The 57,671-nt window shown below is 68.6% G+C and carries 50 protein-coding genes and 2 pseudogenes (1 of these 52 running past the window's edge); 31 read left to right on the forward strand and 21 right to left on the reverse strand.

Translation table 11 applies throughout. From position 1 onward, the window contains the following. Positions 1–367 precede the first annotated feature (367 nt). The 7 genes from APZ21_RS01890 to APZ21_RS01920 all read right to left on the reverse strand — a co-directional run bounded on the left by APZ21_RS01890 (position 368) and on the right by APZ21_RS01920 (position 10,080). On the reverse strand, positions 368–1,012 hold the full coding sequence (locus APZ21_RS01890; protein WP_054811451.1) for a hypothetical protein: 645 nt from the start codon (positions 1,010–1,012) through the stop codon (positions 368–370). Positions 1,013–1,023: 11 nt separating this feature from the next. Continuing rightward, entirely contained in the window at positions 1,024–1,713 is a 690-nt protein-coding gene (locus APZ21_RS01895; RefSeq protein ID WP_054811452.1) for an RNA polymerase sigma factor, read from the reverse strand. 472 nt (positions 1,714–2,185) lie between these two features. Then, complete coding sequence (locus APZ21_RS01900) at positions 2,186–3,106, reverse strand: poly-gamma-glutamate hydrolase family protein (RefSeq protein ID WP_054811453.1); 921 nt, start codon at positions 3,104–3,106, stop codon at positions 2,186–2,188. Beyond that, the gene (locus APZ21_RS01905) at positions 3,103–6,210 is read right to left on the reverse strand and encodes a CHAT domain-containing protein (RefSeq protein ID WP_054811454.1); all 3,108 of its coding nucleotides are present in this window, start codon (positions 6,208–6,210) and stop codon (positions 3,103–3,105) included. Before APZ21_RS01905 ends, APZ21_RS01900 begins: the two co-directional genes overlap by 4 nt. 23 nt (positions 6,211–6,233) lie before the next feature. Beyond that, positions 6,234–9,011 (reverse strand): CHAT domain-containing protein, encoded by a 2,778-nt coding sequence (locus APZ21_RS01910; RefSeq protein WP_054811455.1) that lies wholly within the window; start codon positions 9,009–9,011, stop codon positions 6,234–6,236. 154 nt (positions 9,012–9,165) lie between these two features. Next, positions 9,166–9,660, reverse strand: a complete 495-nt coding sequence (locus APZ21_RS01915; RefSeq protein ID WP_054811456.1) for a DUF2690 domain-containing protein — start codon at positions 9,658–9,660, stop codon at positions 9,166–9,168. Between the two features lie 90 nt (positions 9,661–9,750). Next, positions 9,751–10,080 (reverse strand): hypothetical protein, encoded by a 330-nt coding sequence (locus tag APZ21_RS01920; RefSeq protein ID WP_054811457.1) that lies wholly within the window; start codon positions 10,078–10,080, stop codon positions 9,751–9,753. Positions 10,081–10,773: 693 nt separating this feature from the next. Here APZ21_RS01920 and APZ21_RS01925 point away from each other — a divergent pair. Together APZ21_RS01925 and APZ21_RS01930 are read left to right on the forward strand one after the other, a co-directional pair. Then, positions 10,774–11,151, forward strand: a complete 378-nt coding sequence (locus APZ21_RS01925) for a type VII secretion target (protein ID WP_239476446.1) — start codon at positions 10,774–10,776, stop codon at positions 11,149–11,151. Between the two features lie 16 nt (positions 11,152–11,167). Continuing rightward, a complete protein-coding gene (locus APZ21_RS01930; protein ID WP_054811458.1) occupies positions 11,168–12,838 on the forward strand; it encodes a hypothetical protein in 1,671 nt (556 codons plus the stop codon). 84 nt (positions 12,839–12,922) lie between these two features. On the opposite strand, the gene APZ21_RS01935 is transcribed toward APZ21_RS01930, so the two are convergent. Further along, positions 12,923–13,438 carry a hypothetical protein gene (locus APZ21_RS01935; protein ID WP_054811459.1) on the reverse strand — a complete coding sequence of 172 codons (516 nt, stop codon included), beginning with the start codon at positions 13,436–13,438 and terminating at the stop codon, positions 12,923–12,925. A 59-nt stretch (positions 13,439–13,497) separates the two neighbouring features. Beyond that, entirely contained in the window at positions 13,498–14,424 is a 927-nt protein-coding gene (gene ypfJ, locus APZ21_RS01940) for a KPN_02809 family neutral zinc metallopeptidase (protein WP_054811460.1), read from the reverse strand. 256 nt (positions 14,425–14,680) lie between these two features. Between ypfJ and aspS the strand changes: the two genes are divergently transcribed. Both aspS and APZ21_RS01950 read left to right on the forward strand, forming a co-directional pair. Next, a complete protein-coding gene (gene aspS, locus APZ21_RS01945; RefSeq protein WP_054811461.1) occupies positions 14,681–16,495 on the forward strand; it encodes an aspartate--tRNA ligase in 1,815 nt (604 codons plus the stop codon). Between the two features lie 84 nt (positions 16,496–16,579). Next, positions 16,580–16,753, forward strand: a pseudogene (locus APZ21_RS01950) (DUF389 domain-containing protein); the annotation flags it as partial. A 28-nt stretch (positions 16,754–16,781) separates the two neighbouring features. On the opposite strand, the gene APZ21_RS01955 reads toward APZ21_RS01950, so the two are convergent. Next, on the reverse strand, positions 16,782–17,426 hold the full coding sequence (locus APZ21_RS01955) for a hypothetical protein (RefSeq protein ID WP_239476447.1): 645 nt from the start codon (positions 17,424–17,426) through the stop codon (positions 16,782–16,784). A gap of 452 nt (positions 17,427–17,878) precedes the next feature. On the opposite strand from APZ21_RS01955, the gene APZ21_RS01960 reads away from it, so the two are divergent. Next, entirely contained in the window at positions 17,879–19,048 is a 1,170-nt protein-coding gene (locus APZ21_RS01960) for a phosphotransferase family protein (RefSeq protein ID WP_054811464.1), read from the forward strand. Between the two features lie 44 nt (positions 19,049–19,092). On the opposite strand, the gene APZ21_RS01965 is transcribed toward APZ21_RS01960, so the two are convergent. Continuing rightward, on the reverse strand, positions 19,093–19,605 hold the full coding sequence (locus APZ21_RS01965; RefSeq protein ID WP_054811465.1) for a mycothiol transferase: 513 nt from the start codon (positions 19,603–19,605) through the stop codon (positions 19,093–19,095). Positions 19,606–19,650: 45 nt separating this feature from the next. Then, positions 19,651–21,321 (reverse strand): alkaline phosphatase D family protein, encoded by a 1,671-nt coding sequence (locus APZ21_RS01970; protein ID WP_054811466.1) that lies wholly within the window; start codon positions 21,319–21,321, stop codon positions 19,651–19,653. Between the two features lie 74 nt (positions 21,322–21,395). Between APZ21_RS01970 and APZ21_RS01975 the strand changes: the two genes are divergently transcribed. From APZ21_RS01975 to APZ21_RS02000, 6 genes are all read left to right on the forward strand, one after another. Further along, positions 21,396–22,817, forward strand: a complete 1,422-nt coding sequence (locus APZ21_RS01975; protein ID WP_082392748.1) for a replication-associated recombination protein A — start codon at positions 21,396–21,398, stop codon at positions 22,815–22,817. An 11-nt stretch (positions 22,818–22,828) separates the two neighbouring features. Beyond that, positions 22,829–25,492 (forward strand): alanine--tRNA ligase, encoded by a 2,664-nt coding sequence (gene alaS / locus APZ21_RS01980; protein ID WP_054811467.1) that lies wholly within the window; start codon positions 22,829–22,831, stop codon positions 25,490–25,492. Next, complete coding sequence (gene ruvX, locus APZ21_RS01985; protein ID WP_054811468.1) at positions 25,492–26,064, forward strand: Holliday junction resolvase RuvX; 573 nt, start codon at positions 25,492–25,494, stop codon at positions 26,062–26,064. Before alaS ends, ruvX begins: the two co-directional genes overlap by 1 nt. Continuing rightward, entirely contained in the window at positions 26,061–27,680 is a 1,620-nt protein-coding gene (gene mltG / locus APZ21_RS01990; protein ID WP_054811469.1) for an endolytic transglycosylase MltG, read from the forward strand. The genes ruvX and mltG overlap by 4 nt, the downstream gene beginning before the upstream one ends. A gap of 10 nt (positions 27,681–27,690) precedes the next feature. Continuing rightward, positions 27,691–28,515 (forward strand): shikimate dehydrogenase, encoded by an 825-nt coding sequence (locus APZ21_RS01995; protein WP_054811470.1) that lies wholly within the window; start codon positions 27,691–27,693, stop codon positions 28,513–28,515. Between the two features lie 64 nt (positions 28,516–28,579). Next, a complete protein-coding gene (locus APZ21_RS02000; protein WP_082392749.1) occupies positions 28,580–29,050 on the forward strand; it encodes a B-4DMT family transporter in 471 nt (156 codons plus the stop codon). Positions 29,051–29,119: 69 nt separating this feature from the next. Here APZ21_RS02000 and aroB read toward each other — a convergent pair whose 3' ends face one another. The 4 genes and pseudogenes from aroB to APZ21_RS02020 all read right to left on the reverse strand — a co-directional run bounded on the left by aroB (position 29,120) and on the right by APZ21_RS02020 (position 33,938). Beyond that, positions 29,120–30,241 (reverse strand): 3-dehydroquinate synthase, encoded by a 1,122-nt coding sequence (gene aroB, locus APZ21_RS02005; protein WP_054811472.1) that lies wholly within the window; start codon positions 30,239–30,241, stop codon positions 29,120–29,122. A gap of 1,416 nt (positions 30,242–31,657) precedes the next feature. Further along, positions 31,658–32,176, reverse strand: a pseudogene (locus tag APZ21_RS35365) (shikimate kinase); the annotation flags it as partial. Continuing rightward, the gene (aroC, locus tag APZ21_RS02015) at positions 32,173–33,381 is read right to left on the reverse strand and encodes a chorismate synthase (RefSeq protein WP_054811473.1); all 1,209 of its coding nucleotides are present in this window, start codon (positions 33,379–33,381) and stop codon (positions 32,173–32,175) included. The gene aroC and the pseudogene APZ21_RS35365, both read right to left, overlap by 4 nt. Before the next feature lie 122 nt (positions 33,382–33,503). Next, positions 33,504–33,938, reverse strand: a complete 435-nt coding sequence (locus APZ21_RS02020) for a prepilin peptidase (protein WP_054811533.1) — start codon at positions 33,936–33,938, stop codon at positions 33,504–33,506. A 159-nt stretch (positions 33,939–34,097) separates the two neighbouring features. Here APZ21_RS02020 and APZ21_RS02025 point away from each other — a divergent pair, with 159 nt between their 5' ends. The 5 genes from APZ21_RS02025 to APZ21_RS02045 all read left to right on the forward strand — a co-directional run bounded on the left by APZ21_RS02025 (position 34,098) and on the right by APZ21_RS02045 (position 37,358). Further along, positions 34,098–35,225 carry a M24 family metallopeptidase gene (locus tag APZ21_RS02025; protein ID WP_054811474.1) on the forward strand — a complete coding sequence of 376 codons (1,128 nt, stop codon included), beginning with the start codon at positions 34,098–34,100 and terminating at the stop codon, positions 35,223–35,225. A 52-nt stretch (positions 35,226–35,277) separates the two neighbouring features. Then, complete coding sequence (efp, locus tag APZ21_RS02030) at positions 35,278–35,841, forward strand: elongation factor P (RefSeq protein ID WP_054811475.1); 564 nt, start codon at positions 35,278–35,280, stop codon at positions 35,839–35,841. A gap of 34 nt (positions 35,842–35,875) precedes the next feature. Continuing rightward, entirely contained in the window at positions 35,876–36,385 is a 510-nt protein-coding gene (gene nusB / locus APZ21_RS02035; RefSeq protein ID WP_082392761.1) for a transcription antitermination factor NusB, read from the forward strand. Next, the gene (locus APZ21_RS02040; RefSeq protein WP_239476448.1) at positions 36,382–36,648 is read left to right on the forward strand and encodes a YciI family protein; all 267 of its coding nucleotides are present in this window, start codon (positions 36,382–36,384) and stop codon (positions 36,646–36,648) included. The genes nusB and APZ21_RS02040 overlap by 4 nt, the downstream gene beginning before the upstream one ends. A gap of 155 nt (positions 36,649–36,803) precedes the next feature. Then, on the forward strand, positions 36,804–37,358 hold the full coding sequence (locus tag APZ21_RS02045) for a DUF4334 domain-containing protein (RefSeq protein WP_054811477.1): 555 nt from the start codon (positions 36,804–36,806) through the stop codon (positions 37,356–37,358). 12 nt (positions 37,359–37,370) lie between these two features. Here APZ21_RS02045 and APZ21_RS02050 read toward each other — a convergent pair whose 3' ends face one another. Together APZ21_RS02050 and APZ21_RS02055 are read right to left on the reverse strand one after the other, a co-directional pair. After that, positions 37,371–38,609, reverse strand: coding sequence for an ArsB/NhaD family transporter (locus APZ21_RS02050; protein ID WP_054811478.1), 1,239 nt, complete (start codon positions 38,607–38,609; stop codon positions 37,371–37,373). A 104-nt stretch (positions 38,610–38,713) separates the two neighbouring features. Further along, positions 38,714–39,688, reverse strand: coding sequence for a quinone oxidoreductase family protein (locus APZ21_RS02055; RefSeq protein ID WP_054811535.1), 975 nt, complete (start codon positions 39,686–39,688; stop codon positions 38,714–38,716). A gap of 88 nt (positions 39,689–39,776) precedes the next feature. Here APZ21_RS02055 and APZ21_RS02060 point away from each other — a divergent pair, with 88 nt between their 5' ends. Further along, entirely contained in the window at positions 39,777–40,340 is a 564-nt protein-coding gene (locus APZ21_RS02060) for a TetR/AcrR family transcriptional regulator (RefSeq protein WP_054811479.1), read from the forward strand. Positions 40,341–40,352: 12 nt separating this feature from the next. Here APZ21_RS02060 and APZ21_RS02065 read toward each other — a convergent pair whose 3' ends face one another. From APZ21_RS02065 to APZ21_RS02075, 3 genes are all read right to left on the reverse strand, one after another. Continuing rightward, entirely contained in the window at positions 40,353–41,063 is a 711-nt protein-coding gene (locus APZ21_RS02065; protein ID WP_054811480.1) for an HD domain-containing protein, read from the reverse strand. 72 nt (positions 41,064–41,135) lie between these two features. Next, complete coding sequence (locus APZ21_RS02070) at positions 41,136–41,762, reverse strand: alpha-ketoglutarate-dependent dioxygenase AlkB (protein ID WP_054811481.1); 627 nt, start codon at positions 41,760–41,762, stop codon at positions 41,136–41,138. A 33-nt stretch (positions 41,763–41,795) separates the two neighbouring features. Then, positions 41,796–42,389 (reverse strand): TetR/AcrR family transcriptional regulator, encoded by a 594-nt coding sequence (locus APZ21_RS02075; protein WP_054811482.1) that lies wholly within the window; start codon positions 42,387–42,389, stop codon positions 41,796–41,798. Between the two features lie 137 nt (positions 42,390–42,526). Between APZ21_RS02075 and APZ21_RS02080 the strand changes: the two genes are divergently transcribed. From APZ21_RS02080 to APZ21_RS02145, 14 genes are all read left to right on the forward strand, one after another. Continuing rightward, positions 42,527–43,387 carry an SAM-dependent methyltransferase gene (locus APZ21_RS02080; protein WP_239476449.1) on the forward strand — a complete coding sequence of 287 codons (861 nt, stop codon included), beginning with the start codon at positions 42,527–42,529 and terminating at the stop codon, positions 43,385–43,387. A 157-nt stretch (positions 43,388–43,544) separates the two neighbouring features. After that, positions 43,545–44,174 carry a bifunctional pyr operon transcriptional regulator/uracil phosphoribosyltransferase PyrR gene (pyrR, locus tag APZ21_RS02085; RefSeq protein WP_054811483.1) on the forward strand — a complete coding sequence of 210 codons (630 nt, stop codon included), beginning with the start codon at positions 43,545–43,547 and terminating at the stop codon, positions 44,172–44,174. Continuing rightward, positions 44,171–45,130 (forward strand): aspartate carbamoyltransferase catalytic subunit, encoded by a 960-nt coding sequence (locus tag APZ21_RS02090; protein ID WP_054811484.1) that lies wholly within the window; start codon positions 44,171–44,173, stop codon positions 45,128–45,130. Before pyrR ends, APZ21_RS02090 begins: the two co-directional genes overlap by 4 nt. Before the next feature lie 78 nt (positions 45,131–45,208). Then, positions 45,209–46,510 (forward strand): dihydroorotase, encoded by a 1,302-nt coding sequence (locus APZ21_RS02095; RefSeq protein WP_054811485.1) that lies wholly within the window; start codon positions 45,209–45,211, stop codon positions 46,508–46,510. Then, a complete protein-coding gene (locus APZ21_RS02100) occupies positions 46,510–47,007 on the forward strand; it encodes a PH-like domain-containing protein (RefSeq protein ID WP_054811486.1) in 498 nt (165 codons plus the stop codon). Before APZ21_RS02095 ends, APZ21_RS02100 begins: the two co-directional genes overlap by 1 nt. Beyond that, entirely contained in the window at positions 47,004–48,131 is a 1,128-nt protein-coding gene (gene carA / locus APZ21_RS02105; RefSeq protein ID WP_054811487.1) for a glutamine-hydrolyzing carbamoyl-phosphate synthase small subunit, read from the forward strand. The genes APZ21_RS02100 and carA overlap by 4 nt, the downstream gene beginning before the upstream one ends. Then, the gene (carB, locus tag APZ21_RS02110; protein ID WP_054811488.1) at positions 48,131–51,469 is read left to right on the forward strand and encodes a carbamoyl-phosphate synthase large subunit; all 3,339 of its coding nucleotides are present in this window, start codon (positions 48,131–48,133) and stop codon (positions 51,467–51,469) included. The genes carA and carB overlap by 1 nt, the downstream gene beginning before the upstream one ends. A 51-nt stretch (positions 51,470–51,520) precedes the next feature. Continuing rightward, positions 51,521–52,345: an orotidine-5'-phosphate decarboxylase gene (gene pyrF, locus APZ21_RS02115; protein WP_054811537.1), complete on the forward strand. Its 825-nt coding sequence runs from the start codon at positions 51,521–51,523 to the stop codon at positions 52,343–52,345. 670 nt (positions 52,346–53,015) lie between these two features. Next, a complete protein-coding gene (gene mihF, locus APZ21_RS02120) occupies positions 53,016–53,336 on the forward strand; it encodes an integration host factor, actinobacterial type (protein ID WP_040708330.1) in 321 nt (106 codons plus the stop codon). An 8-nt stretch (positions 53,337–53,344) separates the two neighbouring features. Beyond that, positions 53,345–53,926 carry a guanylate kinase gene (gene gmk / locus APZ21_RS02125; RefSeq protein WP_054811489.1) on the forward strand — a complete coding sequence of 194 codons (582 nt, stop codon included), beginning with the start codon at positions 53,345–53,347 and terminating at the stop codon, positions 53,924–53,926. A 122-nt stretch (positions 53,927–54,048) separates the two neighbouring features. Further along, the gene (gene rpoZ / locus APZ21_RS02130; RefSeq protein WP_040708326.1) at positions 54,049–54,324 is read left to right on the forward strand and encodes a DNA-directed RNA polymerase subunit omega; all 276 of its coding nucleotides are present in this window, start codon (positions 54,049–54,051) and stop codon (positions 54,322–54,324) included. Positions 54,325–54,379: 55 nt separating this feature from the next. Beyond that, complete coding sequence (gene coaBC, locus APZ21_RS02135) at positions 54,380–55,606, forward strand: bifunctional phosphopantothenoylcysteine decarboxylase/phosphopantothenate--cysteine ligase CoaBC (RefSeq protein ID WP_054811490.1); 1,227 nt, start codon at positions 54,380–54,382, stop codon at positions 55,604–55,606. Between the two features lie 252 nt (positions 55,607–55,858). After that, complete coding sequence (metK, locus tag APZ21_RS02140) at positions 55,859–57,070, forward strand: methionine adenosyltransferase (RefSeq protein WP_082392751.1); 1,212 nt, start codon at positions 55,859–55,861, stop codon at positions 57,068–57,070. Positions 57,071–57,178: 108 nt separating this feature from the next. Continuing rightward, a protein-coding gene (locus tag APZ21_RS02145) for a primosomal protein N' (RefSeq protein WP_239476454.1) crosses the window boundary here: on the forward strand, positions 57,179–57,671 show its start. 1,763 nt of this gene lie beyond the right edge of the window; the window shows 493 of its 2,256 coding nt (coding positions 1–493); the start codon lies at positions 57,179–57,181; its stop codon lies beyond the right edge, outside the window.

Below are 57,671 nucleotides of genomic sequence, written 5' to 3' on the forward strand. Positions count from 1 at the left end.
GCTGCCTGAACCGCTCGACCGCGTCCGTCCCCTGCGCGGGCGCCCCCGGACCGCCACGACGCCGGATCACCACCCTGTCGCCGACAAGGGCTACGACTACCCGCGCGTCTACGACGAACTGGCACAACGACATATCACCGGCTACATCCGTGCGTCGCGGCACCCGCGACAAGGGCACTGCCGGACGCTGGATCGTCGAACAGACCCTGGCCCTACTCCACCAGTACCGCCACCTCGCCATCCGCTGGGAACGCCGCACCGACATCCACCACGATTTCCTCAGCCTCGCGGCCGCCCTCATCTGCTGGCGACGACTCAGCAACCGAACCCGACACAGCTCTTGGATTCTGGGCCGAATTCGCGACGGTCACAGGCGGTCGTCGGTATCGCCGTGCCGCTCTATCCTCAGGCGGACGCCGCGCACCGGTCCGTATGGCGGCACCGTCGCGCCGCCGATCAGCGACCACAGCGGGAAATCGTCGGAGCCGTCATTGTGCGGACGCAGCGGAAAGCTGACGAGATGGCCCGCGACGCCGCAGGTGAGTACCGCGAGCAGGACCGCGTCGTGGATTCTCGGAACGTGGGGCAGCGCCGCTCGCGCTTCGATGCGCGTCTCCTCACCGTCGATATCCTCGGTGGATACGACCAAGTGCAGTGAGGCCTGTCCGTCGAGTATCTCGGTCACGACCGGATCATCCAGTTCGATCGCCACCTCGATCGCGTCGCTCCCGCCGCGATCGGGTTCCGGCAGACTCCGCACCGGCTGAAGTGCCCATTGTTCGAGTGTCTCGGCCAGTTCGGTATCCGAGAGCCGCAGGTTGCCGCTCGTGTCCCGGCGAAGTCCGAGGTTCGCGAGGATGCGGGCTTTGGCCGACTGCTCCTCGGGGGTATCGCGCGTATCCTCGCGCTCGCCCGATTCGCGCCGGGGTGTCGCGTCTCGCGCGGGCAGCGCTAGGAACAGGTCCTCGTAGTCGTCGGGTTCGCGGTTGCCGGGCCAGGTGATGTCGTCCATAGCGAGTCCTTCTAGCTGTTGAGGTCGTCGTCGGTATCGGGAGCGGACGGATCATCGCCGAGCATCTTCCAACGATGCTCGGCCAGCAGGTTACGGGCGGTGAACAACCTGCTCTTCACGGTCCCCGGATTGATCCCCAGGATGCGCGCGACTTCGCTCTGCGGTCGCGCGTTGAAATCGAAGGCGCGTGGATCCCATAGCAGGTCGACGACCGCTCGGAGCTTGTCCGGCAGCTCCGCGATGGCGGCGGTGACACTGTTGACCAGGCTGCTGTCAAGCACGTCGCGTTCCACGTCGTTGTCGCCGCGGGTCTCCATCGCGATGTCGTAGTCGACCCGGTGACCGTGCACCTCGCGCTCGCGTTTGGCCTTCGTCCACAGGGTGGCGATCAGATTGTTCACCGTGCCTCGGATGTAGGCCTCGACACTGTTCACCTCGAGCGGGCCGCCCGCCGAACGGATCCACAGTTTGAGCAGCGCCTGCTGGGCGATGTCCTCGGCCTGGACGAGATCGCGGGTCCTGCGCCGGGCCTGATCGAAGGTCCAGCTCAGTGCCTCGTCGATCGTGCAGCCGAAGCAGTCCGTGAACCGTTGTTCGGCCCGTGCCTCCTGAGCCTGCGCCGCGTACTGCTCGGCCAACGAAGGCGGTCCCTGCTCGTTGGGCTCCTCATCGGTATCGAATACGGCGGGTTCGTCGGACATGTGGTGGGGAACCTTTCGCCTAGGTGTCGTACGGTTCGACCCGCGGAACGCCGCGGGGGTTCGATTCGCGATGGTCACGAATTCGTCACGGATGGTCGAGTGGGTGCGGTCGCTCCGAAAAGTAAGGCGTGGCGGAGATTTCGGCAGCCGGACCGAACCGAGGAGTCACAACGACGGTCGTTACCTGCATGGGTGGCCATCCGGGGAGGGTGGCCCGCACACACAGGAGCGATATGTCTCACCGCATAGAACGCCACCGTTCCCCCCGCCGCCACCGCTGGCCGCTGTGTGAGCAGACCGGCAAGACGCGGTACCGGGAGTGCAACGACGCCAAATCGGCACTGGCACAGATCCGGCGGCTGCGCGAGCAGGCCGAGGAAGTAGGCCTCCGCAGCAGGCGTCGGGAATGCCGCCGATATCTGTGCCCCGCATGTCACGGTTGGCACTTGACCTCCAAACCGTCATGGAACGACTAGATGCGCGCTGCCGGATCGGCGTCGCCCACCGGCGACGCCTTCGGTAGGTGGGCCAAGACGTCGGCGACGGCGTCCGCGATGGGCCGCCAGTATGCCGAGCGCGCGGCCAATGGCTGCTCGAGCTGCAGTCCGGCGCCGCCGACGGCGAACCTGTTGACGATATTGGCGTGCGAGCGTGCACCGTACGGTTCGTCGGGACCGACAAGTCGAACCGGTATTCGAACGGCGCGCAGACATTCTCGCAGCGCCGAGTGCACACGCCACTTCAGGTCCTCCTCGCAGCCGCCGCCGATGAGTACCGTGTTTCCCCGATAGCCGTGGAAGGCCACGGTGCGTCGATACGGCCGATCCGAGAGTGCGCGCAATTTCGGAAAACTCGCGTGGTGTAGGTCGGTCGAGGCGATATGCCAGCGGCGATACGCGCCGCCGCCTCGATACCAGCCCAGGCAGGCCCAGACCGCGGCGCGCTCCCACCCGAGTCGGTACGCGACCCGATATGCCTGGAGGTCGGTCCACTTCTCGATATCGCCGCCGTGCGGTGCGAGCGCGAGGACGAACCGTTCGTCGCCGCGCTCGACACACTCCTCGATGAACCCGTTGTGTCTGCGTGCTTGGCGGCGAGACATGCTGTCCGCGCAGTGGATTCGCAACGTGACGGGAGTACCTGCCTCGTGCCCGAGCCTGCGTAGACCGCCGGGTGTGAGAGCGAGATAGGTCGATGCCTCGGTGTCCGCGCTCGCGCGCAAGGTGTACAGCGCCGCCCCCCGCACGGTCGCGATGCGCACCTGCGCGCCGGGCTCGGCGTCGAGGCGGCGGATCAGCAGCGGATGGGCGAGGGCGTCGTGGCGGCCCTCGGGAGAGCTCGGGTCGGTGATGAGTCCGACCGTGACGGTCGGGTTCGCCGCGCCATCGGTCATTGATTGCCCGCCCCGTAGGTCACCAGTCCGGCCCAGTGCCGTGGGTCGGCGCCCGGATCGCTGTCACGCCAGCGCAGTTTGGCAAGCCGCAGCGCTGCCGCCGCGCCGACCCCCTCGCCGAGGAGTCGCCAGTAGCTGCTCATGATTTCCGCGGTGGCTTGGTCGTCGATGGCGAACAGCGACCCGATCACCGTGGTCGCCCCGCGCAACATGAGCGCCAACGGGAACCCGCCGATCTCGATGCCGTCGGGACTGGTGATCGAACTGTGGCAGGAAGCGAGCACGCACAGCCTTGGAACCGACCAACTGAAGACATCGCTGGCCTGCACGGTCGTCCCGTCGGGTAGTTGTTTGGCCTGGCCCCAGCCGGATTCGTCGTGACTGCCGTGCACGGCCATGGCCAACAGCGCATACGGTGACGGACCCTGGGTCGCCAGCGCGCGGTGCAAGTCGGCGTATCCGCCGACCTGGGCGATATCGATGAGATTGGCGCACAGGGCATCCAGCTCGGCGGTCGCGTGCGACAGGCGCGCGGCGTCGTATACCGCGAGCGACGGTGCGGTGGCGCCGGTGTGCCGCACCTGGAGCAGAGCCAATGTGCCGGTGAGTGATCCGTGGATACTGATGACCGCGTCATCGATAAGCGGGCGGTCGTCAACCGGGAGCACGTCGAACGGAATATCGAAGGAGCCGGTCGGCACGATCAGCAGCCGGATCGGTCCCTCGTCCCGATGATCGCGGACGAATTGTCGCAGCGGTGGCGGCAACAACGCCTTTGCGAGGGTCGGCGCCCAGTCGTAGGTGCTGCGATCCTGCGCGTGCAGCGCTGTCAGCACGGCGGGCACGTGGACCGCGTCGAGGTGTTCGGTGATCGTGCCCGCATGGCACAGAGTGACCCGGCGGTAGAACGTGGCTGTGCCCGATCGCGGCGGATCGTCGTCGGGACCGTTCGGCCGATACAGCTGGAGCAGTGCGGTCGCGGTGGGCGTCGCCCGCCGCGACAGTACGGCGCCGGGGTGTGCGTTGGCGAGCTCGGCGGGATCGCACAGTGCCCCGAGCGGGCCGAGGACCTGCTCGGCGTCGGCTATGGCCCGCGCGCGGTCGACTAGTATCTGCGCCGAACGTTCGCGCGTCCGCTGCTCGGTGTCGGGTTTCGGCGGCGGCTTCTCGCCGTTCTCGTACCCGCCTTCCTCATCCGCGTCCGCGCTGCCCGCGACCGGGGTGTCGAGGCGACTCGCCGTCACCGACAGCGCCGCGGACCTGATCGCGTCGTCCACCCGCGGATTGGCGATGAGCTCGGCCAGCAGCAGTCCGACCCGGTCGCGACGCGCGGCTTCCATGATGAGATCGGCGGCAGCGTGCTCGTCCAGGGCTACCGCTAGGTCTGCGGCATCAGCGAACAGCCGGGCGAATCTGGCTGTGGCGCTGCGTCGGGTCTCACTGTTCGCGATGGTGATCGTGTGCTCGGCCACGCAGCCGATGGCCCGCAGCATCCGGTTCAGGCGTTCGGGTGGGTCGGGCATCGCCGCTGCGGCGGTCTGCCACACGGTGGCCTCGAGGTCGGGGTCGTAGCTGACGGACGCGGGACGCAGCAGGGGAGCCGCGCGCATCGCCGCATCCTCGGCCGCATGCCAGTCCGGCACCTCGCCCGCCGTCTCGGCGGCCCGGCAGACGCGCAGATGGAACTCCGCGGTGAGACCGTAGAGGGTGCCGAGTTCGGGACCACTGCTGGTGGTCGATTCCAGTTGGGCGATGCGCTCGCCGAGTCGCCGCAGCACGCGGCCGTCACCGACCGAACCGTGCCGAACCGCGGTGATCATCGCGCGGCGACGGGTGGTGAAACGCGGCGCGGCGGCCTCCACCCGAAGGATCTCCTCGGTGAGCCGAGGCAGGGGAGGATCGGGCTGGAGCAGTTCGATCTGCGCCCGCGCGAGACTTACGGTGTGGATACCGTTGACGGCGAACTCCTGCCAGGCCTGCGCCGCGGCGTCCAGGTAGCCAAGTGCCTCGGCGCGGGCCTGCGGATCGGTGCGCAGCGTGCCCGAGTCGTAGAGATTGAGCGCCAAGTCGAAGGCATCGTTGCCGACATTGGTCAGCTGCTGGGGCGAGTTCAGCTCGCTGATTCCACCGACGAGTCGACATACCTGCGCCGCGGTCATGGTCGACGGGTCGAGTTCGACGCCGAGACGCCATCTCGCCCTGACCGCCATGCGTTCTTTGAACAGCGTTGTCGAACGGTCGAATTCGAGGAGTTTGCTTGCATTGTCGGCGGCGCAGCGCAACCAGTACAGACGCACCGCGTTGCGTTGCGGATGGTCGGAGCTGATCCGCTCCAACAGCTTCTCGGTCCGGGTGAAGGCCTCGACATCGCGGCGTTCGCGCTCCACACGGGCACGCCGCTGCAATGACCAGCAATAGTCGCCGAGCTGGGTGTCCTGGTGCGCTTCGGTGAAGGCGACCAGTTCGTCGGCGGCCCGCTGCGCACGATCGGAGTCGTTGAGATTCAGGTACATATCGACCCGGTGCAGCAGCAGGCGGAGCATGAGCCGCTGGCCGAATCCGGGCTTGCTGTCGGTGGTCAGGAAGGGTGCGGTGCGGTACAACCAATGCTCGGTCGACCGCTGGTCACACGCACGCAGCGTGGTGAGGGCGATTTCGTAGTGGCTGTTCTCCGACTCCGAATCGCGCACCGCGAAAAATCTTCGGGCGAGGAGGAAATGGGCCAGCGCGACGATGAGCGGATCCTCGGGAACCACCTCATCGAGTGCGCGCCGAGCCTCCTCCAGCGCGGTGTCCAGTTCTCCCGGGACGGTCGCGGTGCACGAGTAGGTGAGATGGGTCAGTGCGAGAACGCGATAGCCCGCGGCCTGCCGGGTGTCCTCGCCCGCGGGAACGTCACGCAGCTGTCGCGCGGCGGCGCGGACCACCAACTTGTCGGGGCGACCGGAGGGAAATCCGCCCGTGCGGACAACCCCGAGAGATTCGCGGCACATCCGCACCGCGGCGACGCAGATGCAGGCGAGGAGCCGAGCGCGTTCCGGATCGGGCGCTGTCCGTGCGTATTCCAGCACATCGGACCAGTCCGTCCAATCGTTGGTCATCATCGAGGAATCCTGTTCCGATCCGATCAGTGGTGGGCGCAACCGTAGGTGATCAATCCGGCCCACAGACGGTGCCGGGAACGACGATCGGGTCTTTCGGCCAACCACTCGAGTTTGGCCTCCCACAGCGCGTACACCGGCGGGACTCCCTCGGCCATTCGTCGCCAGAACCGGGTCATGATCTGGGCAGTGGCCTCGTCCTCGATATTGAACAGCCCGCCGATCACTGTCGCCGCGCCGCGCAGCATCAGCGCCAAAGGAAAGCCATCCAGCTCGACCCCGTCGTGTGTGGTCACCGAGGAGTAGCAGGACGCCAGCACGCACAGGACGGGCACGCGCAGTGCGAGCATCTGGGTCGCGGTGATCTCGGAACCGTCCGGCATGAGTTTGGTCTGCCCCCAGCCGGTTCGGTCCATCCTGCCGTGCACGCCCATGGCGAGCACGCTGAGGCGTGCGCCCTCGGGCGCGAGCGCGCCGCGAAGTTGGTCGGCGCCCTCGACCCTGGTGACCGGGCTGATGGCGGCGTGCAGTGCACGGAATTCCTGACCCGCGTGGCGAAGACGTGTCTCATCGTAGACGGCGAGCAGGGGCGACGGAACCGAGACCAGTTCGGTGTCGAGCAGGGCCGGCGCGCTGGTCAGCGAGCCGTGCACGCTGACGGCGGCGCGGTCGAGTACCGAGGAGTCGGCGCTCACGGGCATGGCGTCGAAGGGGACGTGGAAGAAGCCGGTGGGCACGATCAACAACCGGATCGGGTCCGTGGTGACGCGGGCGGGCAGTTCGCGCAGCGGAGGCGGCAGCAATGCCTTCGCGAAAGTCTCGCGCCAGTCGAAGATGCGCTGGTCGCCGGGAGCCAGGTCGGTCGTGCTCCGGGGTACGTCGACCAGGTCGACGTACTCGATGGCATTGGTCGCGGCGTCGGCGCGGTAGGTCAGTCGCCGCAGGACCGGAACGGTCGCCGCACCAGAGCGGTCCGTGCCGGACAACGGAAGCAGTTGCAGTACAGCGATCGTTGTGTCCCGACGCGGCGCACCCGCGATCAGCGCCTCGGCACGTGCGGCCTCGAGAACCGATGGATCGCACAGCGCCCCCAGCGGGCCGAGTACCGCGTCGGCCGAACACCGCGCTCCCGCCCGATTCGCAAGCACATGCGCAGAGCGTTGCTCGAGGTCGATCGGCGCCGACCTGGTCGAATCACCTGAGCTTTCGATATCGCCGTCCGGACGTTCCAGCGAAGCGGTCGAACTGGCGCTCACCGCGAGCGCGGTGGCCCTGATGGCGACGTCGACTTCGGGGTTGCGGGCCAGCTCCGCCAGGATCAGACCGACTCGGTCGCGCCGCGCCGCCTCCATGATGAGATCGGCCGCGGCGTGGTCGTTCAACGCGACCGCCGATGCCGCCGCGTCGGCGAACAAATAGCCGAAGCGGTCGGCGAGTTCGCGGCGGTCGTCGTCGGTGCCGATGGTGACCATCAGTTCGGCCACGCAGCCGATGGCCGCCAGCAGATGTTTCATCTGTCCACGGGGGTTCTGGCCGATCGCCCGGCACCACGCCGCGGCGCACCTCGCGATGGTCTCCAGCTTCGGATCGATACTTACGCCCGCGGGGCGCAAGCGTCGAATCGCCTCGGTGGCAGCGGCTTCCACCTCGGATCTGTGGGTGGCGTCTTCGCTGGCGCCGATCGTGCGCCACCACCATTCGGCGGAGAGCCCGTAAAACTTCGCCGAGAGTATCTCGGTATCGGGCGCGGGGTGCGCCAGCAGCCAGGTGAGGCCGTCCTTCGAGCCACGCTCCCGGTAGCGGCGAAGGCACTGCCGCAGTCCGTCGATCGACGGGAGGGCGGAGGTGTCGGCGAAATATTCGACACCGAGGTCGGCTCGGATGCGCGCGTGGAGCCGGTGCAACCGCAGGGTCCAGGCCCGCCCATGATCGTGGAGCCGAATAGCGTTGCCGCTGCCGGTGGCATTCAATTCGTGGAAGACACTGTTGACGTCCGGTCTCGCCTCGGCCATCTGCTTCAGCTGTGCTTCGGCGGCGAGGAAGGTCCGTACGTCGCGACGGCGGCGAGCCACCGTCGCGAGCAACGACAATGCAGATGCGTGCTGCCCCGGGACGGCGCCGACATAGGTCGCGGTATGCGCCACCAAGGCATCGGTGACCGTGGTCGCGTCGGCGACGCGTTGTGCGTCGAGGTAGGCCCTGGCCAATACGTGCAGTGCCCGGGACCTGATGCGCTGCGGCAGCGGCTCCGGGAGGAAGGGCGCGTCCCGGAGCAGGAGGGCCCCTGCGTTCTCGGTGAGATCGATCCGGTCCACCACCGGCTGCAGGATCTCCATCGCGCCGACGCGAGCCTGCCCCGCGTTGCGCAACGCGGGGCACAGCGTGGCGGCGGTCATCAGTTCCACTGCGGGATCGGCGATCACAATGCTCATACGCCACGCCAGTGTGCAGTCACGCACACGCTGATCGAGTTCCGATCCGCCCAGCGGTACAGGCGCTGACTCCTGGGGTTGGTAGTGCAGCGACAGCAAGGCGATGACGTGCCGGGTGCGCGCGAGATCGTCGGATGGCCGTGCGGTGCGCGCGAGCAGATCGGCCGCAGCGGCACGCACAGTGCTTTTCGCGGGCCGTCCACGCGGAAAACCGCCGGGCCGATCGGCATTCAGCGATTCCGGGCACCACGGCAGCGCCGCCACACAGAGTGCGGTCAGTGTGGTTTCGTCGGCCTTCGCGCGGGCGAGCTCACGCCAGGGATCGGTGGCGGATGCCCCGGTGCTCGCGCAGTGCCGCGATGGTTCGTTCACGAGGTCTCCTAGACACGAGCGCGATACACCCAACGGTAGCCGCGTGGTCGCCGCGCCGCGTGGCGATGCAATGAATCCCCCTCGTGCACGGCATGATTCGGGGCAGGTTAGAGCCCGAACCCGCATCCGGTCCGATGCGGGTCCGGGTTTCCGATCAGACCGCGTCGGTGCGTTCGCTCGAGCTTGTGGCGCAGTCGAACGCGGTTTCAACCAGCGACATTCCGCCGCACTGGAACAGGACTTCGGCGTAGACCTTGTGGACGGGTGAGTAGATCATCGGCGTGACATAGGTCCCGGGATCGGCGCCGTTGAGCCCGAAGTCGTGATGCTGTTCGTAGCCGGTGTCCTGAACGGCGCGCAGGACCAACGGGGCGGTGCCGATCACACGCGCGCCCACCGGATACTGTTCGTAGCGCGCCCAGTTCGTCTTGCAGGTCGGCGAGTAGCGGACCTCGATCAGCGAACCTTGCAGATGTTTCGCTGCAATGGTTTTCGCGTCTTGGGCGCATCGCGTCTGGTTCGGGTCGCGGCCCGAGCAGTAGTCACCGTAACAGGTGACGTCGGCGGCGGCGGTCGCGGCGGCGGTCACCAGCGCGCCCGGGATCGCGGCGAGCAGTATCGCGGTGACAGCGGGTTTCACAATGTTCATGTCGAGGTAGACCCCGCGACACGAACATCGGTTCGGAATCGGCGAATTTCTTCGCACGATCCGCGAGCGGGTCGGTTCGGCTGGTACGGATCAGTACTCGAGGGCTCCGGATTCGACGGCTATCTGGTTGCCGGTGGTCGAGACCTGGCGGGCGTCCTGCTGCCTTAGCCGACGGTCCGATCGTTGCTGTCGAGAATGTTCGGCCAGTTCGCCACGAACCGAGCGCTTGCGCCGGCGACGCCGTTGGGCTCGTTCCCAGCGGGCCAACTGTTGTTCAGCCTCGATCTCGGCGATTGTCATCGCCTCGTACAGTTCCGGGATGTTCTGTAGGGGAACGCAGTCGCGGGCTACTTCGACCGATCTTTCGAGCGCGGCGAGATCGGCGGGCTGATGGCTGGACAATAGCGACTTCGATGTCATGGAACCTGCCTCGGGCCGGATGGGAGGTAGTTGAGGTCGGCACCGGACTCGGCCGCGCATGGATGCGGCTCACCGGTGAGTTCGGCGAGTGCTCATGCGACTTCCGGGAGACCGGCGCGGCTGTAGAGCAGAGTCGTCGCGCCACCGGGGTTGTCGGTGTGCCCGGCATAGGCTTTGGCGACCGGAACTCCGAAACGTCGCTCTACCCAGGTCAAGGTCGTGTGAGCGTCGGTATGGGGCGCGGTGCCGAGCTTTCGCTCGGTCCGTTTCCCATACCGCGCTCCCGAACCGGACGTGCGAGTTGTCCCCGTATCCGGCTCTCCATAGGTCAAGTTGGGGCGACGGTGGGTTGCCACGGGGTGGTGATCTTCGAACCCCGGTATTGGTGACGTTGGATGCGTTGCGATGCCGGGTTGTAGAGCGGTATCCCGTTGTATTCGGGCTGGCGGCGCACGTGATAGCGCGCCCACGTCGCCCGGCGTGATGCGTGCCGGTGCTTGGTCGAATGGCCCGGGGGTGTACCTGTCTTTCGCGCGGGATCTGCCCTTCGAGGCCGATGGTCGGCACCGGGAGCCGGAGCGCGGTCGCAGGCAAGCACCCTCACGCCGCTGCCGGTGAGGGCGATCGCACTGCGCCGTTCACCCGGCGTCGGCTATATTGAGCCCAACCGTGCCGAACTGCCGTGCTGGGAGTGTGGGGCTGTGGGAGGCGGTGCAAGACAATGATGTTCACGACGATTTGGGGGGCAGCTCGATGAGTGATCTCTCGGTAGAGACCGACGCTGTTCGGACGTTCGCCGCGGAGAACGAGGGCGTCGCGGCGCAGATCGCGGGTGCCGGGAATTTCGACGCCGTCTCGCAGGTGGCCGCGCTCACGCCGGTGTTCGGCTTGATCGGCGGCGATTATCTGCTGAGCTTCGCGGCGGCGCAGGTATTGCAGGCCCGGGATATCAACGACCTGTCGGCCAAGTTCAACAACCTGTCGTCCAAGGCATTCACCGCCTCGCTGCGCTTCGACGAGACCGACAGCGGCAACGCGGGCGCCATCGGCGCCGCCGAGGCCCAGATCTGAGTCAGGGGATACGTATATGGAAACCGGTCTCTCCGGTGTGATCGCCCCCGCGGATCAGGCCGTCGCCGCGGTCGCGCAGTCGGCCGACGACGGCAATCAGATCGTCGCCGCGGCGATTCAGAGTGTGCCGCAGGCGATTCAGGATCTGCCGCTGCCGCAGCTGCCCGAGGATATGACGATCGAAGCGCCGGACTTCGTGCTGGCCAAGAAGATCAGCGACGAGTCGCAGAACCACGCCGCCATGCCCGGCGGTCTGCCAGGGCTCGGTGGCGGCGCCGCGCCCGACGCCCATTCCGTACTCTCGGGCGCGCCCACCGACGTGTCGAGTCTGCTCGGCGGCGCCGACACCGCGATCCATCACGCCGTGACCCAGGCCCAGACGGCCGTCCAGGGGGCGCTGAACCAGGCCAACGGCGTGCTCGGCGGTGCGATGAGCGGCGGCGCGGCCCAGCTCGCCCAGGCGTCCCAGCAGGCCGCGAGCGCACTGCCCACGGTTTCGATGCCCGCGCTGCCCGCCGATCCGGTCGCGGCCCTCATGAGCGGACTCGCGCTGCCCGCGCTGCCTGGTATCGACCAGCTGTTCAAGCCGATCCTGGATCTGCTCAGCAGTTTCGGCACCGGCGTGCTCGGCGCGCTCGATCCCACCAAGATCCTGAGCGCGTCCTCCGAGATCATCGAGACCGCCGTCCAAGTCGGCAAGGGCAGTATGGCCACCGTCGAGCAGGTCTGGGAGGGGCAGGCCGCCCGCAGCGCGCAGGCGGCCAGTCAGGAGGCCACCCAGCAGGGCACCGAGACCAGCCGGCGCGGCTTCGACATCTCCGGCCTCACCGAGGCCGCGGCCTCCACGGTTCAGGCGGGCAATACCCAACTCGTCGGGATCGCGAGTTCCTTCGCGACCCAGGCCGTCGCCCTCGCGCCGGTGATCTTCACCCCGCCCGCGCAGACGGCGCTGATCGCCACGGCCACACAGCATCTCGGCAATGCCGTGAGCGTCGTCAACGCCACTCGCGGCGACCTGGCGGGCAAGACCGCCGAGCTGAACGGCATGGTCGCCCAGATGCTCGGGCAGAGCGGTCTGCCCGCACCGCAGGATGTCGCGCAGGCGGCCATCCAGAACATCGGCGAACCGCTGCTGAGCGAGGCGCAGGATAGCGCGACCAAATCCGCGGGCCTCGGGTCGGACTCCTCGTCCTCGCCGCTGCTCGGTTCGCAGTCCTCGACCACCCCGCAGTCGGTCGGACACGGCAGCGGCGGCGCTTCGGGCGCGCTCGGCGCACTGGGCACCGCCCGTCCCGGCGGATCCTCCTCGGGCCGGGGCGGGGGCATCGGTTCCGGTTCGGGTTCCGGCGGCTCGGGATCCTCCAGCGGAAAGACCGGTGCCGGAGTGCCTGGCGCGACGGTCTCACCGCTGCGGTCGACCGCGGGCATGTCGGGCACCTCGCTGGGCGCAGGCGCCTCGGGCGCGTCCACCGGTACGGCGGGCACCGGCAACTCCTTCATGGGCGGCCCCGGTGCGGCGGGCGGTCAGCGCGGCGCCGACGACGAGCACGGCCGGACCGTGCAGCCGTACCAGAGCCGTACCGGCAACGACGATCTGACCGGCCCGCTCGGCGAGTCCACGCCGGATGTCATCGGCGCGCCGCATTCCGACGAACTGCTCTCCGATTATCAGCAGGACCAGTTCTGAGCCGACGGTTTCTCGCCGACACACCGCGGCCCTTCCCGAATCGGGAAGGGCCGCGGTGCGTTTCGGATCGGTCTCGACGAATGTTCAGCTCTTGACGAATGCGTCGAGCAGTCTGCGGTAAAGGTCGGCGAAACGCTGCCTCGCCGACCGCTGGTCGTTGCCGAATCCGTCGATCACGTCGGGGGAGTACACGATGAGATGCACGTCCTGATCCGGCGCCTGCGGCATCAGGTCGATGATCCGCACACCGCCGTTGGCCGGTGGAGTGCCGAAGTCGGCGCCCGCGAGCGCCCTGATCTCGGTCAGCGCCGCCTGGAGCGCCTCGGGACCGATGGTGCCGTCGAGTTGCCGTGGTGGCGTCTCGGGCCTGCGGTCCGCGGACGCGGCGTCGGGCATCTCGATCGCGTGGCCGTCGGAGTAGATCTCCAGAACCGGGCGTAGGTCGGTGCGGGTCTCCCAGCCGCTGGGAATGGTGGTCAGGGTGATCAGGGCGTACGGCTGCGCGATCGGCGCCGCCGCGACGGGTTCGGCCGCCGCGATGGTCGCGCTGCCCGCGACGGACAGCACGAGCGACGGCACCACGGCCAGGATCGTGCGCATCAATTACCTACCTTGTTCTCTACGGTGTTGTTCGACGAATCGCGGTGTGCCCGCGACGATCAGCGCAGCGCGTCGGGATTGTCCAGGTCGCGCGCGGAATAGGTGTCGCACGCCTTGACCAGGCCGGTCCGGTATCCGGTGAGGAACCATTTCTGGCGCTGCTCCGAGGACCCGTGCGTCCACGCTTCCGGATTGACCCGCCCCTGGGCGGCGCGCTGGATCCGATCGTCGCCGACCGCCGAGGCCGCGGACAGCGCGTCACGGACATCGTTGTCCGACAGCGGTTTCAGGAACGGTTGGTTCGTTCCCGGCGCGGGGGTCTTGTCGGCGTAGTGTGCCCAGAGGCCCGCGTAGCAGTCGGCCTGCAATTCGGTGCGCACCGCACCGGATTCGGGACCGCGCGGATCTTGTTGGGCGCGGCCGATATCGCCGAGCAGATTCTGGACGTGGTGGCCGATCTCGTGGGCGACGACGTATTCCTGGGCCAGCGGACCATTGCGGGCGCCGAAGCGATCGGTCAATTCGTTGAAGAAGCTGACGTCGAAGTAGGCGGTCTTGTCGGCCGGGCAGTAGAACGGGCCGACCGCGCTGGTGGCATTGCCGCAACCGGTGTTCGTCGCGCCGGAGAACAGCACGACCTGCGGCTTGGCGTAGTTGCGCCCGACCTGTTTCGGCAGCTCCCCGCCCCAGATGGCGTTGAGGCTGATGGCGGTGAGCGCGACGCGGCAGTCGACGTACTTGTTGGCGTCGGCGCCGGTCTTGCAGTGTTCGGGGGTTCCCGAGGTGGCGGACTGGGACTGCTGATCCTGTGCGCCGGTCAGGTCGCCGAGCAGTGATCCGGGATCGCCGCCGAAGAGCAGGGCCAGGACCAGCACGATGATGCCGCCCGCGCCGCCGCCCAAGGCGATCCGTCCGCCCATACCGGGTCCGCCCCCGCCGGATCTGACGGCATCGGGATCGATCTGCATGCCCTCGTTGAAGGTCATCGTCGTCGCTTCCTGTGTTCGATGGGACGCGCGGCCGCCGACGCGGCCGGTCCGGGCGCGACCCGCAGTGTCTACCAGCTTGGCACGAATGCCCGATATCCGGATTCGGACACCTAGCGTGTCGCACGACACGGCGCGCTCGCCCGTGGGTACGCGGGTGCGCGAATATCAATTAGGGACCGTGCCTGCGTCGTCGCTACGATGGCAACCGCACCGAAGGCCGAAGTCCGGTGCCGGAATCGTCGAAAGGAATCCGATGCTGCGCACCCACTTGGCTGGTTCGCTGCGAAGCGAACATGCAGGTCAGACCGTCACCCTCACCGGATGGGTGGCCCGGCGTCGTGACCACGGTGGCGTGATCTTCATCGATCTGCGCGATGCGTCCGGCATGGCGCAGGCGGTGTTCCGGTCGGGCCCGGCGGCCGAGCAGGCCCACCGGCTGCGCGCCGAATTCTGCGTGCTGGTCACCGGCGTTGTGGAGCGGCGCCCGGACGGCAACGAGAACCCGGAGCTGCCCACCGGACAGATCGAGGTCGACGTCGCCGAACTCGAGGTACTCAACGAGAGCGCCCCGCTGCCGTTCCAGCTCGACGAGCACCCCGGCGAGGAGGCGCGCCTGCGCCACCGCTACCTCGATCTGCGCCGCGAGGGGCCTGCCCATGCCATCCGGCTACGTTCCAAGGCGAATGCCGCCGCGCGCGATGTGTTGGCCAAGCACGCCTTCGTCGAGGTCGAGACGCCCACGCTGACCAGGTCCACCCCGGAGGGCGCGCGCGACTTCGTTGTGCCCGCGCGGTTGCAGCCGGGCAGCTTCTACGCGCTGCCGCAGAGTCCGCAGCTCTTCAAGCAGCTGCTCATGGTCGGCGGCATCGAGCGCTACTACCAGATCGCGCGCTGCTACCGCGACGAGGACTTCCGCGCCGACCGGCAACCGGAGTTCACCCAGCTCGATATCGAGATGAGCTTCGTGCGACAGGAGGATGTCATCCTGCTGGCCGAGGACATCCTGGTCGCGCTGTGGCGGCTCATCGGCCACGAGATCCCCACGCCGATTCCGCATATGACCTACGCGGAGGCCATGCGCCGCTTCGGTTCCGACAAACCGGACCTGCGCTTCGGCGTCGAGATCACCGAACTCGCCGAGTACTTCCGCGATACCCCGTTCCGGGTCTTCCAGGCGCCCTACGTGGGCGCGGTGGTGATGCCGGGCGGCGCGAGTCAGCCGCGTCGCAAGCTCGACGGCTGGCAGGAATGGGCCAAACAGCGCGGTGCGCGCGGTCTGGGCTACGTCCTGGTAAACGAGGACGGCACGCTGAGCGGCCCGGTCGCCAAGAACATCAGTGACGCCGAACGCGAGGGTCTTGCCGCGCGGGTCGGCGCCGCGCCCGGTGACTGCGTGTTCTTCGCGGCGGGCGAGGTCAAGTCGAGTCGCGCCCTGCTCGGCGCGGCGCGCGGGGAGATCGCCCGCCAGGTCGGCCTGATCGACGAGAGCGCGTGGTCGTTCGTGTGGATCGTGGACGCGCCGCTGTTCGAACCGGCCGCCGACGCCGCGGCGGGCGGCGACGTGGCACTGGGCTATTCGGCGTGGACGGCGGTGCATCACGCCTTCACCTCGCCCAAGCCGGAATCGATGGACACCTTCGACACCGATCCGGGTTCGGCGCTGGCCTACGCCTACGACATCGTCTGCAACGGCAACGAGATCGGCGGTGGTTCCATCCGCATCCACCGCCGCGACGTCCAGGAGCGCGTATTCGGTGTGATGGGCATCGATCACGCCGAAGCGCAGGAGAAGTTCGGCTTCCTGTTGGACGCCTTCGCCTTCGGCGCGCCCCCGCACGGCGGCATCGCCTTCGGTTGGGACCGGATCGTGGCGCTGCTGGCCGGACTGGATTCCATTCGTGAGGTCATCGCCTTCCCGAAGACCGGCGGTGGCGTCGATCCGCTGACCGACGCGCCCGCCCCGATCAGTGACCAGCAGCGCAAAGAGGCCGGGCTCGACGCGAAACCCACGCCGAAGAAGGACGGTGCGACCAACGGCGCGGTGCGGCCCGAGGTGTTCAAAGCCTGAGCACGGCCATGGCGGACGGCGCGTGCGGACGGTAGGTTCTGCTCAGTTTCGCTGCGGAACGACGGCGCTGACCGAGGGGTACCCGTGCTGCATCTGCGCATGATCAGTCCGCCCGAGACCACCGATCGGGTTCTCGCGGTCCTTGCCGTCGATCCCGGTGTCACGCACGTGACTCTCGCCCGCGGTTGTGCCATTGAACCCGCGGGCGATCTGGTCCAGGCCGACGTGGCGCGCGAGGCGGCGAACGACGTCATCGACCGAGAAGTGAAGTCTGCCGTTCGGCCGCTCAGGCGGCGACCATGCCGCCGGTGAGTCCCCGGTAGGCGTAGGTCACCGCGACGACCGCGACCGGCCCGGCGATCAGCAGCCCGAGGCCGCACAGCAGCATGCCGAGGAAGGTCATCACCACGACCGCGAGCGCGAGCAGCGCGGTCTGGCCGGGATTGCGCAGCACCAGCGTCGCACTGGATTTGATCGCGGCGAATGGCCCCTGATCCTGGTCGATGACGAAATGCAGGGCGAACATGCACAGGTAGCCGACGATGAGGCCGGGCAGGACACAGAACGCCAGGCCGATCCAGGTGCCGAGATAGACCAGCAGTGCCGTCAACAGCACATTGCCCGCGTTCAGATAACGGAAGAAGGACCCGAAATCCGGCTTGTTGCCATCGGTTTCGTACAGCGCGCCGCGCACCATCGCCGCTTGCAGCAGCCAAAGCCCGGTGAGCACCAGCAGGAAGATCACCGCGACCGGGAGGAGCGAGGTCGGATCGACGACCTGGACCAGCACGATGAAAGCCAGGTAGATGACAACGCCGAGCGCGGTGATTCCAAGCCAGGGAGCGGGATTCAGCCGGAACTTGTCCAGGCCGTAACTGATCGCATTACCGACATCCAGACCGGTCGGTCCGGCCGTTTGGTATCCGTACACCGGTTGATCGTCGTAGTGCGCCGTGCCATCCGACCCGGACGAGGGCACGCCCGGACCGGTGCCGGGCGGACCGTAACTCGGCTGCGGCGCCGCGCCGACCACGGGCTCGACGCCCGGCTCGGCCGGCTCGCTGCCGTACCTGGCCGCGCCCGGAACGCCCTCCGGTTGCCCGGGGCGCGCCGTATGCTGTGAAGCTGCGCCCCCACGGGGTGTGTCGCGAGCCGGATCATGCGGTACGGGCGACGATGTGTCGGTCAATGTAGTAGACCTTTCGAGGCAACTGGTTTGCGGTGTGGCGCACAGCAGTTGGGGTCGAGAAAACCCGACCGACGCAGCCGTGTCAAGCGAGCGGCGCCCGACCCGCAACCGCGCGGGCGGGACACGCCGGGCCACGCGGAAAGGTTGTGTAACAGGTCGCTGAAAGTGACCCGAAGCGAGTAGCTTGAGAGGCGATGACCGCACTATTGGCCGAACGCGCCGCCGAAGTCGTGTCCGCAGCACAGCAGTTGCTCACAAAGCGAATGGGTGCTCCGGTGAAGCTGAGCGATCCGATGGAGCTCAGCGGAAGTGGTAGGACGACAGTCCTACGCGCGCGTGTTTCGGAGAACGCCTTCTCGTTGCCACGGACCCTGATCATCAAACAGGTCCGCGGTGCCGCTCGCGACCTCAGAACCGGCGCGTTCGCGCCGGGGGTCGCCAGCATCGATTCGGCATTCCTCCGTGAAACCGTGTCCTATCAGTTCACCACCGCGCTCGGTCGCGACCAGCGACCCGGGGCGTACCTGATCGCGCACAGCCTGCCGGACCGGCTGTTGATCCTCAGCGATCTGGGTGAGAACTCCCTGCTGACCCACGTGCTCGAATCCGGCGCCGAGCCACCGACCCGTAACGCGCTTATGGCCTTCGCGCAGGCGATGGGCCGCATGCACGCGGCCACCGTCGGGCGTGAGGCCGATTTCGTCGCGCTGCTACGTCGAGTCGATGTCGTGCACCGCGTCGACGGCATCGCCCAGCAGGCCGAATCGGCGATCGCCGAGGTGCCCGGCCTGCTGCGCCGCGAACTCGGCGTCGAGGTGCCCGGCGAGATCGCCGAGCGGATCGTCCGGGGCAACCGGCTCTTCTCCGCCGGCCGATTCCGTGCCTTCAGCCCGTCCGATCTGTGCCCCGACAACGTGATCATCAACGAGGAGGGCGCGCGCTTCCTCGATTACGAATGGGGCGGCTTCCGCGACGCGACCCTCGACATCGCCTACGCGCTGGTCTCCTTCCCCGGCTGCCTGTGCGATTTCGAGCTGTCGCGCGAACGCGGACGGCAGATGGTGGAGGCGTGGCGCTCCGAGGTCGTCGGGGTGTGGCCCGCCCTCGCCGACGACGACGCGCTGGCCCAGCGCATCCTCGAGGCCAGGCTCATCTGGGTGTGGCTGAGCACCTACTGGTTCCTGCCCGCCGATCACGCGCGCATCGCCGCCGCCCGCGAACACGGGCTCTCGGTGCCGCGATCGGTGGCGCTGATCAACAGGTGGGCCGCACTGGCCGAGGATGCCCGCTGCACCGGCGATGACACCGTCGGCGATTTCGCCGAAGACGTCTCCGCGATGCTCGAGGAACGCTGGTCCGAGTAGGCCGTGCCGCGGTTGGGCCGAGTGGGCCGTGCCGCGGCGGCGGATCAGCGGCGTCGCAGCATCAGGCCGCGCACGAACGCGGCCTGGCCGCAATGCTGGATGTCGTCGTCGACCACGCTGATCAGCCGCACCCCGAGGGTGACGGGCGGATCCCAGCGGGTGTCGACGACGCGCGGCAGGTCGGCGTCGGACAGACCCGAGACGTAGTCGACGGTTTGCGCGTGCACGGCGTCGTGATAGCCGAGCAGCAACTCCGCCGTTGCCGTGCCCAGCTTCTCGACCTCGGCCGAGCCGTGACCGTAGCCGGTCGCGGACGCGTCGAAGGGCAGATCGAAGCGGCCCACCCAGTTCGCCGCCGTCCACACCTGGTCGAGTCCGGCGACCTCGGCGATGTGATCGTCCTGGACGCGGGTCAGATGCCAGACCAGCCAGGCGATGGAGTTCGCGCCCGGCTCGATACGGGTTGTCAGTTCATCCTGGGTCAGGCCCTCGACCGCGCCGTGTACGTTCTCGCGAATCCGGCCGAAGGCGTCCACCAGCAAGTCGGCACTCGTCATACCGATTCCAAGTTTCGGCCACCGGCGCGATATTCCCGCCACCGCTCAGGCGATCGGCCCCGGCCGCGGCTCCACTCGTCCGCCTGCCGGTACCGCGAAGGAAGCGCCGTGCCGCACACCGGTATTCGCGTCCTCGACGTCGAGGACGTAGAACCAGTCCATCCGGGCCTGCGCGGCGGTGACTTCGAGGACGCCGTATCCGTGCGATTCCAGTTCGACGTAGCGCAGATGGCCGTTGAAGCCCCTGATGGAGTCCTCGACCGCTACCGCCAGCGTGCGCGGCGGGGCCTTCAGCAGTTCGCCGACACTGGCCGAGGTCACCGACGGGACCACGAATTCGGCTCCGACCGTCGGACCGCCCGGATAGTTCGCGGCATCGACGGGCAGATCGGCGGCCCACGAGGAATGGATATCGCCGGTCAGGAAGACCACGTCGCCGATTCGCCGGTCCAGCAGGGTGGCGAACAGCGTCCGGCGATCGGCGGTGTAGCCGTCCCACTGGTCACCGTTGGCCGGGATACCGCCCTGCGGCAATCCCATGACGCTTGTGATGGCCTCCGTGGTGGCCGGTTCCAGCGGCGGGAACACCAGCGGTGCGATCATGACCGAATTGCCGACCAGCTTCCACCGAGCGGGGGAGGAGGCCAAACCCGCTGTGAGCCAGTCCATCTGGGCCTTGCCGGTGATGGTGCGCGCCGGATCGTCGACCACGCGCCAGCCGGTGACGGCCTTGGCCTCGCGGTCGCGGTAGCTGCGCAGGTCGAGCATGGACAGTTCCGCCAGGGTGCCGAATCGCAGTCGCCGGTATATGCGCACCTGATCGCCGGACCCGTTGGCGCGCACCGGCATCCATTCCAGATAGGCGCGCGCGGAGGCGGCGCGCCGGTCGCGCCACGCCCCGCTCACCGCCGGATCGTGCGTGCTCGAACCGCCCGACCAGGAGTTGTCGGCGGATTCGTGGTCGTCCCAGGTGCAGATGAAGGGGTGGCGCATGTGCAGTGCGGCCAGGTCGGGATCGGTCTTGTACTGCGCGTGTCGGATACGGTAGTCGGCAAGGGTGACGATCTCGCTCGCGGGTTCGTGTCCACGCACCGGGCCGTGCATGCCGCCGTACTTGCCGCGGCCGTATTCGTAGATGTAGTCGCCGAGGTGGACGATGGCGTCGAGATCCTCGCGGGCGGCCAGGTGCCGGTAGGCCGCGAAGTAGCCCGCTTCCCAATTCGAACACGAGACCACACCCAAGCGCAGGCGTTCGGGTGCGTCGGAGTCGGCGGGCGCGGTGCGGGTGCGGCCCACCGGGGAGCGCTGGTCCAGCGCGGTGAACCGGTAATAGTAGTCGGAGGCCGGGCCGAGCCCGGTCACATCCACTTTGACCGTGTGATCGGAGTCGGCGCTCGCGGTGACGCGCCCGGCGGCGGCGATCGAGGTGAAGCCCTCGTCGTCGGCGACCTCCCAGGTGACCGTGGCCGCCGCGCCGACACCGGATCCGGGTGTGGCCTCGGGCGCCACGGTGACGCGGGTCCAGATGATCACACCGTTGGGCAATGGGTCGCCCGAGGCGACACCGTGTGCGAAGGCAGGCGCCGCGGCTCGTCCGGTGCCCGCGGTGAACAGGGCGGCGGTACCGCCGGTGAGCACGGCGGCGCCCTTGAGCACGGCGCGCCGGGCGAGCGAGGCCGAGGGGGCGGAGTCTGAAGCGGAGGCGTTTTCGTCCACGGATATCGATCACATCCCATCCGAGGGCCGCGGGCAACTCGAGCGTGTCAGGGCACAGCGGTACGGTCGCAGCTATGAGCAATGGGCTGTTCGACGTGCCGGGCGCCGACCCGGCCTCGGAGTTGCCCGCGGGCGCGGGCGTCGACTTCCGGGGTCCGGGCGTCGCGGCGCCGCTGGCCGTCCGCATGCGCCCGGTCTCGCTCGACGAGGTGGTCGGTCAGCGGCATCTGCTCGGTCCCGGCGCACCCCTGCGCAGGCTCGTCGAGGGGTCGGGTGCGGCCTCGGCGCTGCTCTACGGTCCGCCCGGTACCGGCAAGACCACCATCGCCTCGCTCATCTCCCAGGCCACGGGCCGCCGGTTCGAGGCGCTCTCGGCGCTCTCGGCGGGGGTCAAGGAGGTGCGCGCGGTCATAGACCTGGCCCGGCGCAGGCTCGCCGCGGGGGAACGCACCGTGCTGTTCATCGACGAGGTGCACCGCTTCTCCAAGACCCAGCAGGACGCGCTGCTGGCCGCGGTCGAGAATCGGATCGTGCTGCTGGTCGGCGCCACCACCGAGAATCCTTCGTTCTCGGTGGTCGCGCCGCTGCTGTCGCGGTCGCTGGTCCTGCGGCTGCATTCGCTCACCGACGACGACATCAGGGTGGTGCTCGAACGCGCGGCCGCCGATCCGCGCGGGTTCGGCGGCGCCTACACCGTCACCGCCGAGGCGCTCGACCACATCGTCCGCATCGCGGGCGGCGACGCCCGGCGCGCGCTCACCGCGCTGGAGGCGTCCGCGGAGTCCTCGCTCGACGGCACCGTCGACGTGGCTCTGGTCGAGGCGAGCGTGGACAAGGCCGCCGTGCGCTACGACCGCGCCGGGGATCAGCACTACGACGTGATCAGCGCCTTCATCAAATCGATCCGCGGATCGGACGTCGACGCCGCCCTGCACTATCTGGCCCGCATGCTCAGCGCGGGGGAGGATCCGCGCTTCGTCGCGCGCAGGCTGGTGATCGCGGCCAGCGAGGACATCGGCATGGCCGATCCGAGCGCGTTGCAGACCGCCGTCGCCGCGGCGCAGGTGGTCCAGCTCATCGGCATGCCCGAGGCGCAGCTCACTCTGACCCACGCCACCATCCATCTGGCGACCGCCCCCAAATCGGGTGCCGTGCCCGCCGCGCTCGGCGCCGCCGTGGCCGACATCTCGGCGGGCAGAGCCGGTTCGGTGCCCGCTCATCTGCGCGACGGTCACTACGCGGGCGCGGCGGCGCTGGGGCACGCGCAGGGCTACCGTTATCCGCACGACGATCCCGACGGCGTACTGGCCCAGCAGTATCCGCCCGACACGCTGGTCGGCGTCGACTACTACACCCCGACCGACCACGGTTTCGAACGCGAGATCGGGCCGCGGGTACAGAAGTTGCGGCGCATCGTCCGCAGCGGCCGCGTCGAGGGCGCGAACCCGGCCGGTGCTCGCACGGGCGATGAAAAATCACGTGCGCAGGACCGGTAGGCTGGACATCTGTGCAGACCCACGAGATACGACGGCGATTCCTGGACCATTTCGTCCGTGCCGGACACACCGAGGTACCCAGTGCCTCGCTGATCCTGGCCGACCCCAACCTGCTGTTCGTCAACGCGGGCATGGTGCAGTTCGTGCCGTATTTCCTCGGTCAGCAGACCCCGCCGTACGCGGCGGCGACCAGTGTGCAGAAGTGTGTGCGCACCCTCGATATCGAGAACGTCGGCATCACCACCCGCCACAACACCTTCTTCCAGATGGCGGGCAACTTCTCCTTCGGCGACTACTTCAAACGTGAGGCCATCTCGGCGGCCTGGTCGCTGCTGACCTCGAGTGTCGAGGACGGCGGCTACGGTTTCGATCCCGAACGCCTATGGGTCACCGTCTACCTCGACGACGACGAGGCCGAGCGGATGTGGCTCGAGATCGGCGTGCCGCCCGAGCGCATCCAGCGCCGCGGTATGGCCGACAACTATTGGTCCATGGGCATTCCCGGCCCGTGCGGGCCGTGTTCGGAGATCTACTTCGACCGCGGGCCCGAGTACGGCGCCGAGGGCGGCCCGGAGGCCGACGAGGACCGCTACCTCGAGATCTGGAACCTCGTGTTCATGCAGAACGAGCGCGGCAAGGGCAAGGGCAAGGACGATTTCGAGATCCTCGGTCCGCTGCCCAAGAAGAACATCGACACCGGTATGGGCGTCGAGCGCGTCGCATTCCTGTTGCAGGGCGTGGAGAACGTCTACGAGACCGATCTGCTGCGCCCGATCATCGACAAGGCCGAGGAGCTGTCCGGCCGCTCCTACGGTGTCGAGCACGCCGACGACGTGCGTTTCCGGGTCATCGCCGACCACGCTCGCACCGCCGCCATGCTCATCGCCGACGGAGTCAACCCCGGCAACGACGGCCGCGGGTACGTGCTGCGCCGCCTGCTGCGACGCATCGTGCGCTCGGCCCGCCTGCTCGGCGCGGAGAAGCCGGTGATGGCCGAATTCATGAAGATCGTCAGCGATCTCATGGCCCCGTCCTACCCGGAATTGGCCACCGACTTCCGTCGCATCGAGACCGTCGCGGTCGGGGAGGAGACGGCCTTCCTCAAGACCCTGAACACCGGCTCGGCGCTGTTCGACAACACCGCCGCGGCGGTGAAGGCGCGAGGCGGGGCCACCATCGCCGGTTCGGACGCGTTCACTCTGCACGACACCTACGGCTTCCCGATCGACCTCACCCTCGAAATGGCCGCGGAGGCCGGACTTTCGGTGGACGAGGCGGGTTTCCGAACACTCATGGCCGAACAGCGCAAGCGGGCCAAGGAGGACGCCCAGGCGCGCAAGCACGCCCACGCCGACCTGACGGTCTACCGGGAACTCGTCGACCGCGGCGCCACCGAGTTCACCGGATTCGACGAACTCACCTCCGAGGCCACCGTGGTGGCCCTGATCGCCGACGGGGTCCGTGTTCCGGTGGCGAGCGTGGGTCAGGACGTCGAGGTGATCCTCGACCGCAGTCCGCTCTACGCCGAATCCGGCGGTCAGATCGCCGACCGCGGGTCCATCACGGCGGCGGGCACCAAACTGCGCGTAAACGACGTGCAGAAGATCGCCAAGAAGCTGTGGGTGCACAAGTCCACGGTCGAACAGGGCCAGATCACCGAGGGCGACACCGTGCTCGCCCAGGCCGATCCGGCCTGGCGCGCCGGTGCGACCCAGGGTCATTCGGGCACCCACATGGTGCACGCGGCGCTGCGGCAGGTGCTCGGTCCCAATGCCGTGCAGGCGGGCTCGCTCAACAAGCCCGGCTATCTGCGCTTCGACTTCAACTGGCAGGGCCAGCTCTCCGAACAGCAGAAGGCCGATATCGAGGCGGTGTCCAACGACGCCGTCGGCGCGGACTTCCCGGTCAACACCTTCGTCACCGATCTGCCCAAAGCCAAGCAGATGGGCGCGCTGGCACTGTTCGGCGAGAACTACGGCGACGAGGTCCGTGTGGTCGAGATCGGCGGACCGTTCTCCATGGAGCTCTGCGGTGGCACCCACGTGCGGCACTCCTCGCAGATCGGCCCGATCACGCTGCTCGGCGAATCCTCGGTCGGTTCGGGCATTCGGCGCGTCGAGGCATTCGTCGGACTCGACTCCTACCGCTACCTCGCCAAGGAACGCGCCCTGCTCGCCGGTGTGGCGAGCTCGCTGAAGGTGCCCACCGACGAGGTGCCCGCGCGGGTCGAGCAGTTGGTGGAGCGGCTCAAGGTGGCCGAGAAGGAGCTGGAGCGCACCAAGATGGCCGCCGTGCTGTCCTCGGCCGCGACCTTCGTCGAAAAGGCCGAGCGGATCGGGTCGGTGTTGTTGGTGGCGGTGGCCGCACCCGAGGGCGTGCAGGCCGGTGATCTGCGCACCCTGGCCACCGACATCCGCGGCCGGTTCGGTGTCGAGCCCGCCGTGGTGGTGTTGCTCGGCAATGCCGATGGCAAGGTGCCGTTCGTGGTGACCGTCAACAAGGCCGCCCAGGACCTCGGCTTCAAGGCGGGCGATCTCGTCGCGAGCTTCGGTCCGAACATCGCGGGCCGCGGCGGCGGCAAACCGGAGATGGCGCAGGGCGCGGGTAGTGATCCCTCGGGTATCGCGGCCGGACTGGCCGCGGTTCGCGCACGGGTGGCCGAACTGGCCGGGTGATGGGCGACCCCGAAGGCCCCGCGGCAGCGGGCCGTGCGCGCGGCGCCGACAGGCCCCGCCCCGACACCGATCCCGGGCGGGGGCGGCGCATCGCCATCGATGTGGGCAGCGTGCGGATCGGGGTCGCCGCGAGCGACCCCGACGGCATTCTCGCCACACCGGTGGAGACGGTGGCGCGCGCCGGAAAGACACGCGGAGGCGGTCCCTCCGCGGACATCGAGAGAATTGCCGAAATTGTGCGGGAGTACGAGGCCGTCGAGGTCGTCGTCGGTCTGCCGAGAACGCTACGCGGTGAGAAAGGGGTCGCTGCCGACTTGGCTATCGCGTTCGCAGAACGTTTGCGCAAGGAAATCGACCCCGTGCCGATCAGGCTTTCCGACGAACGTTTGACTACCGTGTCAGCTGCACGGGCATTGCGGGACAGCGGAGTTCGCGCGCGTGGCCAGCGGCAGGTGATCGATCAGGCGGCGGCCGTGTCGATCCTGCAAGGATGGTTGGACGAACGGAGTGCGGTGTTGAAGTCGGTCGAGGAGGCGTCGCCGCGTGGGGCGTCGTTCGGAGACGACGCATGACGGACCGGTGGGCGCGGGCCGAGGAACGCTACCGACAGCGCGAGGCGGATCGGCGCTATCGCAGAGATGACCAGGCCTGGGCCGAACACGAACGCCGCGTCGGGTACGGTCGGGCCGCGTCCGACGCGGATTCCGACGAGTGGGACGACTACGACTACGACACGACGGTCATTCCCCGCTACAGCGACGAGGAACCGCCGTACGACGATCACCCGCTCTACGACGACGAGTACGACGACGAATACGACGACGACGATCTCGACGAAGACCCCGAGCCCGCGCCGCCGCCGCGGACCCGCTCGGCACGCGGTACCGCGGCGGCCGCGCAGAGCGCGGCGGACAGATCGGGACGGCGAGCCCAGCCTCAGCGCACCGGACCCCGGCGCGCTGATTCCGTACGCGGTGAATCGGTGCGTTCCAGTGCCCGTGGCAAGAAGCGCTCCCGGGTCGCGGCCCGTAAGGCGGAGGAACGCAAACGCCGCCGCCGCACCATGTGGGTCATCGGGGCGCTGCTCGCGGTCCTGCTCGTCGGCGCGGTCGGCGTCGCCGCCATGAGATTCGCCGAGTCCATGTCCGGTCCGCAGGATTACGCCGGACCGGCGGGGCCGCTGGTGGTGGTGCAGGTGCATCCGGGCGACACCGCCCAGCAGATCGCCTCCACCATGGTCGAGAAGGACGTGGTCAAAAGCAGCGGCGCCTTCTACGAGGCGGCGGTGCGGAATACGAATATGAATTCGGTGCAGCCGGGCTACTACGCGATTCCCAGCAAGTCACCCGCGGCGGACGCGGTCCTCGCACTGCTCGCCAAGGGGTCGCGGGTGGGCAATCTGGTCGTTTCCGAGGGCAGGCTGCTCCACGATCAGCACGATGTGAACACCGGCGCCCGCAAGGAAGGCATCTACACCAAGATCGCCGCGGCCAGCTGTGTCGGCACCGGCGCCGCGCAGAAGTGCGTGACCGCCGATCAACTCGCCGCCGCGGGCGCGAGTGCCGATCTGGCGGCGCTGGGGGTGCCGAGCTGGGCCGAACAGTCGGTGCGCGCCGCACCGGACCGCAGCAGGCAGCTGGAAGGGCTGATCGCCGCGGGCACATGGGATTTCGATCCGAGCGGCACACCGCAGCAGATCATCAAACAGTTGATCGGGGCCAGTTCGGCGGGCTACGAGTCCACCGGACTGCTCCAGTCGGGCGCGGAGACCAAACTCTCGCCGTACGAGACCCTCATCGCGGCCTCACTGGTCGAGCGCGAGGCGCTGCCGCAGGACATGCCGAAGGTGGCGCGGGTCATCGTGAACCGGCTGAAGGCGGGCCAGCAGTTGGAATTCGATTCCACGGTCAACTACGCGCTCGATCGCACCGAGGTCGCCACCACCGATTCCGACCGCGCCACCAAGACGCCGTGGAACACCTACGCCATGACCGGGCTGCCCGCCAACCCCATCGCGGCGCCCTCGCTCAACGCGCTGCGGGCGATGGAGAATCCCGAACCTGGCCCGTGGCTGTATTTCGTGACCATCGACACGAAAGGAACCACCCTGTTCACCCAGAGCTACGCCGAACATCTGCGAAATATCCAGAAGGCCGAAGCGAGCGGAATCCTCGACAGTGGGCGCTGAGCGCGTAACCATGGCGGAGGTGACCGTGCGCAAGGCGGCGGTGCTCGGCAAGCCGATCGCGCATTCGCGGTCGCCGCAGCTGCATCTGGCGGCGTATCGGGCGCTCGGCCTGCCCTGGACCTACGACCGCGTGGAATGCACGGCCGAGCGGTTGCCCGGATTTGTCGACGGGCTCGGACCGGAATGGGTCGGGCTGTCGGTGACGATGCCGGGTAAGGAGGCGGCGCTCGCCCACGCGAACGAACGCACCGAACGCGCGGCGCTGGTCGGTTCGGCCAATACGCTCGTGCGCACCGCCGCCGGGTGGCGCGCCGACTGCACCGATGTGGACGGAGTGCTCGGCGCACTGCGCGAGGGCGGTGTCGTGCGGGTCGATCGGGCGGTGGTGCTCGGTGCGGGCGGAACGGCGAGGCCCGCGCTGCTCGCCCTGTCCGAACTCGGCGCCCGCCGGGTCACGGTGTTGGCCCGGGACGCGGGCCGGGCGCGCGGGGCGGTGGAACTGGCCGAGCGGCTCGGTCTCGAGGTCGCGGTGCACGGATACGATCAGCGGTCCGTGCGCGCGGTGTGCGCGGAGGCGGACGCGGTGGTCAGCACCATTCCGGCGGAGGCGGCGGCGATCGTCGCGGAGTCGGTGGCGGCGGCCCCCGTGGTGCTCGACGCAATCTACGATCCGTGGCCGACGCCGCTGGCGGTCGCGGTGGCTCGCGCCGGTCACACCGTGGTCAGCGGCTTGCGGATGCTGCTGAATCAGGCATACGGTCAGGTCGAGCAGTTCACCGGTCGGCCCGCACCACGTGCTCAGATGGAGGCGGCGCTGGACGCACCGGCCCCGTGAGGGTTTGTGTTCCTGATACCGGTTCTCGTTTGGATCCCGCGATCCGGGCGTTAAGGTGGTTGCCATGATCTCTTGGGTACTGCGGGCCGTCGCGCTCGGCGCGCTGGTAGTCGGCCTGCGCACCGCGCTCGGATTCGCGATGGTGTATTGGCCGACGCAGGGGGCGTGGATGCGGCTGCTGTGCCTGGTCGTCCTGCTCGCGGTCATCGTCGCGTGGGGCGTTCTCGACGGCCGGCGCGACCGGATCGCCCATCCCGATCCCGAGCGCGGCACCGATCTCACCATCATGTGGCTCGAGGCCGCGGTCGTGGCCAGCGTCGGCAGCGGGGCGGTCGCCTGGATTCTGGACTTCCTGCCGAAGTTCGACCTCGGTGACAACGGTCTGCTGTTCGAGCTGACGGCGGGCGCCTCCTTCATCATCCTGCTGATCTTCATTCCGGCCCTCATCGGCGTCGGCATCGGGCGCATGCTCGCGGGCCGCAAGTCCGACAATTCCACCCCGCACACTCCGCATACTCTGCCCGCCGCCATCTGATCCGCGCTGGACGAAACGACGAGGGGCGCATTCCCGCGGGAATGCGCCCCTCGTTGCCGAACCGGCCGGTTACAGCAGGACCGCGCCGCCGCTGGGGCTCTGCTCGCGGGCAATGGCCGAATAGGCGGCCGCCAGCAGTGAGGGGTCGGGACCTTCCAAGCGGCCGGGTTTGGCCAGTCCGTCCAAGACTACGAAGCGCAGGACGCCGGAGCGGGTCTTCTTGTCGGTCTGCATGGCGTCGAGCAGTTGGGGGAGCGCGTCGGCGTCGTAGGTGGTGGGCAGTCCGACGGAGGTGAGGATGGCCCGGTGGCGCTCGGCGGTGGCGTCATCGAGGCGACCGGCGAGGCGACCGAGTTCGGCCGCGAACACCAGGCCGACCGAGACTGCCGCGCCGTGGCGCCAGCGGTAGCGCTCACGGCGCTCGATGGCGTGACCGAGGGTGTGGCCGTAGTTCAGGATCTCGCGCAGATTCGATTCCTTGAGGTCGGAGGCGACGACATCGGCCTTGACCTGGATGGCGCGGCGGATCAACTCGGGTAGGACGTCACCGGTCGGGTCGAGGGCGGCCTCCGTATCCGCTTCGACCAGATCAAGGATGACCGGATCGGCGATGAATCCGGCCTTGATGATCTCGGCCATCCCCGCCACGATCTCGTTGCGCGGCACCGTCTCCAAAGTCGCGAGGTCGACCATGACCGCCGCCGGCTCGTGGAAGCTGCCGACCAGATTCTTGCCTGCCTCGGTGTTGATGCCGGTCTTACCGCCGACGGCCGCGTCCACCATCGCCAGCAGCGTGGTCGGGACGTGCACGATGCGAACACCGCGCATCCAGGTCGCCGCCACGAATCCGGCCAGATCGGTCGCCGCGCCGCCCCCCAGACTCACCACGACATCGTTGCGGGTGAGCCCGATGCGTCCGAGTACCTCCCAACAGAAGCCGGCCACCGCCAGATCCTTACCCGCCTCGGCATCGGGTATCTCCACCCGGTGCGCGTCGATCCCGGTGTCGGCCAATGCCTTTCGCACCACCTCGGCCGTCTCGGCCAATGGCGGTTGATAGAAGATCGCGACCGTGCGCACACCGTTGGTGGCCCCGGTCACCGCCTCGACGAGGTCACCGAGTAATCCCCGCCCGATGATCACCGGATAAGGGTCGGCGGTTTCGACCTGGATACGGCTCGGCTCAGTCACGAATGCTCCGATTCTCTCGAGGCGAACAGTTCGACGGCCGCCGCACGGCCGTCGCTGTCCGGGAATTCGCGGCACCGTCGCGCCGCGTCGTCGGGAAAGGGTTCGCCCGCACCATTCGATCGGTCACGAGCGAGGCGCGGTCACCGGTGGCGGTGAGGTGGGCCGCGACGTCGGTCCGGCCGCGCACGGGGCGCACCAGGGTTGAGATCCCGCTTCGCGATGCCGTCCCGCCTCGTCCCGGCGCCGGCTGGACCACCGCGTTCGGTGCAGTGGCATTCGGGACTGTGGCGTTCGGTGCAGTGGCATTCGGGGTAGCGGGCCGCGACTCTCGAATGACCTGCGGGACGGTGGGATTGGTACCGACCGGCCGGCTGGGAACCGCCGTATCGGCACCGGTTCGGACCGACCGGGCTATGGCGGGCCGAGACGGCACCGGCCTGTCCGGCGCGGTCACGAGTGAGGCTCCGGGTCAGCGTGTGCTGTCGGTGCGGCGGTTCGTGCCCACTCATCCGAAACCGCGCGCCGGCCGGACGCGGTCGCCGGCCTCGCGCCGGTATCGGACCGATCCGCCGTCGCCTCCGACAATGTCGTGCCGGAGGTTTCCCTCGCTCCGGTTCGTGCCGAACGAGACGTGACGGCGGCAGGGCCTTGCGCCAGGACGGCTGCCGGACCGTCACGTGTCACGGAATCGCCGGATATCGTCGCGGCACCAACGGAATCAGCCGGGGCCGCGGCCCGTGCCCGCGTCGGTTCCGTTGTTTCGTCTGGTTCGGGCAGGGCCGCGTCGATGGGGCCGGGATCACGCGGTGGGCCGAAATCGGCCGCTGTATCTGCTGCCACAACGCGGGCATCCGCGATGCGATCGGTCGCATTCGCCGAAGCTTCCGTTGTTCTGTCGGTGTCGTGTGGTGCGCCGTGGCCGGACAACCCACTGTTCGCCCCTGCCTCGGCGGCCGTGGCCTGCTCGGCGACGTCGTGCGCGGTGTCGGGTGCGCCCGCGGGACGGCGCACGCGGCGTGAGCGGCTGCGCTCCAGCGGCTCGGCGGAAGCGATGTCCGCGGCGGTTCGGGGCGACGGCCGGGAGCGGGTTGGGGTGGATTCGTCGGTCGTCGTCGGCTCGTGGTCACGGGGTTCATCCGTAGCCGGTTCGACCGCCGCGGGCGGCTGTGCAACGGATCTGCGGCGGGTGCGCGTGCGACGGTTGCGGGGGCGGGTGGGGCGATCGGCCGGGGTTGGCGGCTCGGTGTCGGCGGCGGTGGTCTGGCCGGATTCGGGCCCCTCGGCCGCACGGCGGGACGCGGCGGCTCGGGCTCGGGCGCGACGCCGGGCGCGGGATCGCCTGCTGCCCTGGGGGATCGGGGCTTGATCGGCGATGTCCGGCTCGGGGTCCGCGGCGGGCACGACGGATTCCATGCCCAGTTTGGTGAGGATCATGCGCACGACACGGCCGGGGCTGCGGCCGTCGGTACGTACCCGCACAGTCGCCACCTCGCGGTAGAGCGGGCGGCGGCGTCGCATCAGTTCGCGGTATTTCGCGCCCGGGTCGGGGCTGTTGAGCAGTGGGCGCTGGGTGCTCGCGCCGGTCCGGCGCAGTCCCTCGGCAACGCTGATCTCCAGGTAGACGACGGTGCGGCTGCGTAGCAGCGCACGGGTGTTCTCCGAAAGCACCGCGCCGCCGCCGAGCGAGACCACTCCCTTCTCGGCGAGGATGGCGCGGCGCACCACGCGTTCTTCGATGCGGCGGAACTCGGGTTCGCCGTCGTCGGCGAAGATCTCGGGAATGGTGCGGCCGGTCTCGCTCTCGATTCCGGCATCGGTGTCGTACAGTTCGACGCCGAGTTCGCGGGCGAGCCTCCGTCCGATCGTAGATTTTCCGGCCCCCGGTGGTCCGACCAGCACCACGCGGGGGGCTCGCGGGTCGGTCTGCACGATCATTGCGACCGACTGTCCGCGGGAATATGCGGTCGATTGCCTACGCGCTTGATGTAGCTGTGCACGTTGTCCACGGTCTCGGTCAGTGAATCACCGCCGAACTTCTCCAGCGCGGCCTGGGCTACCACGAGGGCGACCATGGCCTCGGCCACGACGCCCGCCGCGGGCACGGCGCACACGTCCGAGCGCTGGTGGATCGCCACCGCCTCGTCACCGGTACTCATGTCCACGGTCGACAGGGCGCGCGGCACGGTGGAGATCGGCTTCATCGCCGCGCGCACCCGCAGCGGTTCGCCGTTGGTCATGCCGCCCTCGAGGCCGCCCGCGCGATTGGTGGAGCGCAGCACACCGTCGGGGCCGGGCCGCATCTCGTCGTGCGCCTGACTGCCGCGCCGCCGCGCCGTCTCGAATCCGTCACCCACCTCGACGCCCTTGATGGCCTGGATGCCCATGAGGGCGCCCGCGAGCCGGGAATCGAGACGGTCGGCGCCGCTGACGAACGAGCCGAGTCCGACCGGCAGACCGTCCACGATCACTTCGACGACCCCGCCGAGGGTGTCGCCGTCCTTCTTCGCCGCCTCGATCTCGGCGATCATCGCGGCCTCGGCCGCGGCGTCGAAGGCGCGCACCGGACTCGCGTCGACGGCGGCCAGATCGGCGGCGGCGGGGATGACACCGGTGGTGTTGGCCGCGGCGCCGATCGAGACGACATGCGAGACGACCTCGACACCGAGCGCCTGCCGCAGGAAGTTGCGCGCGACGGTTCCCGCGGCGACACGCGCCGCGGTCTCGCGGGCGCTTGCCCGCTCGAGGACATTGCGCGCGTCGTCGAAGTCGTACTTCAGCATGCCGGAGTAATCGGCGTGCCCCGGTCGCGGGCGAGTCAGCGGCGCATTGCGCGCCAGATCGGCGAGTTCGTCCGTGTCGACCGGATCGGCGGACATGACCGTCGTCCACTTGGGCCATTCGGAGTTGGCGATCTCGATGGCGATGGGACCGCCCATGGTGCGGCCGTGCCGGACGCCGCCGATCATCGTGACCTTGTCGGCCTCGAATTTCATGCGTGCCCCGCGGCCGTAGCCGAGCCGTCGGCGGGCCAGGTGCGCGGAAATGTCCTCGGATGTCACCTCGACACCCGCGACCATTCCTTCGAGGATGGCGACGAGGGCGGGACCGTGAGATTCTCCAGCAGTTATCCAGCGCAGCACACGCTATATCCTTCCATGTCGGCGCCGGTGCGCCCGAATCGGTCGCCGTGATCGGGCGCTCGCGCGGTGGCCTGTTGTACAGCTCATCGCGCCGTGCGGGCGCGGGCGCAACCGCCGCGTCCTCACGGCGGCACCGCGGCCACCGCGAGCATGGTGGCCAGACACATCCCAGGCCCGTGCGGAACGGCCCGATCGGCGCGCCGCCGGGCGATGAGCAGCGCGCAACCCGCCAGGGCCGTGAGCGCGGGCGCCAGCAGCGCCGCGGTCGTCCAGACCCGCGCGCCCGCCATACCGGCGACCGCGCCCAGCCCCACGGCGAGCTTCACATCACCGGCGCCCATCGCCGCGGGCGCGACCAAGTGCACGACGAGATAGACCCCGGCCAGCATGGCCCCGCCCGCGACCGCCGCGCCGAAATATGTCGTGCCCAGCGCGTATCCGAGTACGGTCGCCGCGCCGTAGCCGGTGAGCGCGTTCGGCAGCCGCCGATGCCGTAGGTCGAACCAGCACAGCGCCGCGCACCAGAGGGTCAGTACCGCGAAGTGGGAGAGGGACATGCCACCAGCCTCGCCGAATTCGCCGACCGGCGGTGCGACCGCCGACGATTTGTGGACAACCACGCGCGGTGTGAATATCCGCCGTTCCCTACCGAAGACCAGTGCGGCCGTGCCCGACGGCGGATTTCCCGCGCGGTGGCGGGGCGGTAGCGTGGATTCATGTCTGCTGATCATGCGAGTCGTGGACCCGACTACGCGGCGCGTCGGGGCGCGTTGCGCAGTCTGCTGGTGGAGAACGAGGTCGACGCCCTGCTCGTCACCGATCCGGTGAACGTCAGATACCTGACCGGATTCACCGGTTCCAACGCGACGCTGCTCGTGCACGCCTGGGATATGCGCGATGCCGAGGAGCGCACGGTGATCGGCACCGACGGCCGCTACCGCGCACAGGTCGGCGCCCAGGTGCCCGACCTGTGCGCCGAGATCTCGCGCGGCCCGGCGCGGCGGATCGTCGAACTCGCGGGGGAATGGAAGCTCGGCCGGCTCGGATACGAGAGTCACGTGGTCACCGTCGACCAGCACCGCGGTTTCATCGACCAGCGCACCGGACTGGATTTCGTGGCGACTCCCGGCCTGGTCGAGCAGTTGCGCACGGTCAAGGACGCCTACGAGGTCGCGCAATTGCGCCGGGCCTGCGCGGCCGGCGATCTCGGACTGGCCAACCTACTCGCCCGCGGCGCCCTGCGGCCCGGCCGCACCGAACGCCAGGTGGCCCGGGATCTGGAATGGGCCATGTTCGAACACGGGGCCGAGGCGATCTCGTTCGAGACGATCGTGGCCGCGGGCGCGAATTCCGCGGTGCCGCATCATCGCCCGACCGACGCGGTGCTGGCGCACGGCGATTTCGTGAAGCTCGATTTCGGCGCGGTCGTCGGCGGCTACCACTCCGATATGACCCGCACCTTGGTGCTCGGGCAACCCGCGGAATGGCAGCGTGAGGTCTACGCGCTGGTGGCCGAGTCGCAGCGGGCGGGTTGCAAGGCGCTGCGGCCCGGTGCGCGCACCGCCGACGTGGACGCGGCGGCGCGGTCGGTGATCGAGGCGGCCGGACATGGCGCCCTGTTCGTGCACGGACTCGGTCACGGCGTCGGATTGCAGATCCACGAAGCGCCGGGAATCGCCAAAACCGGAACCGGTACACTCCAGTCTGGCGTGGCGGTGACCGTCGAACCTGGTGTGTACTTTCCCGGCCGCGGCGGGGTCCGTATCGAGGACACGCTCGTGGTGCGCGAGGGGGCCCCGGAACTGCTCACCCATACCGACAAGGACCTGACCGTCGTCGAGTGACGCCGGTCGCCCCGAGACAACGACGTTTTACGACCTAGGAGATCCGAGGACAGTGGCGGACACCAGCGACTTCAAGAACGGCCTCGTGCTGAAGATCGACGGTCAGCTCCAGCAGATCATCGAGTTCCAGCACGTCAAGCCGGGTAAGGGCCCCGCCTTCGTGCGGACCAAACTGAAGAACGTCGTGTCCGGCAAGGTCGTCGACAAGACCTTCAACGCCGGTGTGAAGGTGGAGACCGCGACGGTGGACCGCCGCGATATGACCTACCTGTACCACGACGGCAGCGACTACATCTTCATGGACGGCGAGACCTACGACCAGATCGGCATACCGGAGGCCACCATCGGCGACGGTGCGCGTTTCCTGTTGGAGAACATGGCCGTACAGGTCGCCGTGCACGAGGGCGCTCCGCTGTTCGTCGAACTCCCGGTTTCGATCGAGCTCGTGGTCCAGCACACCGATATCGGCCTCCAAGGGGACCGCTCCACCGGCGGCACCAAGCCCGCCACCCTGGAGACCGGCGCCGAGGTACAGGTTCCGCTCTTCATCAACACCGGTGACAAGCTGCGTATCGATTCGCGCGACGGCAGCTACCTCGGCCGGGTCAACGCCTGATCGCCGGCGCGGCGATCAGGGGATAATGGCGACTGTGGCCGAACAGCCGGTGGACCGGAAGTCCACGTTCAAGAAGCTCGGTGCCCGGCACAAGGCCAGGCGTCGCGCCGTCGATCTGCTCTTCGAGGCGGAGGCGAGGGATGTCGATGTGGCCGATCTGCTCACCGAGCGGGTCGAATTGGCCGCGCGCGATCAGTCGGTAGCTCCCGTGCACGCCTATACCCGCACCCTGGTCGAGGGCGTCGCCGACGATCTCGACCGGGTGGACGGGACCATCGAGTCCTATCTCCAGGACTGGGCGCTGTCCCGGTTGCCCGCGGTGGATCGCGCCATCCTGCGCATCGCGGTCTGGGAGCTGTTCCACGCGCCCGACGTGCCGCCGGTCGTCGCGGTGGACGAGGCGGTGGAACTGGCCAAGGAGCTGTCCACCGACGATTCGCCGTCGTTCGTCAACGGTGTGCTCGGCCGGGTGGTGCTGGTCGCGCCGCAAGTGCGCGCGGCCGCGGCGGCGACTCGGGCGCCGCGTTCGGAGACACGGGAGTGACCGCCAAGTACCTCGTCATGGCGATGCGCACACCGGGATTCGATGATGCCGTCATCGAACCGCACCGGCTGTTCCTGGCCGAACTGCTCGAGCGCGGGCAGTTGTGGGAGAGCGGCAAATTCACCGACGGCTCGGGTGGCGCGTATGTCGTGCGCGCCGAGAGTGTCGACGCCGCACGGGATATCGCCTTTCGCGATCCGCTGCACACCACCGGTTCCTCGGATCTGACCGTGTACGAGTGGGAGATCACGGTCTCCGGTTGACGGGTGAGGGCTCCCGCCGGTGGGTGTACGGATGTCCGACGGGAGCCGCTACCGATCCTCGTTCCTGAACCTCGCTCGAGGTAAAGGGTGTGTCGCGTCACAGGTGAGAGATTGTTACAGTTGTTCTCGCACAGGCCCTTGTGAGGAGAGCGCGAATGACGAGCAATGACGTCCGGTCGGCGACCGAGGAATTGGCCGAACTACAGGCCCGAGGCGCGACGGCCGAACAGGCTTGGGCGCTGTTCGATCGGCTGCCCGCCGCGGCGGTCGACGATATCGTCGTCGGACGCTGGCGCGGTTCCGAGATCGCCACCGGACATCCCTTCGACGGTGTGTTGAGCGCGTCGGGCTGGTACGGCAAACAGTTCGACGACGCCGAGACCGTGCATCCGCTGCTGTTCTCCGACGACACCGGCAAGGTGTTCGCGGTCGATCCGCGACGGGTGCCGCTCTCGCTCACCGGCAAGGTGCCGCTGTCGAGTGTGCGCGCGGTCCGTAAGTCGCTGCGTTATATCGGCGCGGCGCTGCGCACCACCCGTCCCGGTGCCCGGCTGCGCGCCGTCGAATACCGCGGTGTGGTGAGCGCCGCGATGGTCTACGACGCGCTGCCCATCATCGACCACTTCCGTCGCGTGGACGCCGACACCCTGCTCGGAGTCATGGATATGCGCGGCTTGCGAGAGCCGTATTTCTTCGTCCTGCGCCGCTGAGGGCCGGGTCGCTCAGCCGACCAGCAGCAGAGCCGCGACGGCGCCGCCCGTCGCGGCTACGGCCAGGACGAGTCCGGTGCCGACGAAACGCCCCATCGGCACCCGCACCCCGTGCGTTCGGCAGAATTCCAGACACAGCAGGGTAGCCAGCGAGGCCCACGGCGTGACGATCGGCCCCACATTCGTGCCGATCAGCAGTGCGAGCAGTTGCCGCCGATTCTCCGTGGGCACCACCGCCTCACCGGCGGTGTAGACGGGTAGGTTGTCGGCGACATTCGACAGCGCGGCACCGGTGCCCGCCGCGCGGAAGGCGCCCGCCACGCCGTCGTCGTCGCCGATGAGCGCGTGCATCAGATCATCGAGTCCCAGGCGACTCAGTGTCGGCACGACGAGGAACAATCCGACCACGAAGACCAGTAGCCGCCAGGGGATCAGCGACAGGCGCAGGGCCGAGCGGTCCAGCACCGCGAACGCGACCACGGCGATGAGTGCCGCTGCCCCCGCGGCGATCTCGATGCGGTCGCCGAGCAGCGCAATGGCCAGGACGAACAGCAGGCACGCGGCCGCGGTGACGTGGAAGAGGATTCGCTGCCTGATGTCGTCCGGGCGTACCGGCTCCGGCGGGAGGTAGCGATCGGCGTCGCGGCGGCGGCGTCGCCAGTAGAACACCCACAGACAAAGGGCGGTCGCCGCTATCGACACCGCCTGCGGTGCCCACATGGTCGAGGCGAATCCGGTGGCGTCGAGCGCGACCCGGTCGGCGGCCAGCAGATTCGTCAGATTCGAGACCGGCAGCAGCAGACTCGCCGTATTGGCCAACCACAGCGTGGTCATGGCCAGCGGCAGCGGCGCGATCCGCGCGGGCGCCGCGAGTGCGAGCAGAACCGGGGTGATGAGGACCGCGGTGGTGTCGAGATTCAGCAGCGCGGTGGTGGCCGAGGTGAACACAACGCACAGTCCGAACAGCGCGGGATAGTTGCCCCGTCCCAGAATGGCCAGCCGGTGGGCCAGCGCGTCGAAGACCTTCGCCTGTTTGGTCAATTCGGCGAGCACGATCACGCTACCGAGGAACAGCAGCAGTGGTGCGATCCGGCGCAGATTGTCCGCCGCATCCACACGCGGCAGCAGTCCGGTGAGCACGAACAGCACCCCGAGGGCCAGCAGCCCCACCCGGACCAGGTCGAGGACACCGATTCCGCGCGCGGGCGCGGCGGGCGGACTTTCGGCGGTGCGGTCGACCTGTACGGGCATCCAAGGATGATCGCAATCGCGACTCCGGCCCGCCGGTCCGGGCTAGGTCGGTGTGCTGTGCGCCGTAGCGCCGTCCAGCGCCCTGCGCAACCGGCGATAGAGGGTCAGATGCCCGCCGGGCTGAGGATGATCTTGCCGAGCGGGATGCGCCCCTCGACCAGACGGTGCGCTTCGGCGGCGCTGTCGAGCGGCAGAATGGATTCGACGTGGGTGTCGAGCCTGCCCGTGGCGGCGAGTTCCAGTGCCCGAGCACGCTGTTCGGCGACGCCCGCGAGCCAGTGGGAACCCGCGCAGCCGATGAAGGTGAGTCCGCGCGCGATCAGGTCCGCGGCCGTCACCGCCGCGGGTGCGCCGGAGAGGAATCCGTAGCCGAGCATGCGGCCCGACAGCGGGGTGAGGACATCGAGCAGCGCGGTCGAGGTATCGCCGCCGATGGAGTCGAAGATCACTTCGACGGTGGAGTCGCCGAGTCGCTCGCGCAGGCGGGCGGGCCAGTGCGGGTCGCGGTGGTCGAAGACCTCCTCGGCGCCGAGTGCGCGAGCGCGTGCGGCTTTGGCGGGTCCGCCTGCGGTGGCCAGCACGCGCGCGCCGCTTCGGGCGGCCTGCTGGGTCAGCGCGGCACCGACACCGGTGGCGCCGGCCTGCACCAGGACGGTCTCGCCGTTGTCGACGGCGGCCGCGTCGAGTAGGGCGAGCGCCACCGAACCACTCATGAGCGCCGCGGCCGCGTCGGCGGCGGCCAGGCCCTCGGGGACGGGTGTCGTCGAGGCCGCGGGCGCGGCGACATATTCGGCGTAGGCGCCGAAATCGGACGTCGCGACGGCGACCCGGCGACCGACGAGCGCCGGATCGACCCCGGGCCCGATCTCGGCCACGACGCCGACCGCCTCGAAGCCGAAGACCAGCGGCGGCGCGACCGCCAGGGGAAACGCCCCCGAACGCAACGCCGTCTCCGGATAGAGGACCGGAATCGCTTCCGCGCGAATCACCAGCTCGCCCGTACCTGGGACGGGCCGGGGCACTTCGCGACCCACCAGTACCTCGGGGCCGCCCACACCTGTCATTACGATTGCTCGCATCGAGAACTCCATAAGTTGACCGTTGGTCCATTTACGTCCGGAACTATATGGACCGTCGGTCAACTTTGTCTACACGGAAGTGGGTGCGATGCCGCGAGAACGCGCCGATGCCGCGCGCAATCGACGCGCCATCCTGGACGCGACCAGGGCATTGCTGGCCGAACACGGTGCCGAGGCGATCACCATGGAGCGGGTCGCGTCGGCGGCGGGCGTAGGCAAGGGCACGGTTTTCCATCGCTTCGGCAGTCGCGCGGGGCTGCTGCACGAGTTGATCGCCGAACCCGCCGTCGCCCTCATGGACGCCATCACCCACGGTGCACCACCGCTCGGACCGGGCGCACCGGCGACGCAGCGGCTGCCCGCCTACTTCGACGCGATGGCAGATCTCGTCATCGACAATCTCGAACTCGTCGTCGCCTACGGCGCCGTGCCGCCGCATCCGCGCAGCGAGGAATTCCACGCGTTCTGGGCCGCGCACATCACCGGACTGCTGCGCGAGGCGCGTCCTGACCTGGACGCGGAGACGATCGGCGCGCTGCTGCTGGCGCCCCTCGGCGGTGACCTCGCGGCCCGGATGGTGCGCGCCGGGCAGGCGGACCGGCTGCGCGCGGGTATACGGACGCTGGTGGAGTCGGTACTGCGCGCACCCTGAACGCGCCGCGGGTCAGTCGGCCAGGATCGCGTCGAAACGTTCGTCGGCGCGGTCGAGCTGGTCGAGAATGCGCTGCTTGACATGCTGGGCCAGCGGGGTATCCGGTCGGGTCACCAGGTCGCGGTAGATATCGGTCAGCGGACGGTATTTGGTGGCGAGTTTGGTCATGGCGGGGCCGGTCGCGTAGAGGATGCCAACCCCGTTGTCGGTGAAGTCCGAGAGTTTGACGATGCGCGCCCACGGCGCACGATCCAGGTCGGCGGCGATGTGGTCGCGGTACTGCTCGTGTTTGTCGCGTTCGGGATCGGGTTCGGGATTGGTGACGGCGGCGACGATGTCGGCGACCCGGGCGCCGAATCGGTCGGCGAGTGCGGCCAGGGCCGCGGTGCGCGCGTCGCCGTCACGATCTCCGGCGAGTTCCTCGGGGTGATCCTCGACCGCGTCGTGCAATAGTCCGGCCACGACGAGGTCGGAGTCGCGTACTTCGTAGTGGCTCACGATTCGTATCGTGACGCGCAGCAGATGGCTGAGATACGGTTCGCGGCCGTAGCGATCGTCGCGATGCAGGTGCGCGGCGAGTTCGAGTGCGTCGGTGAGTCGTTCGGGTCCGGGGAGACCGGCGATCTCCAGCAGTAGTCGTTCTCGCAGTCCGGCTTCGCCGTAGACCTCGCTGATCGTGTGCAGCGGCATCACGGCCAAGACCCCCGCCCCAGGATTGCTCATACCCGTCAATGTATCCGCGCCGCGAACCCGACGCCGTGTGTCATGGCACTTGTCGTCCGCGGTCACCCTCCGCTATCGAACGCCGCGCGGCCGGAACTGGATGCTGATTCGCGGGCCGGTGGGCCTGCGCGATTTCGGCACCGCGTGCTCCCACGTGCGTTGACAGGAGCCGCCCATCACCAGCAGGTCGCCGTGTCCGACCCGGAAGCGCAGAGTCGCGCCGCCGCCGCGCGGGCGCAGCAGCAGTGCCCGCGGCGCGCCGACGGAGATGATCGCGACGAGGGTGTCATGGGTCGCGCCGCGGCCGATGGTGTCGCCGTGCCAGGCGACGCTGTCGCGTCCGTCGCGGTAGTAGCAGAGTCCGGCGGTGCGGAACGGTTCGCCGAGTTCCCCGCGGTAATGCGCGCTGAGCATGTCGCGCGCACGGTCGAGGGCGGCATCCGGCAGTGCCTCGTCCTCGCGGTAGAACCGCAGCAGCCGCGGCACATCGACGACCCGGTCGTACATGGGGCGGCGTTCGGCGTGCCATTCCACGCGTGTGGCGAGCCGGTCGAACAGTAAGTCGGCGCCGCGCACCCAGCCCGGCAGCACGTCGACCCAGGCGCCTTCGGTGAGCGCGGTGCGGTGCGCACCCGCGAGCGATCCGACCTCGATCTCATCGAATCCGTCGAACAGCGAACCTTGCAGCGGTGTCGACACGCGTTCGAACGTACACCGAATCGAACGTATGTGCTAGCAAATCTCGGACGGCGTGGCCGGTGTCGCGTCCAGGATATTCAGCGCGATCCGCTTGGCCGCGGCATTGGACAGCTCGTCGGTGAGCGGCAGATCGCCCATCATGGCCAGACTCCAGCTGATCGCCAACAGCGCCTGACGGGCGTGGAAGACCGCGAGCGGTTCGCGCTCGGGCGCGGTCATCAGATCGGCGAGGGTGCGGAACTGATAGCGCAGCACGGTCCCGAAGCCGAGTTCGCGGAAGGCGGGCTGGTTCTCGTGCCAGAACCGGACCATGTCGCGGCCGAGTCCGTGCAGCAGATCGCTGTAGCGCGAAAGGATCTCGCGCGCGCGTGCGGGACCCGCCTGCGTCGCCTCGGCCCAGTCGACGATCTCGTCGACGCCCCGGCGCAAATCCTCCGACAGGCTCGCGACGATGTCCTCCTTGGTGCGGAAGTGGTAGTACAGCGCCGCCTTGGTGACCCCGAGGCGCTCGGCGATCTCACGCAGCGAGGTCTTGTCGTAGCCGCGCTCGGAGAACAGTTCCATGGCGACGGCGCGGATCCGCTCCCTGGTATCGCTGCGGCGTCCGTCCGTGCGGGGTCCGTCCATGAATTCCGCATCCCTTCTCGACCTTCGGCGGGAGACTTGACCTTCGGCAGGAGAGAAGCCTAGTCTCGCCGCGGTTCCAAAATAGCTAGCCGGTCGTCTAGCTAAATTAAGCTGAATTAACCGAAGGGGAGCGCGTCATGTCCGAGGAACGGGTCGAGGTGCCGATGGCGGGAGTCGCGATGACGGCGATCGGGGTCGCGATCATCCGCGCGTGGGAGTCCGAACGCGCCGATCGGCTCTACGACGATCCGCTCGCGTGGGAGTTCGTCGCCGCCGCGCGCGGGGGTTTCGAAAGCGTCGAGGGCGGCGCGCAACGATGGGCGCGGGTCGAGGCGCTGGCCGAACAGTTCTTCGAAGGCAGGACGACGGCGGTGCGCGCGGTGGACGACGAGATCGCCCGCGCGGTCGGCGAGGGATGCGCGCAGATCGTCGTGCTCGGCGCGGGACTCGACACCCGCGCCTACCGCATGGCGTTGCCGCCCGAGATCGTCGTCTTCGAACTCGACCTGCCCGAACTGTTCGCCTTCAAGGAACCGGTACTGGCCGCGGCGGGCGCCCGTCCGACCTGTGCGCGCCGCGTTGTCCCGGTGGATCTGCGCGGGGACTGGGACGAACCGCTGCGCGCGGCGGGGTTCCGCGCCGACGTGCGTACCCAATGGGTGGACGAGGGAGTGCTCGGCTATCTCGCCCGCACCGACGCGCTGCGGTTGGTCGAACGGCTGACCGAATTGTCCGCGCCGGGAAGTATTTTCGGCCTCGGCCGATTCGACGTCGACTCGCAGTCCGATCGGTACACGGCACTGCGGCAGTTGGTGCGCGGCGAACACGGTGAACCGCTGCCCGAGGCCGGGCTCGGCCCGGACGGCGAACGGTGGCTGGCCGAACACGGCTGGGCGACCCGTTTCGAGAGCTGGGAGGATCTGGTCGCGGGGTTCGCCCGGTCGGAGGTCGTGTACGGACCGGGTGTGGGAATCGTGCGCGCCGTGCATCGGAGCTGAAATCGGGCCGGTGTCGCCGCATCGGCCCGCGGCTCGCGCGTGGCCGGGCTCACATCGCGATACGCCTGGTGAAAGCCCCCAGGGAAGCGCTGTTAGGCTGCAAAGCCGTAAGGCATCCTTTAACGGACCGTCCGGTGAGGCGGGGAAGGAGGTCGGCATGGCTGTGCCCGGAGAGCGGGCCGCCAAAGCCGCCGAGGTATCGCAGCGGCACACTCCCGAGTGGGTGGCGGCGGGGCGCGAACTGCTGTCGCCCTCCGATGTCGGGCGGACGATCGCGCGCATTGCGCATCAGATCATCGAGAAGACCGCCCTCGACTCGGGCGAGCCCGCCACCCCGCGCGTGGTGCTGATCGGCATTCCGACCCGCGGTACCACCCTGGCCGCCCGGCTCACCGAGAAGATCGAGGAGTTCTCCGGCGTCCGTCCCGCGCTCGGCTCCCTCGACATCACCCTCTACCGCGACGATTTGCGCACCCGCCCGCACCGCCCGCTCGAACGGACCTCGGTGCCGGAGGGCGGCATCGATGACGCACTGGTCGTCCTCGTCGACGATGTGCTGTTCTCCGGGCGCACCGTGCGATCGGCGCTGGACGGACTGCGCGACCTCGGCAGGCCGCGCGCGGTGCAGCTGGCGGTGCTCATCGATCGTGGTCACCGCGAGCTGCCCATCCGCGCCGATTTCGTCGGCAAGAACGTGCCGACCTCGCGGGCGGAGGACATCTCGGTGCTGCTCACCGAGCACGACGGCCGTGACGGCGTCTACCTGCACCAGGAGCAGAGCCGATGAGGCATCTGCTGTCGGTCACCGATCTGGACCGCGACGCGGCCACCGAACTGCTCGACGAGGCCGAACGGTTCGAGCAGGCGCTGCTCGGACGCGAGGTGCACAAACTGCCGACGCTGCGCGGACGCACGGTGATGACGGTCTTCTACGAGAATTCCACCCGCACCAGAGTCTCCTTCGAGGTCGCGGGCAAGTGGATGAGCGCCGATGTCATCAATGTCAGCGCGAGCAGCTCCTCGGTATCCAAGGGCGAATCGCTGCGCGACACCGCGCTCACCCTGCACGCCGCGGGCGCGGACGCGCTGATCGTGCGCCATCCCGCCTCGGGCGCGGCGCATCAGATCGCGCGATGGATGGACGCGTGGGCGGCCGCCGACGGCGGATCAGCGCCCGCGATCGTCAACGCGGGCGACGGTACGCACGAACATCCCACCCAGGCGCTGCTCGACGCGCTGACCTTACGCCAGCGACTCGGCGACGTAGCCGGCAGGCGGGTCGTGATCGTCGGCGACATCCTGCACAGCCGGGTCGCGCGATCCAATGTCTTCCTGCTGCACACCCTCGGCGCGGAGGTGGTGCTCGTCGCGCCGCGCACACTGCTGCCGGTCGGGGTGGAGGCGTGGCCCGCGCGCGTGGCCCATTCGCTCGACGCCGAACTGCCCGGTGCGGACGCGGTGCTCATGCTGCGGGTGCAGGCCGAACGCATGAACGGCGGCTTCTTCCCGTCGGCGCGCGAGTACGCGGTGCGCTACGGATTGTCCGAACGCAGGCTGGCGCTGCTCGCCGAGCACGCGGTGGTACTGCATCCCGGCCCGATGCTGCGCGGCATGGAAATCGCGTCCACGGTGGCGGATTCACCGCGCGCCGCGATCCTGCGCCAGGTCACCAACGGTGTGCACATGCGCATGGCGGTGCTGTTCCGACTGCTGATCGGTGCCAGGGAAGAGGTACTCGCGTGAGCGGCGGTGCGGAGCGACCGCGTGTGCGGGCATGTGGCGCGCCGGAATTCGCACGGATCGAGCACGAAGGAGTGCGGCATGGGTGATCTGATCATCAGGGACGCGCGGCCGTACGGCGAGGGTGAGCCGGTCGACGTGCTGGTGCGCGACGGGGTGATCGTGGCGATAGGCGCGGAGCGTGGCGCCGCGCCCGATGCCGAGGTCATCGAGGCGAACGGGCAGATCCTGCTGCCGGGTTTCGTCGATTTGCACACCCATCTGCGCGAACCCGGCCGCGAGGACACCGAGACCATCGAGACCGGGTCGATCGCCGCGGCCCGCGGCGGATACACCGCGGTCTTCGCCATGGCCAACACCGATCCGGTGGCCGATTCGGTGGTCGTCACCGATCATGTGTGGCGACGCGGGCAGGAGGTCGGTCTCGTCGACGTCTACCCGGTGGGCGCGGTCACCGTCGGATTGAAGGGCGAGCAGCTCGCCGAGATGGGCACGATGGCCGAGGGTGTCGGCGCCGTCCGCATGTTCTCCGACGACGGCCATTGCGTCCACGACCCGCTGATCATGCGGCGCGCGCTCGAGTACTCGAACTCACTCGGCGTGCTCATCGCCCAGCACGCGGAGGAGCCGCGCCTGACCGTCGGCGCGGTGGCGCACGAGGGGCCGACCGCGGCTCGTCTCGGTCTGGCCGGATGGCCGCGCGCGGCGGAGGAATCCATCGTCGCCCGCGACGCGCTGCTGGCCCGCGACGCGGGCGCGCGCGTGCACATCTGCCACGCCTCCACCGCGGGCACCGTGGAACTGGTGAAATGGGCTAAGTCCCAGGGGATTTCGATCACCGCCGAGGTCACGCCGCACCATCTGCTGCTCGACGATTCACGACTCGAGACCTACGACGCGGTCAACAAGGTGAATCCGCCGCTGCGGGAGAGCTCCGACGCGCAGGCATTGCGGCGCGCGCTGGCCGAGGGCATCGTCGACTGTGTCGCCACCGATCACGCCCCGCACGCCGAGCAGGACAAATGCTGCGAATTCGCCGCGGCGCGGCCGGGCATGCTCGGTCTGGAGACCGCGCTGTCGATCGTCGTGGCGACCATGGTCGAGCCCGGACTGCTCGACTGGCGCGCAGTCGCGCGGGTGATGAGCGAGCGGCCCGCCGCGATCGTCGGACTCGACGAGCACGGCCGCCCGATCGCGGTGGGCGAACCCGCCAACCTCACGCTGGTCGACCCGCATGCGAGCTGGACCGTGCACGCCGACGAGCTCGCCAGCATCTCGAACAACACCCCGTTCGAGAACATGACGTTCCCGGCGAAGGTGACGACAACGGTCTTGCGCGGCCGGATCACCGTCCGCGACGGCATGGCGGTGGGAGGTCGTTAATGGAGAGAGCACTGTGGGTGGTCGGACTGCTGGCGCTGTTCGCGCTGTGCGTGTGGTTGATGTGGCGCGGATGGCACAACCGCGCGGCCCGGCAGGCCGAACGCATCGGCGAGCTGCCGACGGTGCCCGCGGAACTGGGCGCGCAGGTGCTCGAACCGACGACCGGCCTGTATCTGGGCAGCACCGTCGCGCCCAGTTGGCAGGACCGGATCGCCGTGGGGGATCTGGGTTTCCGCGCCACGGCCGAACTCACGCGCTTCGAGCGCGGCATCCTGCTCGAACGCGACGGCGCCACGGTGATCTGGATTCCGCAGGAGTCCATCACCGCCGTGCGCACCGAGCGCGGGCACGCGGGCAAGGTGATGACCGAAGGCGGTGTGCTGGTAATTCGCTGGAAGCTGCCGACCGGAACCGAGATAGACACCGGTTTCCGTGGTGACGACAAGACGGTGTACCCGGCGTGGGCCAGGGCGATGACGGGAGATGACGAGACATGAGCGAGACGGGCGGAACCGCCGCCGCTGCCCTGGTTCTGGAGGATGGCCGGATCTTTCGCGGCACCGCCTACGGCGCCGTCGGCCAGACCCTCGGGGAAGCGGTGTTCTGCACCGCGATGACCGGGTATCAGGAGACGCTGACCGATCCGAGCTACCACCGTCAGATCGTGGTGGCCGCTGCACCGCAGATCGGCAATACCGGCTGGAACGACGAGGACGACGAATCCGGCCGGATCTGGGTCGCCGGATACGTGGTGCGCGATCCCGCGCGCCGCGTCTCCAACTGGCGCGCCACCACCAGCCTGCCCGAGGCGATGCGCCGCCAGGACGTGGTCGGCATCGCGGGCGTCGACACCCGCGCGCTGGTGCGCCACCTGCGCACCAGCGGTTCGATGAAGGCGGGCATCTTCTCCGGCCCGGCGCTGGGCGATGCCGAGGAACTGCTCGCCCGCGTCACCGGTCAGCCCTCCATGCTCGGCGCGGACCTGGCCGGCGAGGTCAGCACCGAGTCGCTCTACACCATCGAGCCGACCGGAGAACGCCGCCGCACCGTTGTCGCGGTCGATCTCGGCATCAAGACCAATACCCCGCGGATGTTCGCCGCACGCGGCATGCGGGTGCACGTGGTGCCCGCGACCACCTCGATCGAGCAGATCCTCGAACTCGCGCCCGACGGGGTGTTCCTGTCCAACGGACCCGGTGACCCGGCCACCCAGGACGGCGCGGTCGCGCTGACCCGCGGTGTGCTCGAACGCGGGCTGCCGCTGTTCGGCATCTGCTTCGGCAATCAGATCCTGGGCCGTGCGCTTGGCCGCGGCACCTACAAGATGAAGTTCGGTCATCGCGGCATCAACATCCCGGTCGTCGAGCACGAGACCGGCCGCATCTCGATCACCGCGCAGAACCACGGATTCGCGCTGGAGGGCGAGCGCGGGGAGCGGTTCGACACCCCGTTCGGCCGGGCCGAGGTCAGCCACGTCTGCGCCAACGACGGCACCGTCGAAGGCTTGCGCCTGGTCGACGGCCGCGCGTTCTCCGTGCAGTACCACCCGGAGGCCGCCGCCGGACCGCACGACGCCGCCTATCTCTTCGACCGTTTCGCCGGTCTCATGGAAGGAGCCTGATGCCTCGCCGCCAGGATCTCGAGCACATTCTGGTCATCGGTTCAGGACCGATCGTCATCGGCCAGGCGTGCGAATTCGACTACTCCGGCACCCAGGCGTGCCGGGTGCTGCGGTCCGAGGGACTGCGCGTATCGCTGGTGAACTCCAATCCGGCGACCATCATGACCGACCCGGAATTCGCCGACTCCACCTATGTGGAGCCGATCACCCCGGAATTCGTCGAGAAGGTCATCGAGAAGGAACGCCCGGACGCGATCCTGGCCACCCTCGGCGGCCAGACCGCGCTCAACACCGCGGTCGCCCTGCACGAACGCGGTGTGCTGGCGAAATTCGACGTCGAGCTGATCGGCGCCGACTTCGAGGCCATCCAGCGCGGCGAGGACCGCCAGAAGTTCAAGGACATCGTCGCCGAGGTCGGCGGCGAGAGCGCCCGGTCAAGGGTCTGCTTCACCATGGACGAAGTCCGCGAGACCGTGGCCGAACTGGGCTTCCCCGTGGTGGTGCGGCCGTCGTTCACCATGGGCGGTCTCGGTTCCGGCATGGCATACGACCACGACGATCTCGACCGCATCGCGGGCGGCGGTCTGGCCGCCTCGCCCACCGCGAACGTGCTCATCGAGGAATCCATCCTCGGATGGAAGGAATACGAGCTCGAACTTATGCGCGACGGCCGCGACAACGTGGTGGTCGTCTGCTCGATCGAAAACGTCGACCCGATGGGCGTGCACACCGGCGACTCGGTCACCGTCGCGCCCGCCATGACCCTCACCGACCGCGAATACCAGCGCATGCGCGATCTCGGCATCGCCATTCTGCGCGAGGTCGGCGTCGACACCGGCGGCTGCAATATCCAGTTCGCGGTGAACCCGGCCGACGGCCGCCTCATCGTCATCGAGATGAATCCGCGCGTATCGCGGTCCTCGGCGCTGGCCTCCAAGGCGACCGGCTTCCCGATCGCCAAGATCGCCGCCAAACTCGCCATCGGCTACACCCTCGACGAGATCGTCAACGACATCACCAAGGAAACCCCCGCCTGTTTCGAGCCGACGCTCGACTACGTGGTGGTCAAGGCGCCGCGATTCGCCTTCGAGAAGTTCCCGGGCGCCGATCCGACGCTGACAACCACCATGAAGTCGGTGGGTGAGGCGATGTCGCTCGGCCGCAACTTCTCCGAGGCCCTCGGCAAGGTGCTGCGCTCGCTGGAGACCAAGGCCGCGGGTTTCTGGACTCTCGACGACGGCCCGTGGGCCCCGGTGGACGGCGATGTCGACGCCGCGATCGAGGCCATCCTGAGCGATCTGCGCACCCCGACCGAAGGGCGCATCTACCAGGTCGAACGCGCGCTGCGGCTGGGCGCCGACATCGAGGCCGTCGCGCAGGCGTCCGGTATCGACCCGTGGTTCGTCGCCGAGATCGCCGGACTGGTCGACCTGCGCCGCGAGATCCTCGACGCTCCCGTCCTGGACGAACCGCTGCTGCGCCGCGCCAAGCACTACGGATTGTCCGACTGCCAGATCGCCGTGCTGCGTCAGGAACTCGCGGGCGAGACCGGGGTGCGGGCGCTGCGCCACCGCCTCGGGGTGCGCCCGGTCTTCAAGACCGTCGACACCTGCGCCGCGGAATTCGAGGCCAAGACCCCATACCACTACTCGGCCTACGAACTCGATCCGGCCGCCGAGTCGGAGGTCGCGCCGCAGCGCGAACGCGAGAAGGTGATCATTCTCGGGTCCGGGCCCAACCGCATCGGTCAGGGCATCGAGTTCGACTACTCCTGCGTGCACGCGGCGCAGACGCTCTCGCAGGCCGGATACGAGACGGTCATGGTCAACTGCAATCCCGAGACCGTCTCCACCGACTACGACACCGCCGACAGGCTCTACTTCGAACCGCTGACCTTCGAGGACGTGCTCGAGGTCTATCACGCCGAATGCGAGTCCGGCACGGTCGCCGGTGTCATCGTGCAGCTGGGCGGCCAGACCCCGCTGGGGCTGGCGCAGCGGCTCACCGACGCGGGCGTACCGGTCGTCGGCACCAGCGCCGCCGCGATCGACCTGGCCGAGGACCGGGGCGAATTCGGCGATGTGCTGGTCGCTGCCGGTCTGCCCGCGCCCAGATACGGCACCGCCACCACGGTCGAGCAGGCCAAGAGGATCGCCGCGAGCATCGGTTATCCGGTGCTGGTGCGGCCGTCGTACGTGCTCGGCGGTCGCGGTATGGAGATCGTCTACGACGAGACCGCGCTCAAGGGCTACATCTCCCGCGCCACCGAGCTCAGCCCGGACCGACCGGTGCTGGTGGACCGCTTCCTCGAGGACGCCATCGAGATCGACGTGGACGCGCTGTGCGACGGCGAGGAGGTCTATCTCGGCGGTGTCATGGAACATATCGAGGAAGCGGGCATCCACTCCGGCGACTCGGCCTGCGCGCTGCCCCCGATCACCCTCGGCCGCAGCGATATCGAAGCGGTGCGGCGCTCCACGGTCGCGCTGGCCAAGGGCATCGGCGTCAAGGGTCTGCTGAATGTGCAGTACGCGCTGAAGGACGACGTGCTCTACGTGCTCGAGGCCAATCCGCGCGCGAGCCGAACGGTACCCTTCGTCTCCAAGGCCACCGCGGTGCCGCTTGCCAAGGCGGCGGCGCGGATCACCATGGGCGCCACCATCGCCGAACTGCGCAAGGAGGGCATGCTGCCCGCCGAGGGCGACGGCGGTCATGTGCCGCTGGACGCACCGGTCGCGGTGAAGGAGGCGGTGCTGCCTTTCCATCGCTTCCGCCGTGCCGACGGCAGCGGCGTGGATTCGCTGCTCTCCCCGGAGATGAAGTCCACCGGTGAGGTCATGGGCATCGACGCCGATTTCGGCACCGCCTTCGCCAAGAGTCAGGCCGCGGCCTACGGATCGCTGCCCACCGAGGGCACGGTCTTCGTCTCGATCGCCAACCGCGACAAGCGCGCGATGGTGTTCCCGGTGAAGCGGCTGCACGATCTCGGATTCCGTATCCTCGCCACCGAGGGCACCGCGGAGATGCTGCGCCGCAACGGCATTCCGTGCGAGCGGGTGCGCAAGCACTCCGAACCGGCCACTTCGGCCGAGGACGGTCCCTCGATCGTGGAGCAGATCCGCGACGGTGAGATCGACATGGTCTTCAACACCCCGTACGGCAATTCCGGTCCGCGCGTCGACGGTTACGAAATCCGCACCGCGGCGGTCGGGGTGAACATTCCGTGCATCACCACGGTGCAGGGTGCGGCCGCGGCCGTGCAGGGCATCGAGGCGAGTATCAACGGCGGCCTCGGCGTGCGGTCGTTGCAGGAACTGCATTCGGTGCTGCGTGGCTGAATCGCACGCGGCCACGGCAGGAAAGGCGACCACGGTGGAAAGGCGATGGGCATGACGACCTTCGGTGACCGGTTGCGACAGGCGACGGCGCGCTTCGGTCCCGTCTGCGTCGGAATCGACCCGCATCCGCCGCTGCTGGCGGCCTGGGGGCTGACCGAGGACGTCGCGGGGGTCGAGCGGTTCGCCGACATCTGCGTCGAGGCCTTCGCGGGCGCGGTGGCGCTGGTCAAACCGCAGGTCGCCTTCTTCGAGCCGTACGGTTCCGGCGGAATCGCGGTGCTGGAGCGCACGATTGCGGCTCTGCGCGCCACGGGCACGCTGGTGCTCGCCGACGCCAAGCGCGGCGACATCGGATCGACGATGGACGCCTACGCCCGCGCCTGGCTCGGTGACGGACCACTCGGCTCCGACGCCGTGACGGTTTCGCCGTATCTCGGATTCGGGTCTCTCACCCCGGCTCTGGATCTGGCGCGCACCAATGACCGCGGGGTGTTCGTCCTCGCGGCGACCTCGAATCCCGAGGGCGGCCAGGTGCAGCGCGTGGTGGCGGCCGACGGGCGCACGATCGCCCAGACGATGGTGGACGAGGCGGCGCGGGTCAATGGCGATGCCGCCTTCGGCTCGGTGGGTGTGGTGGTCGGCGCCACCCTGGACGAGGCCCCGGATGTGACCGAACTCAACGGCCCGATCCTCATGCCGGGGGTCGGAGCCCAAGGCGGCGGTCCGGCCGGTGTTCGCGCGCTGGTGCCCGAGGCGGTACTGGCCTCGGTGGTGCCCGCGGTGTCGCGGGAAGTGCTGCGCGCGGGCCCGTCGGTAGCCGAGTTGCGCGGCGCGCTCGGCGCGATGCAGGACGAGTTCGCCTTCCTGCGTCGCTGACGTCCCTTCGTCCATACGCACCCGGGCATCGCGATCGCCGAGGCCCGGGTTATTTCCATGCCCTCCGAGGCGGCCGGTTTCGCCCCCGACGCGTTCGCGCCAGTGTCCGCCATGTGTCAGTGCGGCAGGCTGTGTTGCATCAGCACTGTGTTGCATGGGCGCCTGTTGCGCCGGGGCGGTCTTGCCGCGTGTCCAGACGCCGTTCTACGTCGATTCCGCGGGAGTGTCGTCCGGCGGGAGCGGGTAACCCGTTCTCGGACCTCCAGCGCGCGTTCGGGCCGTTCCGGCGCGGCGTCGAGGGCCATCGATGGGACATGTGTTCGATACGACACGCGGGAGTTCGCGTCGACACGCGGAAAAATTCCGGAAAGTTCCTGGTAGGGCGCATGTGTGGTAGCCAACGCGTCCGGCGGGCTCGTCGCAACTGTTCCGCTATCGTTCCGATTTCCTGAAAATCCCCTGGTCGCAGTGTATTTCATCGGAACGCCGCAGTGATCGCCGCGGCAATCGGGGCATCGCGCGCATCCGGGGGCGCGCGCCACTACGGCATGCGAAATCATGCGCTGACCTGGGGGGTGGGTTCGCAATTGGCGGACGGCGTGGGTACGGTCGCTGAGACTGTCGGGTTACCGGCGGTAGTTGATGCAATGAACGATGAGACGGAGGAACCGTGGCCCTTCCCCAGCTGACTGACGAGCAGCGCGCCGCTGCTTTGGAGAAGGCGGCGGCCGCTCGCCGCGCTCGGGCGGAGCTCAAGGAGCGTTTGAAGCGTGGCGGCACCGACCTGAAGAGTGTCCTCAAGGATGCCGAGACCGATGAGATCCTCGGCAAGATGAAGGTATCGGCGCTGCTGGAAGCCCTGCCCAAGGTCGGCAAGGTCAAGGCGGCCGAAATCATGACCGAACTGGAGATCGCCCCCACCCGTCGTCTGCGCGGACTCGGCGATCGGCAGCGCAAGGCGCTGTTGGCCCGGTTCGACTTCGACGCCTGATCACGAGGGTGGTCGAACACACGCGGAAGGGCCGACTGGTCGTACTGGTCGGCCCCTCGGCCGTCGGCAAATCTACGGTCGTGCGGTGCGTGCGGGAACGCCTGCCCGAACTGGTCTTCAGTGTGTCCGCGACAACCCGGGCCCCCCGGCCCGGGGAGGTCGACGGACTCGATTACCGGTTCGTCTCCCGAGACGAGTTCGACGCCATGATCGAGGCGGGCGAGCTGCTCGAGTGGGCGGAGATCCACGGCGGATTGCAGCGATCGGGCACACCGGCGGGTCCGGTGCGCGATGCGCTGCGGTCCGGGAAGAACGTGCTCGTCGAGGTCGATCTCGAGGGCGCGCGTTCGGTGCGCCGCGCCATTCCCGAGGCCATTCTGGTCTTCCTCGCCCCGCCGAGCTGGGACGAGTTGGTCTCCCGGATCACCTCGCGCGGCACTGAATCACCCGAGGTGATCGCACGTAGGCTGGAAACCGCCAGGGTCGAGTTGGCGGCCTGTGACGAGTTCGACACCGTCATCGTGAACGACGAGGTGACCAGCGCCTGTGAGCAGTTGGTATCGTTATTCGTTAGCACAAATTCGAGATAGGCGCCGCGCTTCGCCGCGATCCGCCGTCCCGAGCACCGCTGAGTTCTGAGCACCGCTGAGTTCTGAGCCCCGCCGAGTTCCGAGTCCCCTCGGTTCCACGACTACCCGCAGGAGCCTCCCTAGTGAGCGACACCAAGACCGTGCCCGCATACGACACACCGGTCGGCCTCACCAACCCGCCGATCGACGAGTTGCTCGAGCGCACGTCGTCCAAGTACGCGCTGGTCATCTACGCCGCCAAGCGGGCCAGACAGATCAACGACTACTACAACCAGCTCGGCGACGGCATCCTCGAATACGTCGGCCCGCTGGTCGAGCCGGGTCTGCAGGAGAAGCCGCTGTCGGTGGCCATGCGTGAGATCCACTCCGATCTGCTCGAACATTCCGAAGGCGAATAAGAGCGTCAGTCGTGCTCCCCACGCACGCGGGGAGCAGAGCCCACCCGGAGGGGTAGTGACCACACGGATCGTCGTCGGTGTCGGCGGAGGAATCGCCGCCTACAAGGCATGTGCCCTCGTCCGCCGCTTCACCGAGACCGGACACGACGTCAGGGTTGTCCCCACCGAGTCCGCCTTGCAGTTCATCGGCAAGGCGACCTTCGAGGCACTGTCGGGCAATCCGGTGCACACCGATGTGTTCACCGATGTCCCGCAGGTGCCGCACGTGCGGTTGGGGCAGGAAGCGGACCTCGTGGTCATCGCTCCCGCCACCGCCGACCTGATGGCGCGCGCCGCGCACGGGCGCGCCGACGACCTGCTCACCGCCACGTTGCTGACGGCCCGATGTCCGGTGGTGTTCGCACCCGCGATGCACACCGAGATGTGGGAGCATCCGGCGACGGTGGCCAATGTCGAAACCCTGCGCGAGCACGGCGCGATCGTCATGGAACCGGCCTCCGGCAGGCTCACCGGCACCGATACCGGACCGGGCAGGCTGCCCGAACCCGAGGAGATCTTCGGGCTGGTCATGCTGTTGCGGGAACGCGCCGACGCCATACCGCGCGATCTGGTCGGCCGTCGCGTCGTCATCACCGCGGGCGGTACCAGGGAACCGCTGGATCCGGTGCGTTTCCTCGGCAATCGCAGTTCCGGTAAGCAGGGCTACGCGCTGGCCAGGGTTGCCGCCCAGCGCGGAGCCCAGGTCACGCTCATCGCGGGCAATACCATCGAGATGGCCGCGCCCGCGGCGGTCGAACTGGTGCACGTCACCACCGCCGAACAGTTGAAGACCGCGGTGGACAAGCACGCCGTCGGCGCCGACGCGGTGATCATGGCCGCGGCGGTCGCGGATTTCCGTCCCACCAATGTGGCCGCCGCCAAGATCAAGAAGGGCGCGGGCGAACCCGACGTCATCGCGCTGACCAAGACCGACGACATTCTCGCCGGTCTGGTGCAGGCCAGACGCGACGGTCAACTGCCGGGCACCGCCATCGTGGGATTCGCCGCGGAGACCGGTGACGAACAGGGCGACGTCCTGACCCACGCGCGCGCCAAACTCGCGCGCAAGGGCTGTGATCTGCTGGTGGTCAACGCGGTCGGCGAGGGAAAGGCATTCGAGGTCGACACCAACGACGGCTGGTTACTCGGCGCCGACGGCACCGAACAGTCGCTCGATCACGGCTCCAAGGCGCTGCTCGCCAGCCGGGTTCTGGACGCGCTCGGGCCGCTGCTGCGGGCCTGATCCGTACTCGCGGCACACCGGACCGCACCGCGAGTCCGTTCCGCGAGTCCGGTCCGTGTTCGGCGCTTTCGGCCTGAATCGGCTCGTCGTTTGGGACAGTGGAGACGCGCGGTCGGTGTGTCGGCGTCCGGGAGCCACGCCAACACGTCGGTGGTTTGGAATAGTCTGAGGTCGAGGGTTGCGCAGTGGTGCCGGGCACTACTGTCGTGGTCCGGCAGATACGAGAAACCCGTTGAGGGAGAGGGAACAACTGTGCGCACGTCTGGCAGCCGCCTATTCACCAGTGAGTCCGTGACCGAGGGTCATCCGGACAAAATCTGTGACGCCATCAGCGATTCCATCCTCGACGCGTTGCTGACGCAGGATCCGCGCAGCCGGGTCGCGGTGGAGACGCTGGTGACCACCGGCCAGGTCCACGTCGCGGGCGAGGTCACGACCTCCGCGTACGCGGATATCCCGCGAATCGTCCGCGAGAAGGTTCTCGAGATCGGATACGACTCGTCGGCAAAGGGTTTCGACGGCAACTCCTGCGGTGTGAACATCGCGATCGGCGCCCAGTCGCCCGATATCGCCCAGGGCGTCGACACCTCGCACGAGGCGCGGGTCGGCGGTGAGGACGACGAGATCGCCAAGCAGGGCGCGGGCGACCAGGGCCTGATGTTCGGCTTCGCCACCGTCGACACCCCCGAGCTCATGCCGCTGCCCATCGCGCTCGCGCATCGCCTGTCGCGGCGGCTCACCGAGGTCCGCAAGTCGGGTGTGCTGCCCTATCTGCGCCCCGATGGCAAGACCCAGGTCACCATCGAATACGACGGTGATCGCGCGGTCCGCCTCGACACCGTCGTCATCTCCACCCAGCATGCCGCCGATATCGATCTCGACAACCTGCTCGCGCCCGATATTCGCGAGAAGGTCGTCGACTCGGTGCTGGCCGATCTGGATCTGCCCACGCTGGACACCTCCGCCATCCGCCTGCTGGTCAACCCGACGGGCAAATTCGTCCTCGGCGGACCCATGGGCGACGCCGGTCTGACCGGCCGCAAGATCATCGTCGACACCTACGGCGGTTTCGCCCGGCACGGCGGCGGCGCCTTCTCCGGCAAGGACCCGTCGAAGGTGGACCGCTCGGCCGCCTACGCCATGCGCTGGGTCGCCAAGAACGTCGTCGCGGGCGGTCTCGCCGACCGTGTGGAGGTCCAGGTCGCCTACGCCATCGGCAAGGCGGCCCCGGTCGGCCTGTTCGTGGAGACCTTCGGCACCGAGAAGGTGGATCCGATTCGGATCTCCTCGGCCATTACCGAGGTCTTCGACCTGCGTCCCGGCGCGATCATCCGCGATCTCGATCTGCTGCGCCCGATCTACGCGCCGACCGCCGCCTACGGCCACTTCGGCCGCACCGATATCGACCTGCCGTGGGAGCGCACCGACCGCGCGGACAAGCTGCGCGCCGCCGTCGGTCTCTGACGGCCCCGTGCGATTCCGGGTTGCCGCCGCGTGACTCGGCGCGCACAGACGAGCGCCGCCGTGTCCGGGGACAGCGCGTCCCCGGACACGGCGGCCTCGTCTCCTGACATCGCCGCCGACCTGCCCATCGCGCGGGTGCTGCCGCTGTTGTCGCCCGCGCATCTGGATCGTGATTTCGACTATCTCGTGCCCGCGAAGTTCGACGAGATGGCCCGGCCCGGCGTCCGCGTCCGCGTCCGGTTCGCCGGTCGGCTCGTCGACGGCTATCTGCTGCGACGGCTGGCCCGCAGCGACCACACCGGCAAACTCGTGCGCCTGGAACGGGTGGTCTCGGCCGAGCGGGTACTCACCCCGGAGATCCTGGATCTCGCCGTCGCGATAGCGCAGCGCTACGCGGGCACCCGCGCCGACGTACTGCGCCTGGCCATTCCGCCGCGACACGCGCGCACCGAGAACGGCGGGCCTGCCACGAGGTCCGCCCGGTCCGCGAATGCGGCCGAGGCGGATAAATGTGCCGAATCCGGCAGTGCGGCAGAGGATTCCGACACCGTGTCCGCACCGGCCGTGCCGTCCGGCAACTCCGCGCGACCCGTGTCGGAAG

Origin of the sequence: Nocardia arizonensis (genome assembly GCF_001310275.1) — a bacterium.
Taxonomy (GTDB): domain Bacteria; phylum Actinomycetota; class Actinomycetes; order Mycobacteriales; family Mycobacteriaceae; genus Nocardia; species Nocardia arizonensis.

Excerpts from the sequence above, each read along its gene's own strand:
- pyrF (WP_054811537.1), top strand. The coding sequence starts at position 51,521 with ATGACGACCTTCGGTGACCGGTTGCGACAGGCGACGGCGCGCTTCGGT.
- APZ21_RS02020 (WP_054811533.1), bottom strand. The coding sequence starts at position 33,938 with ATGTCCCTCTCCCACTTCGCGGTACTGACCCTCTGGTGCGCGGCGCTG.
- APZ21_RS01930 (WP_054811458.1), top strand. The coding sequence starts at position 11,168 with ATGGAAACCGGTCTCTCCGGTGTGATCGCCCCCGCGGATCAGGCCGTC.
- APZ21_RS01995 (WP_054811470.1), top strand. The coding sequence starts at position 27,691 with ATGGCGGAGGTGACCGTGCGCAAGGCGGCGGTGCTCGGCAAGCCGATC.
- APZ21_RS02065 (WP_054811480.1), bottom strand. The coding sequence starts at position 41,063 with ATGAGCAATCCTGGGGCGGGGGTCTTGGCCGTGATGCCGCTGCACACG.
- carB (WP_054811488.1), top strand. The coding sequence starts at position 48,131 with ATGCCTCGCCGCCAGGATCTCGAGCACATTCTGGTCATCGGTTCAGGA.
- APZ21_RS01935 (WP_054811459.1), bottom strand. The coding sequence starts at position 13,438 with ATGCGCACGATCCTGGCCGTGGTGCCGTCGCTCGTGCTGTCCGTCGCG.
- APZ21_RS02055 (WP_054811535.1), bottom strand. The coding sequence starts at position 39,688 with ATGCGAGCAATCGTAATGACAGGTGTGGGCGGCCCCGAGGTACTGGTG.
- APZ21_RS01890 (WP_054811451.1), bottom strand. The coding sequence starts at position 1,012 with ATGGACGACATCACCTGGCCCGGCAACCGCGAACCCGACGACTACGAG.
- APZ21_RS01895 (WP_054811452.1), bottom strand. The coding sequence starts at position 1,713 with ATGTCCGACGAACCCGCCGTATTCGATACCGATGAGGAGCCCAACGAG.
- APZ21_RS02090 (WP_054811484.1), top strand. The coding sequence starts at position 44,171 with ATGAGGCATCTGCTGTCGGTCACCGATCTGGACCGCGACGCGGCCACC.
- APZ21_RS02050 (WP_054811478.1), bottom strand. The coding sequence starts at position 38,609 with ATGCCCGTACAGGTCGACCGCACCGCCGAAAGTCCGCCCGCCGCGCCC.
- APZ21_RS02025 (WP_054811474.1), top strand. The coding sequence starts at position 34,098 with ATGTCTGCTGATCATGCGAGTCGTGGACCCGACTACGCGGCGCGTCGG.
- APZ21_RS01915 (WP_054811456.1), bottom strand. The coding sequence starts at position 9,660 with ATGAACATTGTGAAACCCGCTGTCACCGCGATACTGCTCGCCGCGATC.
- APZ21_RS01975 (WP_082392748.1), top strand. The coding sequence starts at position 21,396 with ATGAGCAATGGGCTGTTCGACGTGCCGGGCGCCGACCCGGCCTCGGAG.
- APZ21_RS02000 (WP_082392749.1), top strand. The coding sequence starts at position 28,580 with ATGATCTCTTGGGTACTGCGGGCCGTCGCGCTCGGCGCGCTGGTAGTC.
- ruvX (WP_054811468.1), top strand. The coding sequence starts at position 25,492 with ATGGGCGACCCCGAAGGCCCCGCGGCAGCGGGCCGTGCGCGCGGCGCC.
- APZ21_RS01965 (WP_054811465.1), bottom strand. The coding sequence starts at position 19,605 with ATGACGAGTGCCGACTTGCTGGTGGACGCCTTCGGCCGGATTCGCGAG.
- ypfJ (WP_054811460.1), bottom strand. The coding sequence starts at position 14,424 with ATGACCTTCAACGAGGGCATGCAGATCGATCCCGATGCCGTCAGATCC.
- APZ21_RS01900 (WP_054811453.1), bottom strand. The coding sequence starts at position 3,106 with ATGACCGATGGCGCGGCGAACCCGACCGTCACGGTCGGACTCATCACC.
- APZ21_RS02100 (WP_054811486.1), top strand. The coding sequence starts at position 46,510 with ATGGAGAGAGCACTGTGGGTGGTCGGACTGCTGGCGCTGTTCGCGCTG.
- aspS (WP_054811461.1), top strand. The coding sequence starts at position 14,681 with ATGCTGCGCACCCACTTGGCTGGTTCGCTGCGAAGCGAACATGCAGGT.
- APZ21_RS02080 (WP_239476449.1), top strand. The coding sequence starts at position 42,527 with ATGTCCGAGGAACGGGTCGAGGTGCCGATGGCGGGAGTCGCGATGACG.
- APZ21_RS02060 (WP_054811479.1), top strand. The coding sequence starts at position 39,777 with ATGCCGCGAGAACGCGCCGATGCCGCGCGCAATCGACGCGCCATCCTG.
- APZ21_RS02095 (WP_054811485.1), top strand. The coding sequence starts at position 45,209 with ATGGGTGATCTGATCATCAGGGACGCGCGGCCGTACGGCGAGGGTGAG.
- APZ21_RS02075 (WP_054811482.1), bottom strand. The coding sequence starts at position 42,389 with ATGGACGGACCCCGCACGGACGGACGCCGCAGCGATACCAGGGAGCGG.
- APZ21_RS01920 (WP_054811457.1), bottom strand. The coding sequence starts at position 10,080 with ATGACATCGAAGTCGCTATTGTCCAGCCATCAGCCCGCCGATCTCGCC.
- mltG (WP_054811469.1), top strand. The coding sequence starts at position 26,061 with ATGACGGACCGGTGGGCGCGGGCCGAGGAACGCTACCGACAGCGCGAG.
- APZ21_RS01960 (WP_054811464.1), top strand. The coding sequence starts at position 17,879 with ATGACCGCACTATTGGCCGAACGCGCCGCCGAAGTCGTGTCCGCAGCA.
- carA (WP_054811487.1), top strand. The coding sequence starts at position 47,004 with ATGAGCGAGACGGGCGGAACCGCCGCCGCTGCCCTGGTTCTGGAGGAT.
- APZ21_RS01905 (WP_054811454.1), bottom strand. The coding sequence starts at position 6,210 with ATGATGACCAACGATTGGACGGACTGGTCCGATGTGCTGGAATACGCA.
- APZ21_RS02045 (WP_054811477.1), top strand. The coding sequence starts at position 36,804 with ATGACGAGCAATGACGTCCGGTCGGCGACCGAGGAATTGGCCGAACTA.
- pyrR (WP_054811483.1), top strand. The coding sequence starts at position 43,545 with ATGGCTGTGCCCGGAGAGCGGGCCGCCAAAGCCGCCGAGGTATCGCAG.